Origin of the sequence: Actinoplanes sp. CA-142083 (assembly GCF_050942195.1) — a bacterium.
GTDB lineage: Bacteria > Actinomycetota > Actinomycetes > Mycobacteriales > Micromonosporaceae > Actinoplanes.
Genome location: NZ_CP192076.1, coordinates 448347 through 506017, shown reverse-complemented (window position 1 = coordinate 506017; position 57671 = coordinate 448347). Strand labels below are relative to the sequence as shown.

48 protein-coding genes (2 of these 48 cut by a window edge) are annotated in these 57671 nt (G+C 70.7%); 24 read left to right on the top strand and 24 right to left on the bottom strand.

Going from position 1 to position 57671, the window contains the following annotated elements; translation table 11 throughout:
• A protein-coding gene (locus ACQPZX_RS02395; protein WP_433373690.1) for an ABC transporter substrate-binding protein crosses the window boundary here: on the bottom strand, nucleotides 1–435 show its beginning. Its footprint begins 921 nt before the window's first position; the window shows 435 of its 1356 coding nt (coding positions 1–435); its start codon is at nucleotides 433–435; its stop codon lies off the left edge, out of view.
• Between the two features lie 54 nt (nucleotides 436–489).
• Nucleotides 490–1251: a DeoR/GlpR family DNA-binding transcription regulator gene (locus ACQPZX_RS02390; RefSeq protein WP_433373687.1), complete on the bottom strand. Its 762-nt coding sequence runs from the start codon at nucleotides 1249–1251 to the stop codon at nucleotides 490–492.
• A gap of 279 nt (nucleotides 1252–1530) precedes the next feature.
• Between ACQPZX_RS02390 and ACQPZX_RS02385 the strand changes: the two genes are divergently transcribed.
• Nucleotides 1531–3930, top strand: coding sequence for a putative bifunctional diguanylate cyclase/phosphodiesterase (locus ACQPZX_RS02385; protein ID WP_433373684.1), 2400 nt, complete (start codon nucleotides 1531–1533; stop codon nucleotides 3928–3930).
• Here ACQPZX_RS02385 and ACQPZX_RS02380 read toward each other — a convergent pair.
• The gene (locus ACQPZX_RS02380) at nucleotides 3915–4121 is read right to left on the bottom strand and encodes a hypothetical protein (protein WP_433373682.1); all 207 of its coding nucleotides are present in this window, start codon (nucleotides 4119–4121) and stop codon (nucleotides 3915–3917) included. The two genes, ACQPZX_RS02385 and ACQPZX_RS02380, sit on opposite strands and share 16 nt — an antisense overlap.
• Nucleotides 4122–4211: 90 nt before the next feature.
• On the opposite strand from ACQPZX_RS02380, the gene ACQPZX_RS02375 reads away from it, so the two are divergent.
• Nucleotides 4212–4805 (top strand): CGNR zinc finger domain-containing protein, encoded by a 594-nt coding sequence (locus ACQPZX_RS02375; protein ID WP_433373679.1) that lies wholly within the window; start codon nucleotides 4212–4214, stop codon nucleotides 4803–4805.
• On the opposite strand, the gene ACQPZX_RS02370 is transcribed toward ACQPZX_RS02375, so the two are convergent.
• The 3 genes from ACQPZX_RS02370 to ACQPZX_RS02360 all read right to left on the bottom strand — a co-directional run bounded on the left by ACQPZX_RS02370 (nucleotide 4802) and on the right by ACQPZX_RS02360 (nucleotide 11738).
• Nucleotides 4802–6244 (bottom strand): Ig-like domain-containing protein, encoded by a 1443-nt coding sequence (locus ACQPZX_RS02370; protein WP_433373676.1) that lies wholly within the window; start codon nucleotides 6242–6244, stop codon nucleotides 4802–4804. The genes ACQPZX_RS02375 and ACQPZX_RS02370 overlap by 4 nt on opposite strands.
• Nucleotides 6245–6338: 94 nt before the next feature.
• Nucleotides 6339–9392: a S8 family serine peptidase gene (locus tag ACQPZX_RS02365; protein WP_433373673.1), complete on the bottom strand. Its 3054-nt coding sequence runs from the start codon at nucleotides 9390–9392 to the stop codon at nucleotides 6339–6341.
• Between the two features lie 69 nt (nucleotides 9393–9461).
• Nucleotides 9462–11738 (bottom strand): putative bifunctional diguanylate cyclase/phosphodiesterase, encoded by a 2277-nt coding sequence (locus ACQPZX_RS02360; RefSeq protein ID WP_433373670.1) that lies wholly within the window; start codon nucleotides 11736–11738, stop codon nucleotides 9462–9464.
• A gap of 136 nt (nucleotides 11739–11874) precedes the next feature.
• Here ACQPZX_RS02360 and ACQPZX_RS02355 point away from each other — a divergent pair, with 136 nt between their 5' ends.
• From ACQPZX_RS02355 to pseI, 3 genes are read left to right on the top strand one after another with little or no spacing between them, the layout of a single operon-like run.
• Nucleotides 11875–12927, top strand: coding sequence for a glycosyltransferase family 2 protein (locus tag ACQPZX_RS02355; protein WP_433373667.1), 1053 nt, complete (start codon nucleotides 11875–11877; stop codon nucleotides 12925–12927).
• Nucleotides 12928–12930: 3 nt separating this feature from the next.
• A complete protein-coding gene (locus tag ACQPZX_RS02350) occupies nucleotides 12931–13383 on the top strand; it encodes a GNAT family N-acetyltransferase (RefSeq protein ID WP_433373665.1) in 453 nt (150 codons plus the stop codon).
• Nucleotides 13383–14411 (top strand): pseudaminic acid synthase, encoded by a 1029-nt coding sequence (gene pseI, locus ACQPZX_RS02345; RefSeq protein WP_433373662.1) that lies wholly within the window; start codon nucleotides 13383–13385, stop codon nucleotides 14409–14411. The genes ACQPZX_RS02350 and pseI overlap by 1 nt, the downstream gene beginning before the upstream one ends.
• Before the next feature lie 390 nt (nucleotides 14412–14801).
• Here the strand turns inward: pseI and ACQPZX_RS02340 are convergent, their stop codons facing one another.
• From ACQPZX_RS02340 to ACQPZX_RS02295, 10 genes are all read right to left on the bottom strand, one after another.
• Nucleotides 14802–16598: a hypothetical protein gene (locus ACQPZX_RS02340; RefSeq protein ID WP_433373660.1), complete on the bottom strand. Its 1797-nt coding sequence runs from the start codon at nucleotides 16596–16598 to the stop codon at nucleotides 14802–14804.
• A 366-nt stretch (nucleotides 16599–16964) separates the two neighbouring features.
• Nucleotides 16965–19187: an MMPL family transporter gene (locus ACQPZX_RS02335; protein ID WP_433373658.1), complete on the bottom strand. Its 2223-nt coding sequence runs from the start codon at nucleotides 19185–19187 to the stop codon at nucleotides 16965–16967.
• A 75-nt stretch (nucleotides 19188–19262) separates the two neighbouring features.
• Entirely contained in the window at nucleotides 19263–19907 is a 645-nt protein-coding gene (locus ACQPZX_RS02330; protein WP_433373655.1) for a LuxR C-terminal-related transcriptional regulator, read from the bottom strand.
• Between the two features lie 28 nt (nucleotides 19908–19935).
• On the bottom strand, nucleotides 19936–21228 hold the full coding sequence (locus ACQPZX_RS02325; protein ID WP_433373652.1) for a sensor histidine kinase: 1293 nt from the start codon (nucleotides 21226–21228) through the stop codon (nucleotides 19936–19938).
• 87 nt (nucleotides 21229–21315) lie between these two features.
• Complete coding sequence (locus ACQPZX_RS02320) at nucleotides 21316–23592, bottom strand: hypothetical protein (protein ID WP_433373649.1); 2277 nt, start codon at nucleotides 23590–23592, stop codon at nucleotides 21316–21318.
• On the bottom strand, nucleotides 23592–24782 hold the full coding sequence (locus tag ACQPZX_RS02315) for an acyl-CoA reductase (RefSeq protein ID WP_433373646.1): 1191 nt from the start codon (nucleotides 24780–24782) through the stop codon (nucleotides 23592–23594). Before ACQPZX_RS02315 ends, ACQPZX_RS02320 begins: the two co-directional genes overlap by 1 nt.
• The gene (locus ACQPZX_RS02310) at nucleotides 24779–25813 is read right to left on the bottom strand and encodes an acyl-protein synthetase (protein ID WP_433373643.1); all 1035 of its coding nucleotides are present in this window, start codon (nucleotides 25811–25813) and stop codon (nucleotides 24779–24781) included. Before ACQPZX_RS02310 ends, ACQPZX_RS02315 begins: the two co-directional genes overlap by 4 nt.
• Nucleotides 25810–27039, bottom strand: a complete 1230-nt coding sequence (locus ACQPZX_RS02305; RefSeq protein ID WP_433373640.1) for an AMP-binding protein — start codon at nucleotides 27037–27039, stop codon at nucleotides 25810–25812. Before ACQPZX_RS02305 ends, ACQPZX_RS02310 begins: the two co-directional genes overlap by 4 nt.
• Nucleotides 27036–27800: an SDR family NAD(P)-dependent oxidoreductase gene (locus tag ACQPZX_RS02300; protein ID WP_433384974.1), complete on the bottom strand. Its 765-nt coding sequence runs from the start codon at nucleotides 27798–27800 to the stop codon at nucleotides 27036–27038. Before ACQPZX_RS02300 ends, ACQPZX_RS02305 begins: the two co-directional genes overlap by 4 nt.
• Entirely contained in the window at nucleotides 27763–28008 is a 246-nt protein-coding gene (locus ACQPZX_RS02295) for an acyl carrier protein (RefSeq protein ID WP_433373638.1), read from the bottom strand. The genes ACQPZX_RS02300 and ACQPZX_RS02295 overlap by 38 nt, the downstream gene beginning before the upstream one ends.
• Nucleotides 28009–28240: 232 nt before the next feature.
• Here ACQPZX_RS02295 and pseB point away from each other — a divergent pair, with 232 nt between their 5' ends.
• The 6 genes from pseB to ACQPZX_RS02265 are packed head-to-tail and all read left to right on the top strand — an operon-like array spanning nucleotide 28241 to nucleotide 34405.
• Entirely contained in the window at nucleotides 28241–29224 is a 984-nt protein-coding gene (pseB, locus tag ACQPZX_RS02290) for a UDP-N-acetylglucosamine 4,6-dehydratase (inverting) (RefSeq protein WP_433373635.1), read from the top strand.
• Nucleotides 29224–30348 carry a DegT/DnrJ/EryC1/StrS family aminotransferase gene (locus tag ACQPZX_RS02285; RefSeq protein WP_433373632.1) on the top strand — a complete coding sequence of 375 codons (1125 nt, stop codon included), beginning with the start codon at nucleotides 29224–29226 and terminating at the stop codon, nucleotides 30346–30348. Before pseB ends, ACQPZX_RS02285 begins: the two co-directional genes overlap by 1 nt.
• A 4-nt stretch (nucleotides 30349–30352) precedes the next feature.
• Nucleotides 30353–31192, top strand: a complete 840-nt coding sequence (locus ACQPZX_RS02280; protein WP_433373629.1) for a hypothetical protein — start codon at nucleotides 30353–30355, stop codon at nucleotides 31190–31192.
• On the top strand, nucleotides 31189–32682 hold the full coding sequence (locus ACQPZX_RS02275) for a hypothetical protein (RefSeq protein ID WP_433373626.1): 1494 nt from the start codon (nucleotides 31189–31191) through the stop codon (nucleotides 32680–32682). Before ACQPZX_RS02280 ends, ACQPZX_RS02275 begins: the two co-directional genes overlap by 4 nt.
• The gene (locus ACQPZX_RS02270) at nucleotides 32679–33404 is read left to right on the top strand and encodes a cytidylyltransferase domain-containing protein (RefSeq protein WP_433373624.1); all 726 of its coding nucleotides are present in this window, start codon (nucleotides 32679–32681) and stop codon (nucleotides 33402–33404) included. Before ACQPZX_RS02275 ends, ACQPZX_RS02270 begins: the two co-directional genes overlap by 4 nt.
• The gene (locus tag ACQPZX_RS02265) at nucleotides 33401–34405 is read left to right on the top strand and encodes a PseG/SpsG family protein (RefSeq protein ID WP_433373621.1); all 1005 of its coding nucleotides are present in this window, start codon (nucleotides 33401–33403) and stop codon (nucleotides 34403–34405) included. Before ACQPZX_RS02270 ends, ACQPZX_RS02265 begins: the two co-directional genes overlap by 4 nt.
• On the opposite strand, the gene ACQPZX_RS02260 is transcribed toward ACQPZX_RS02265, so the two are convergent.
• Together ACQPZX_RS02260 and ACQPZX_RS02255 are read right to left on the bottom strand one after the other, a co-directional pair.
• Entirely contained in the window at nucleotides 34402–35415 is a 1014-nt protein-coding gene (locus ACQPZX_RS02260; protein ID WP_433373619.1) for an NADPH:quinone reductase, read from the bottom strand. The genes ACQPZX_RS02265 and ACQPZX_RS02260 overlap by 4 nt on opposite strands.
• 16 nt (nucleotides 35416–35431) lie before the next feature.
• Nucleotides 35432–35932 carry a GNAT family N-acetyltransferase gene (locus ACQPZX_RS02255; protein ID WP_433373616.1) on the bottom strand — a complete coding sequence of 167 codons (501 nt, stop codon included), beginning with the start codon at nucleotides 35930–35932 and terminating at the stop codon, nucleotides 35432–35434.
• Between the two features lie 139 nt (nucleotides 35933–36071).
• On the opposite strand from ACQPZX_RS02255, the gene ACQPZX_RS02250 reads away from it, so the two are divergent.
• Nucleotides 36072–36557: a response regulator transcription factor gene (locus tag ACQPZX_RS02250; RefSeq protein ID WP_433373613.1), complete on the top strand. Its 486-nt coding sequence runs from the start codon at nucleotides 36072–36074 to the stop codon at nucleotides 36555–36557.
• A 34-nt stretch (nucleotides 36558–36591) separates the two neighbouring features.
• On the top strand, nucleotides 36592–38076 hold the full coding sequence (locus ACQPZX_RS02245) for an MFS transporter (RefSeq protein ID WP_433373610.1): 1485 nt from the start codon (nucleotides 36592–36594) through the stop codon (nucleotides 38074–38076).
• On the opposite strand, the gene ACQPZX_RS02240 is transcribed toward ACQPZX_RS02245, so the two are convergent.
• Nucleotides 38060–39082 (bottom strand): LD-carboxypeptidase, encoded by a 1023-nt coding sequence (locus ACQPZX_RS02240; RefSeq protein ID WP_433373607.1) that lies wholly within the window; start codon nucleotides 39080–39082, stop codon nucleotides 38060–38062. The two genes, ACQPZX_RS02245 and ACQPZX_RS02240, sit on opposite strands and share 17 nt — an antisense overlap.
• A 16-nt stretch (nucleotides 39083–39098) precedes the next feature.
• Entirely contained in the window at nucleotides 39099–39722 is a 624-nt protein-coding gene (locus tag ACQPZX_RS02235) for a response regulator transcription factor (RefSeq protein WP_433373604.1), read from the bottom strand.
• Nucleotides 39723–39961: 239 nt separating this feature from the next.
• Here ACQPZX_RS02235 and ACQPZX_RS02230 point away from each other — a divergent pair, with 239 nt between their 5' ends.
• The 7 genes from ACQPZX_RS02230 to ACQPZX_RS02200 all read left to right on the top strand — a co-directional run bounded on the left by ACQPZX_RS02230 (nucleotide 39962) and on the right by ACQPZX_RS02200 (nucleotide 51648).
• Nucleotides 39962–43258, top strand: coding sequence for a BTAD domain-containing putative transcriptional regulator (locus ACQPZX_RS02230; RefSeq protein ID WP_433373601.1), 3297 nt, complete (start codon nucleotides 39962–39964; stop codon nucleotides 43256–43258).
• Between the two features lie 151 nt (nucleotides 43259–43409).
• Nucleotides 43410–44489 (top strand): ABC transporter substrate-binding protein, encoded by a 1080-nt coding sequence (locus tag ACQPZX_RS02225; protein ID WP_433373598.1) that lies wholly within the window; start codon nucleotides 43410–43412, stop codon nucleotides 44487–44489.
• An 81-nt stretch (nucleotides 44490–44570) separates the two neighbouring features.
• A complete protein-coding gene (locus ACQPZX_RS02220) occupies nucleotides 44571–47312 on the top strand; it encodes an AbfB domain-containing protein (RefSeq protein WP_433373595.1) in 2742 nt (913 codons plus the stop codon).
• Between the two features lie 41 nt (nucleotides 47313–47353).
• Nucleotides 47354–48835: a sugar ABC transporter ATP-binding protein gene (locus ACQPZX_RS02215; RefSeq protein WP_433373592.1), complete on the top strand. Its 1482-nt coding sequence runs from the start codon at nucleotides 47354–47356 to the stop codon at nucleotides 48833–48835.
• On the top strand, nucleotides 48832–49788 hold the full coding sequence (locus tag ACQPZX_RS02210; RefSeq protein WP_433373589.1) for an ABC transporter permease: 957 nt from the start codon (nucleotides 48832–48834) through the stop codon (nucleotides 49786–49788). Before ACQPZX_RS02215 ends, ACQPZX_RS02210 begins: the two co-directional genes overlap by 4 nt.
• A gap of 40 nt (nucleotides 49789–49828) precedes the next feature.
• Nucleotides 49829–50845, top strand: coding sequence for an ABC transporter permease (locus ACQPZX_RS02205; protein ID WP_433384971.1), 1017 nt, complete (start codon nucleotides 49829–49831; stop codon nucleotides 50843–50845).
• Entirely contained in the window at nucleotides 50842–51648 is an 807-nt protein-coding gene (locus ACQPZX_RS02200; protein ID WP_433373586.1) for an oxidoreductase, read from the top strand. Before ACQPZX_RS02205 ends, ACQPZX_RS02200 begins: the two co-directional genes overlap by 4 nt.
• Here the strand turns inward: ACQPZX_RS02200 and ACQPZX_RS02195 are convergent.
• The 3 genes from ACQPZX_RS02195 to ACQPZX_RS02185 all read right to left on the bottom strand — a co-directional run bounded on the left by ACQPZX_RS02195 (nucleotide 51645) and on the right by ACQPZX_RS02185 (nucleotide 54297).
• Nucleotides 51645–52355, bottom strand: a complete 711-nt coding sequence (locus ACQPZX_RS02195) for a zf-HC2 domain-containing protein (protein ID WP_433373583.1) — start codon at nucleotides 52353–52355, stop codon at nucleotides 51645–51647. The two genes, ACQPZX_RS02200 and ACQPZX_RS02195, sit on opposite strands and share 4 nt — an antisense overlap.
• Nucleotides 52352–52873 (bottom strand): sigma-70 family RNA polymerase sigma factor, encoded by a 522-nt coding sequence (locus ACQPZX_RS02190; RefSeq protein ID WP_433373580.1) that lies wholly within the window; start codon nucleotides 52871–52873, stop codon nucleotides 52352–52354. Before ACQPZX_RS02190 ends, ACQPZX_RS02195 begins: the two co-directional genes overlap by 4 nt.
• A 134-nt stretch (nucleotides 52874–53007) precedes the next feature.
• A complete protein-coding gene (locus tag ACQPZX_RS02185) occupies nucleotides 53008–54297 on the bottom strand; it encodes a neprosin family prolyl endopeptidase (protein ID WP_433373577.1) in 1290 nt (429 codons plus the stop codon).
• Nucleotides 54298–54573: 276 nt separating this feature from the next.
• Between ACQPZX_RS02185 and ACQPZX_RS02180 the strand changes: the two genes are divergently transcribed.
• From ACQPZX_RS02180 to ACQPZX_RS02165, 4 genes are all read left to right on the top strand, one after another.
• Nucleotides 54574–55566 carry a magnesium transporter CorA family protein gene (locus ACQPZX_RS02180; RefSeq protein ID WP_433373574.1) on the top strand — a complete coding sequence of 331 codons (993 nt, stop codon included), beginning with the start codon at nucleotides 54574–54576 and terminating at the stop codon, nucleotides 55564–55566.
• A gap of 40 nt (nucleotides 55567–55606) precedes the next feature.
• Entirely contained in the window at nucleotides 55607–55969 is a 363-nt protein-coding gene (locus ACQPZX_RS02175) for a hypothetical protein (RefSeq protein ID WP_433373571.1), read from the top strand.
• Between the two features lie 243 nt (nucleotides 55970–56212).
• A complete protein-coding gene (locus ACQPZX_RS02170) occupies nucleotides 56213–56686 on the top strand; it encodes a cysteine dioxygenase (protein WP_433373568.1) in 474 nt (157 codons plus the stop codon).
• Complete coding sequence (locus ACQPZX_RS02165; protein ID WP_433373564.1) at nucleotides 56680–57087, top strand: rhodanese-like domain-containing protein; 408 nt, start codon at nucleotides 56680–56682, stop codon at nucleotides 57085–57087. The genes ACQPZX_RS02170 and ACQPZX_RS02165 overlap by 7 nt, the downstream gene beginning before the upstream one ends.
• Here the strand turns inward: ACQPZX_RS02165 and ACQPZX_RS02160 are convergent.
• Nucleotides 57084–57671, bottom strand: the 3' portion of a protein-coding gene (locus tag ACQPZX_RS02160; RefSeq protein ID WP_433373561.1) for an MFS transporter. The gene runs 1086 nt beyond the window's last position; 588 of the gene's 1674 nt are visible here — the last part of the coding sequence; its start codon lies beyond the right edge, outside the window; its stop codon occupies nucleotides 57084–57086. The genes ACQPZX_RS02165 and ACQPZX_RS02160 overlap by 4 nt on opposite strands.

The following is a 57671-nucleotide window of genomic DNA, read 5'->3' as shown; positions in this document are numbered from 1 at the left end:
CATCTTGCCGTCGTCGCCGGTCAGCGACTGGACCATCGGCTTGAGCAGGTCACCGGCGTCGTAGGCGGAGTCGGCGTCGGCCTGCGTCGAAAGCTCGTGCAGCCAGCCGTTCTTGGACCAGATCGGCACCTCGTACGCGCCGACCGTGGCGACGTCGTACTGGCCGCCCTGGTTGGCGACATCCTGGGTGACTTTGTCGCGAAGCTCGTTCTCCGGGAGGATCGTGAACTTCACGGTGATCCCGGTCTGCTTGGTGAAGTTGTCGGCGGTCAGCTTCTGGATGTCCTCCATCTGCGGGTTGCCGACCATCAGGGCGGTGATGGTGTTGTCGTCACCGCCGCCGCCGCTGCTGCTGCCGCCGGTCGAGCCGGCGCCCGAGCAGCCGGCCGTCACCAGCAGCAGGCCGAGAGCCGCCGCCGCGAGTTTTCTGGGCATGGTGGAACCTCCGTTTTATTCGAAAACGGCTGGGGGGAATTCTTTGGGGTGTGCCTAGACCCGGATGACCTGCGGTCCGAGCCGGGCGTAGCGATGCGCTTCGGAAACGGGAAGCGCGGTGTCCGTGATGAGGGTTTCGAATTCCGCTATCTCGGCGAATTTGCAGAACGTACGAACGCCGAATTTCGTGTGCACGCCGACGAAGACCCGCCGGCGTGAGGCCCGGACCGCGTGCGTCTTGATGTCGGCCACGGCCGGGTCGGGGGTGGTGAGGCCGGCCTCGCGGGAGATGCCGTTCGCGCCGACGAAGGCGAGATCGATCACGAAGCCGGAGAGCATGCCGGCCGCCCAGTGGTCGACGGTGGCCAGCGTGCGGCCGCGTACCCGGCCCCCGAGCAGCAGCACCGTGGCCGGCGTCGACTGGGCGAGCCAGGCCGCCGTGTTGAGCGACGCGGTCACCACGGTCAGCGGCCGGTCGGTGGGCAGCGCCTCGGCGATGAGCTGGGGGGTGAAGCCCTCGTCGATGAAGATGGTCTCGGCGTCGCCGATCAGGCCGGCCGCGGCGGCCGCGATCCGGCGCTTCTCCGGCACGCCGCGAGTGGTGCGGATCGCCAGGTCGGTCTCGAATTTCGCGGTCTCCACCGGGTACGCGCCGCCGTGCGTACGCCGGATCAGGCCGTGCTTTTCGAGCAGCCGCAGATCGCGGCGAATTGTTTCGGCGGAGACGTTCAGTTCCGCCGCGAGTTTCGCGACGTTGACCTCGCCGTGGCGGCGGGCCAGCGCGACGATCTGGTGGTGGCGCTCGTCCGCATTCATCCGCACCTCCCCACCATCCAACCGCCCCGCCCACCGCCCACAACCGGACTGAAGGCGTCTTGATAAACCGTGGACTATTTGTAACACCGGCGAAACCGTGTGGTCCGCATCACCTTTCGGGCAAGATGGTGGCATCCTTGCCCGGGTCTCACGTGGTTTCCCGCTGGACTTTATGCTCTTGGGCGGGCAAACCCGACAAAGTGCATGCCCGTTTGCTCTTCCGCCGCGCCCGCTTCGTGCCCGCGGGCGTTCGCTCGGGCGGCCACAGGATTCTCTCAAGTGGGCTCCGCCACGGCCGACTTGGAAGGCGTGCTAGCGACTCAGCAACTGACGGAATTCCTGTCCGTGGTCGCGGACCGCCCCGGTGGTCCGGCCGCGCATCACGCTGCCGTCGACTGCGCCGCCCGGGCGCTGCACGCCGACGTGGCCGTGCTGCTGATCGACGGCGGGGTGGTCGCCGCGGTCGGCGTCGACCCCGGCGCCGTTCCCGCGTACGCCCTCGGCGAGATCGCCGCCGGGCGCCGCAGCACGCTCGAGCTCGCCGGCCACCCGTACGCCATCGCGTTCGCGGACATCAACAGCACAGCCCCGGAGGGGCTCGGGTTCTCCGCGCCGTCCGGAGGACCAGGCGCCGGTAGCAGCACAGCCCCGGAGGGGCTCGGGTTCTCCGCGCCGTCCGTAGGACCAGGCGCCGGCAGCAGGCACGGTCTGCTGGTTCTGGGCCGCCTGGAGGGGGTTTTCTCGGCCGAGGAGATCACTCTGCTGCGCGGCATGGCCCGCGTCCTCGAGCTCAGCCTCAGCTCGCTGCAGCGCCTCGAGTCCGAGCGCCGGTACGCCGAGGAGAACGACCGCCTGATCGACTCGCTCCAGCAGCGTCAGCGCCTGTTCGAGAAGCTCACCGAGATCCAGCGCGCCATCGCCCGCCGCAACCCGCTCGAGAAGATCTTCGAGATCGTCACCGGGGCCGCCCGCGAGCTGCTCGGCGCCGACATGTCCTGCCTCAACCTGATCGACCGCGACGACCCGACCATCGGCGGGACGGCCGCGGCCTCCGGGGTGCCGCCCGAGTTCCTCCGCCGCATGCAGCGCCTGCCGCTCGCCGCCGGCGGGGTCTCCGGCCTGGCCATCCTCGGCGACGAGCTGGTCATGGTCGAGGACTACGCGGTGTCGCCGATCGCCATCCCGGCGATGGCCAAGGCGCAGCTGCGCGCGGTCATGGCCACCCCCGTGCACGAGAACGGGCAGACCGTCGGCAGCCTCACCGTCGGCATGTTCAGCGAGACCCGCGACTGGGACAAGCCGTCCCAGGAGATGCTCAAGGCGTTCGCCGAGCACGTCAGCCTGGCGCTGACCGACGCCCGCACGCTCGAGGCGATGAACCAGGCGTTCCTCGACTCGCTCACCGGGCTACCCAGCCGGGCGCTGTTCCAGACCCGGATGGAGGAGATGCTCGGCGGCTGCACGATCGGCCTGGCCGCCCTCTTCATCGACCTGGACCGCTTCAAGATCGTCAACGACTCGCTCGGCCACGCCGCCGGCGACCACCTGCTGATGGGCGTCGCCGACCGGATCCGCTCCTGCCTGCGCGACTGCGACACCGCGGCCCGGCTCGGCGGCGACGAGTTCGCCGTGCTGCTGCCCGGCCTCTCCTCCGCCGACGAGGCCACGCCGATCGCCCAGCGGCTGCTGGACCGGCTGCGCGAGCCTTTCGACCTCAACGGCGCCGAGGCCTTCGTCAGCGCGAGCATCGGCATCGCCTACAGCAAGCCCGGCGAGCACACCGCCCAGGAGCTGATGGTCGACGCCGACCTGGCCATGTACCAGGCGAAGAAGCACGGCAAGGACAAGTACGAGCTGTTCGAGCCGGACATGCGCACCGAGTTCCAGGCCACCGTCGACCTCGAGTCCGACCTGCGGCGCGCGGTCGTGCGGCACGAGTTCGAGCTGCGCTACCAGCCGATCGTCCACCTCACCACCGGCGACATCACCGGCGTCGAGGCGCTGATCCGGTGGCAGCACCCGCACCGCGGGGTGGTCCCGCCGGCCGACTTCATCCCGCTGGCCGAGGAGACCGGCCTGATCGTGCCGATCGGCGAATGGGTGCTGCGGGAGGCCACCACGCGCGTCGCCGAGTGGAACAAGCGCCGCGCGGGCCGCCCGCTCACGGTCAGCGTGAACATCTCGGCCGTGCAGCTCGAGCAAAGCGTGCTGCCGCAGGTGGTGCAGTCGGCGCTGGACGCGAGCGGCCTGCCCGCCGACCGGCTGATCCTCGAGCTGACCGAGTCGCTGCTGGTGGACCACCGCACCGCGACGCTGCACCGCCTGGAGGCGATCAAGGCCCTCGGCGTGCGCCTGGCGATCGACGACTTCGGCACGGGTTACTCGTCGCTGGCGTACCTGCGCAAGTTCCCGGTCGACATCATCAAAATCGACAAGTCCTTCGTGGACGACGTCGTCGACGAGCCGACCGCCGCGGCCCTGACCCACGGCATCATCCAGCTGGGCCGCGCGCTGCAGCTCTCCACGATCGCCGAGGGCATCGAGCACGCCGGCCAGCTTTCATCGCTGGCCGGCGGCAATTGCGAGATGGGTCAGGGCTACTACTTCGCCGAGCCGCTGACCCGATCGGCCCTCGACGACCTCCTGTTCCCGGTCCACCTGCCTTACGAGTGCGAGTAGACCGCCGGCATCTCGCGCCGGGGACCGCCGCCGCCGTCCAGGCGGTTCGCCAGGCGGTGCAGCACGCCGGCCGTCCGCAGACGCAGCCTGCTGGGCGGCGGCTCCGGCACGACCGGACTGTCCGGCAGCGCGGAGTGGCTCACGAGGGTGCTGGTTCCCTGTACCAGAGCGATCAGGCCGAGTTCCTGCATCGGACTCTCCTCCCGTTGTGATGCGGGCTAAGCTTGTTTCACTGGAAACACTACCCCGCTGATGCGGGTCAAACGCACTTTGGTGGAAACATGTCAGATTTCGCCAAGCTGGACATCTTCGGCGGCGCCGCCGCCCTCGACTTCGCCAACTCCCTCGACGGCCGGGGCACCGACGACCCCGAGGAGTACCTGCACACCTACGCCGACCTGGTCGACTGGGGACGCTTCGCCGGCGTGCTCGACGAGCCCACCGCCCGGCGGCTGACCGGCGACCATCCCGCCGTCCTGCGCACGGCGCTCGACCTCCGCGAGGCGATCTTCCAGGTCTTCGTGGCGATCGGCCGCGGCCGGGAGGCGCCCGCGGATTCGCTGGCCACCGTGCAGGCGCGCTACGCCGAGGCGATGGCCGTCGCCCGGCTCGCCCCCGGCGGCGACGCCTTCGACTGGCGGTTCGACGCGGACGACCCGGGCCGCGCCTGGTGGCCGATGGCGGTCTCCGCGGTGCGGCTGCTCACCGAGGGACCGCTCGACCGCGTGAAGGTCTGTGCCGCCGAGGCCGGGTGCATCGGCCTGTTCGTGGACACCAGCAAGAACCGCAGCCGCCGCTGGTGCACGATGGACGGTTGCGGCGTCGAGGCCAAGGTCCAGCGCCAGGCCCGCCGCCGCGCGCGAAGCAGGGGCTAGCGGCGCCAGGTGCGGGTGGTCGTCGTCGTGACGTTGCCCGCCCGGTCGTACGCGCGCAGCTGGACCTTGAATTTCTTGCCGTATTTCTTGGTGTTGACGGCGAAGCTGTAACTCGCCTTGGACGTCCGCGCGACGAGCTTGCCGTTGATCAGGAGCTCGAGCCGGCTGACGCCGTTGCGGTCGGACGCCGCGCCCTTCAGGCGCACGGTGCCCTTGACCTTGGCGTTGTTCTTGGGACCGCTGGTGATCTTCAGGGTGGGCCGGGTGTTGTCCACAGTGACCCAGCGGGTGACCGTGCTGGTGTTGTACAGCTTGTCGTGCACCTGCCAGGTCAGCGTCTTGCGCCCGTCGGCCCCGGCCGCGATCGTCTGGGTGAGGTTGGCGGGGTTGCTCGCCCAGTACGCGTTGTTCAGCACCGCGTCGAGAACGCCGGCCGGGTCGGCGGCGCGGACCGCGGTGGTGATCCGGGAGCCGCGCACGAGCGTGCCGTTGGCCGGCGTGGCCACCGTGATGACCGGACCGGCCACGTCGACGACCACGGTGAACGCCCGGGTCGACTCGTTACCGACGCGGTCGCGGGCGGTCACCTCCACCGTCCGGGTCCGGGCGGTCTGGCCGAAATCGTAGGTGAGGACGGTGCCGGAGTACGAGTACGTGGAGCCGGGATCGGCCGGCGCCGGTTTCGACTGGACGACGGCCCCGTCGACCCGCCACTCGTCGGAGTTGGCCCCGGTCGAGTCGGAAAACGTGACGTGCAGCTGGGTCCAGCCCTTCACCCGGCCCACCGGGCGGCCCAGGTAGTCCAGCTCCGAGATGACTGGCGCCTTGTTGTCGAAGGTGTAGCCCTGGTACTGCCGCACGTTCCCGGCGCGGTCGGTGACCTCGATGTGCACCCCGCTCGGTCCGCCCACGCTGTCGTAGGTGATGGCCCACGGCGCCTCGGTGACGGACGCGACCTTGGTGCCGTCGATGGCCACCAGGGCGATCTCGGCGACGTCGTCGGACATGTCGCTCGCGGTCACGGTGAAGGTGCCGCCCTGCGGAGTGCCGGGCTTCGGCGAGAACGAGGCGGTCGGCAGCGTCCCATCGACGAGCACGGTGGTGCTGGCCTCGGCAAATTTGTCCGAGGTGTAGTAGGCGCGCACCGTCACCAGAAGCTTTTGGCCGGCCGTCCCCGCGCGGAGAGGCAAACGTAGGCCCGCCGCCCAGTTCAGACTCGTGTAGGCGAGCTCCCCGTTGCCGAGCACTTCAACCTTGACGACGTCGGCACCGGTCCACATCGGAACGAAGCGCGACATGATCCCGACCGGCTGGCCCTCGGTCAGGCCGGTGGAGGTGACCACCAGCGGGTCGCCCTCGGCGGCGCGGGCCGGCGTGCCACCGGCAATGATCAACGAACTGACGATCGCCGCGACCGCGGCCGAACGCGCCTTGCCCATGGCATAGCCCCCGTATGGAGAAATACTCAGATCATTTATTACGGCCCCGAGGGGTCGGTCGTCAAGCCGCGATGGCGGCTTGACGACCGAAAGATCAGCGTCCTCGGTAGGCGTCGATGATGGTCTGCTCGACGCTGCTTCCGGCGCTGCCCTGGGCGCTCACCCGCAGCGACACCGTCTGGCCGGCCGCCGGCTGCGGCAGCTGAGCCCGATAGACGCCGTCAGCCGTGCGCTGGACCGGGGCCTTGCGCCAGGTCGCGCCCCCGTCATGGGAGGTGGAGACGGTAAATGCGGTGACCGTCTGACGCCGTACGCCATGGGCTTGAATGATCTTGAAATGGGGCAGGTTGTAGTCCACCGCGAGCAAGGGCAGCAGGCGGTCCTGCGCCGAGGAACGGAACGTCCACGACGTGGTGGTGCGGGTGGAGACGGGAATCGCCTGGCTCGCGTCGACGTCGAAGGTCAGCCGGTAGTTCGCCGGTCCGCGCGGGACCGCGAAGTCGGCGATCGAGTCGGGCGCCTCCCCCACCGGCTTGCCGTCCCGGTCCAGCCGCAGCTTGGCGGTGATGTTCGGGTCGAAGCCGCCGGACAGGCAGTCGAAACGGCCATGCCGGTCGACGAGCGTGACCAGCTCGACGTGCATGTTCCCGCTCGTGCGCCAGGGCTGGGCGGGCATGCAGCCGCTGGCCGAGCCGGCCGGGTCGTCGAAGAAGTCGGAGTGCAGCGGCTCCCGCAGCCAAGTCTTCTCCTGGACGCTACCGGGCGCGTAGCTGCGCAGGCCCTCCTGCGTGACGGTTCCGTTCCAGAACGCTTCGTCGATCCACTTGACGCCGGGGGTGACGTAGTCGGTGCGGTCGCCGGCGAGGGGACCGGTGGCGTGCTCGGCGATGAACGCGCCCTCGGGGCTGAAGCCGTACCGTTTGTGCTCGGTCACGGAGTCGGGCATGTCGACCTGGTGGAAATGCTGGTCGATCCGGGCCAACGCCGATTTTTCGGTGGTGTACGTGGGGTCGGCCGGGATGCTGTTGCCGAACGAATGCACGAGGTCGTAAACCTCGCCCGGCGCCTCGAGCCCGAAGCCGCCGTAGGTCGTGAAGGTCCCCACGGACGCGCCGTCACTGTCAGGCAGCACGAAGACGTGCGAGGCCGCGTCGCCCCACCCGAAGGCGAAGTCACTCCAGGCCTCACCGCGCCGCCCTTGTTGAACGTAGGTGATGCCGGCCGCGCGCAAGGAAGCATCTGACACCTTGGCGTCGAGCTGCCGCGATTTGGACAAATCAAACCGCAGGATCGTGTCCGTCGAAATGGAGATGTCGGGATCGCCGGCCAGCGCCGCCCGCTCGTCGCCGTCCGCATAGGACATGAACGACGCCATCACGCTGTACCGCCCATCCGGCACCGGGAACGTCAACGTCCCGCCGAGATCCGCACCGTCCAATGTGGTAGCGATCGCCGGATCGTCCAGATTGACCACCTGAACGGTCACGAAGCCGTCGGCGCCCTCCGGCATCCCCGGGATCGCGGTCGTCTGCACGGTGAGGTCATGACCAGGGGCTTCGACATAAAACCCCGATTTCGTACGAGCAACGACCGCTCCCCCGACCCGGGCCGTGACCGTGGCGATGTAGTACCCCGCCGCCAGCCCGTCCCGTTCGACGTCGAGCTTGACCCCGCCCGTCGCGCCCGCCGCCAGCTGAAGCCGGTTGGCCGAGAGCGTGGCCGGCGCCGCAACCCCGTGCCGGTCGCGCACGTCCGCGGACAGCGCGACCCGCACCGGCGCGCTCCCGGTGTTGGTCCAGGTCAGTGACGGGCCGCTCACCACGCCCGAGAGCGCCTTGGCCGCGTTGAGCCGCCCCGCGCCGCTCGTGTAGAGATCGCCGCCCACGATCGGGTCGGCCGCCCCGACCAGCGCCGCCTTGAGCTGGTCCGCCTTCCACGACGGATGCCGCTGCGCGAGCAGCGCCGCCGCCCCGGCCACGTGCGGCGTCGCCATCGAGGTCCCCGACGCCGCCACGTGCCGGTCGTCGATCACTTCGCCCATCGCGGTGCCGGCCGCGCGGGCCGCCACGATGTCCACGCCCGGCGCCACGATGTCGGGCTTGGCCGCGTGGCTGCCGGCCAGCGGGCCGCGGCTGGAGAACTCGGCGAGCCGGTCCCGCCCGTCGACCGCGCCGACGGTGAGCGCCCGGTCCGCCGCCCCCGGCGAGGCGACGGTCGAGTCCCCCGGCCCGTCGTTGCCGGCCGCCACCACGAACAGCGCCCCGGTCTGGTCGGTGAGGGTGTCGAGCGCGAGCGAGAGCGGGTCGTTGCCGTCGCTGGGCTCCCAGCCGCCGAGGCTCATGTTCACCACCGGCGCGCGGGTCGCGGCCCACTCCATCCCGGCGATGACCTGCGAGTCGGCGCCCTCCCCGTTGTCGTCGAGCACCTTGCCGACGACCAGGCCCGCGCCCGGCGCCACCGCACCGGCGATCGACGCCACGTGGGTGCCGTGGCCGACCCGGTCGACGGCGTCGCCGCCTTCCACGCTGAAATCCTCGGACTCGGCGACCCGGCCGGCGAGGTCGGGATGAGTGGCGTCCACACCCGTGTCCAGCACCGCGACTTTGGTGCCGGCGCCGGTGTACCCGGCGCTCCAGGCCTGTGGCGCGGAGACCTGCCGGAGGTTCTTGCCGATGGCCGTCGCGCGCACCTTGCGGTCGAGCCAGATCTTGGGAGCGGGACCGGCCAGGCGGGCGGAGGTCGCGGGAATGCCGGAGCCCTTCGCCCACCGGGTGGCCACCGCACCGATGCTCGGAAGCGAGCGGCCGGCGGCAAGACGAGCGCTTCCCGACCTGATGATCAGGGGCAGGTCCCTGGTGTGGGCGTCGTCGTAGCCGTCCATGATCAGCGCGGTCACGTCGAAGAGCGCCGGGTCGAGCACCTTGTCGATCAGCGGCGCGACCGTGGCCGGCACGACGCGGACGTGGCCGTCGGGACCGCAGCTGCGGTGCAGCACGCCGCTCGGGGCGGCCGGGCGCACACTGACCGCCGGGCATCCGGCCGGTCCGCCGCTCACGGTGACCACATCACCGGTCAGCAGCGTCACCTTGAAGGTCGGTTCGGGCTTTACATCGGCGGCAGGCGGGGCGGCGCCCAAGGTAGTGATCAACGATCCGATGGCGAGAAACATCGACACATTCACATCAGTGAGACGTGATCGGCCGCCCGAAAGGATGCTTCAGGCCGCCGGCGCCGACGTGATCAGCTCCCCGAACTCCTCCGGCGAGAGCGGATGCGCGAAGAGGAAGCCCTGCGCCGTCCGGTAGCCAAGCTCGTGCAACCGCTCGGCCTGATCCGGCGTCTCCACCCCCTCGGCGATCGTCTGCAGGCCCAGCGAGTCGGCCAGCCGCAGGACAGTCGCGGCCACCGGCGCCCGCCCCGGCCGGGTGAACGAGCCGTCCAGCTTGAGCTGGTCGATCGGGCAGTCGTGCAGCATGGTCAGCGTCGACTGCCCGGTGCCGAAGTCGTCGAGCGCCACGCGTACGCCCAGCGACCGCAGCGCGGTCAGCGTGGTCGCCGACTCGTGCGGGTCCACCGGCATCGACTCGGTGACCTCGAGCGTGATCCGGTGCGGCTCGATGCCGTACTCGTCGAGGAGAGCCGCGACCGAGGCCGCGAACCCCGGCTCGCGCAGGTCCCGCGGAGAGACATTGATGTTGAGTACGGCCGGGGCGTCCACGCCGTGCGTCGCCGTCCAGTCGGCCAGCTGCCGCACGGCCGCCCGCAGCACCCACCGGCTCAGCGGCACGATCAGCCCGGTTCGCTCGGCGACCGGCAGGAAGGTCTGCGGCGGCATCGTGCCGTGGGTCGGATGTGCCCAGCGCACCAGCGCCTCCGCCCCGAGCACCCGCCCGTCCGGCAGCGCCACGATCGGCTGGTAGAGCAGGTACAGCTGGCCGTCGTCGATCGCGTCGCGCAGCTCGGCGCCGAGGTGGGCGTTGTCCGTGCCGGCCTGGGCCATGTCCGGCGTGAAGTGCAGCGACGCCGTGCCCGAGATGGCCTTGGCGGCGTACATCGCGATGTCGGCGTGACGCAGCAGCACGCTGGCGTCGTCGCCGGAGCACCCGTCGGCGATCCCGATGCTCGCCCGGATCGGCAGCTCGTGCCCGTCGGCGAGGACCGGCGGCCGCAGCGCCTCGATCATGCGCTGGGCGGCCAGGTCGGCGGCGGCCGGGTCGGCGCCGTCGAGCACCACCACGAATTCGTCGCCGCCGAGCCGGGCCACGGTGTCCTCGGCGCGGATGCAGGCGTTGAGGCGCTGGGCCACCGCGATCAGCAGCAGGTCGCCGACCTCGTGGCCGAGGGTGTCGTTGACCTCCTTGAAGTCGTCGAGGTCGATCAGCGCGACCGCCACCGGCCGCTCGCCGGGCGCGGTGAGAGCCTTGTCGAGGCGCTCGTGGAAGAGCGTGCGGTTGGGCAGCTGGGTGAGCGCGTCGTGGGTGGCGCCGTGGTCGAGCCGGTTGAGCAGGCGGCCGTTGTCGAGGAACGCGGTGATCTGGCGGACCACGACCAGGACGGTGAGCGCCACCGCGCTGAGCACGATGACCCGGCGGTCGGCGGCGTTGTCCGGCAGGGCGACGCTGAGCAGCAGGCCGTCGACCGCGGCGATGGCGACGTACGGCAGGAAGCTGAACGAGCGGCGACGGGGCTCGCGGACGCCGCGGCGCGGGCTGTAGTCGGCGGCGCGCTGGCGCTCGGCGGCCCACCCCGCGAAGAAGAAGATCAGCGGCATGCTGACGATGTCGGGGAACAGGTGCGGGTCGAGCGGCTCGAGCAGCGGGCGCAGGGTGGGCCCGACCGCGCCGATCAGCACGGCGATGCCGATCCGCTGCAGCGCGCCCCGGTCGAGAAACCCGGTGGGCCGGGTCAGCACGACCTTGGCCACGGCGAAGACGGCGACCAGCGCGAGCGTGGTCAGCGCCAGCGAGATGTAGATGACCTTCTCGTCGCCGCCGTGCAGGGCGTACCGGGTGGAGAAGTGCCAAGCGAAGACGGCGCAGGCCAGCATCACCGTGCCGGCGTCGAGAACGATGCGGAACAGCTCGCCCCGGCTCTGCCGCCCGAACGGCAGCCGCAGCAGCGAGTAGATGATCAGGACGATCGCCAGCCCGTCGAAGAGCATCTGGCCGGCGCTGACGTGCTGACCGGCCGGATCGGCGGCGGTGACAATGTCGTACGCCTGGGCGAGGCTCCCGAGAGCGACCAGGACCGCCACCGCGACCAGATGTCGCCAGAACCGCCGGGTGGGCTCGGGCAGGCGGCTGTCCCGGGCCGTACGCGAGAAATTGGCTATCAGAAGCAGGGAGCCGCCGACGCTGGGCAGCCACAGAATCGGCCAGGGCAGCACCGGGTGGACCGCGTTGATCGCGAAGAGCAGCACCGCGACCAGCGTGAGCACGGCGGACGCGAGCAGCATCCGGCCGGACGCCGTGATCCGTGACCAGGGCACGCCCATCCGTCAGCCTCCTCGACCCGCTTCTGCGGGCCTTGGATCGGCCGGACACGCCCGGACGTGAGGAATTGCTTTCGGAAGCAGTTCCCGGCCAACTCCGGTTCGCCTGGATTTCACCTGCGTGCAGAACGTTTGCTCGATGTCCGTGCGATTGAGCCTCGTCGTGCCGGTGTACCGCGTCGAGCCGTACCTGATGGCGTGCCTCGACTCGATCCACGCCGGCCTGACCTCCGACGAGCTCGCCCGGATCGAGATCATCGCCGTCGACGACGCGTCCCCCGACCGGTGCGGCGCGCTGCTCGACGATTTCCAGGCAAATCACGATTTCGTACGGGTGGTGCACCTGCCCGCCAACGTCGGGCTGGGGCTCGCGCGCAACGCGGGTCTGACCGAGGCGACCGGCGACTACGTGTGGTTCGTCGACAGCGACGACTGGCTGCCCGAGGGCTCGGTCCGGGCCGTGCTGGCGGCCCTGGACGCCGAGCGGCCCGACGTGCTGCTCATCGACCACCTGCGGGTGCACGACGACGACGGCCGCCGCAAGGCCGACGCCAGCTCGCCCCTGCTGGCCGGCAAGCCGGCCCTGGAGCGGATGCTCGGCGTGCAGCACACCGCCTGGAACAGGATCGTCGGCCGCGAGTTCCTGCAGCGCAACGGCCTGCGCTTCGGCCCCGGGTGGTACGAGGACGTCTCGTTCAGTCACCCCGTGCTGCTGGCCGCCGACCGGATCGCCGCGCTGAACCGGGTCTGCTACCACTACCGTATCGGCCGCCCCGGCGCGATCACCGCGACCCGCAGCGAGCGCCACTTCGAGGCCTTCGACCAGTACGACCGCCTCCAGGAATGGATCGCCGCCCACGCCGTCGCCCCCGCGGTCCGGGCCCGGCTGTTCACCCTGATGATCAACCACCTGCTCGTGGTGGCCGGCAACGACGGCCGGATGCTCCCCGAGCACCGGCGGCGGTTCTTCGAGCGGACGACCGAGCTCTACCGCCGGCACCGCCCCGAGGGGCACGTCCCGCGCGGTCTCAAGCACCGGCTGGTCGCCGCCGGGGCGTACGGCGTGTACGCGCTGCTCAGGGCCGGTTACCGACGGGCCGGGGGACGGCGCCGGAAACCCGAACGGACACCCCTGGTTTCCCGGGACGTTGCCTCGCCGCCACCGTCGACACAGGCCGCGTCCATAATTTGAGGTGTGCTTCGACCTGCCGCGTACTCCGATCGCGATCTGATCCTCCCCTGGCGCAACCACCCGTCGGTGCGGGCCGTGAGCCTCACCACGCACGAGATCAAGCCGGAGGAGCACGCGCGCTGGTGGGAAAAGCGCTGGCAGAGCGTCCTGATCTACGAGGACGATCGGGGCGAGCCGGCCGGGGTCGTGATCTTCGACGGCAACACCTGGTCCTTCTATCTGGATACCGTGGGCCTCGGCGACCGCCTCCTCCCCGCCTGGATGCGGCTGGAGAAGGAAGCCGTCGAGTACGCGTTCGGCACGCTCGGCCTGGAAACGCTCGGCGGCGAGACGCTCGCCGACAACAAGCAGGTCCTGGCGCTGCACCGGCGCTTCGGCTTCAAGGAGACGCGCCGCTACGAACGGCTCGTCGACGGCGAGATGAAAACGGTCGTCTGGACCGAGAGAGGTAAGTAATGGCACAGTTCGGACCCGACAAGCGGCCGTACATCGTCGCGGAGATGTCCGGGAACCACAACGGCTCCCTCGACCGGGCGCTCGCCCTGGTCGACGCGGCGGCGGACGCCGGCGCCGACGCGATCAAGATCCAGACGTACACCGCGGACACGCTGACCCTGGATGTGAAGCACCCCCGGTTCCAGCTCTCCAAGGGTCACGAGCTCTGGGGCGGCGAATATCTTTACCAGCTGTACGAGCGGGCCCACACCCCGTGGGACTGGCACCAGCCGATCTTCGACCGGGCCCGCGAGCGGGGCATCACCCCGTTCTCCAGCCCGTTCGACCCGACGGCCATCGACCTGCTCGAAAAGCTCGACGCGCCGATGTACAAGATCGCGTCCTCGGAGATCACCGACCTGCCGCTGATCCGCCTGGCCGCGAGTACCGGCAAGCCCGTGATCATCTCGACCGGCATGGCGTCGGTCAAGGAGATCGCCGCCGCGGTCGAGGCCGCCCAGGGCGCCGGCGCCGGCGAGGTCACCGTGCTGGCCTGCACGGCGTCCTACCCGTCCCCGCCCGAGGAGAGCAACCTGCGCCGCATTCCGGTGCTGGCCCAGATGCTCGAGCTCCCGATCGGCCTCAGCGACCACACGCTCGGCATCGGCGTCCCGGTCGCGGCCGTGGCCTTCGGCGCCTGCCTGATCGAGAAGCACGTGACCCTCGACCGCGCCGACGGCGGCGTCGACTCGGCGTTCTCCCTCAACCCCGCCGAGCTCAAGCTGCTGCGCGAGGAGTCGGAGCGCGCTTGGCAGGCGCTCGGCACCACGCACGTCGGCCCGACCGAGCACGAGAAGGAGGGCTTGCGCTTCCGCCGCTCCCTCTACGTCGTGACGGACGTGAAGGCCGGCGACACGGTGACCCCGGAGAACGTCCGCTCGATCCGCCCCACCGGCGGCCTCGAGCCCGACGCCATCGGCTCGGTCCTGGGCCGCACCTTCACCGCCGACGCCGCGAAGGGCACCCCCCTGACCTGGGACCTCATCTGACCTGACTCCGACGGGCCCCCGCGCGATCTGGGCGCGCGGGGGCCCGTCGCCGTCACTGGCGACCTTGATAAGTTGCGGTGCCCAGCGAACCCGAAATCACCACCGCGCAAAGCGCACCGCAGCCCCTCACGCCAGCCCCGGCGACCTTGATGAGTTACCGCGCGCAACGCACGCCAAATCACCATCGCGCAAAGCACACCCGCAGCCCCTCACGCCAGCCCCGGCGACCTTGATGAGTTACCGCACGCAACGCACGCCAAATCACCATCGCGCAAAAGCGCATCCGCGCCACCTCCCGCCAGCCCGGGGCGATCTTGATGAGTTAGCGCGCGCGGCAAGTGCGAATTCACCATCGCGGCGGGCGACAGCGTCGGGCGACAGCGGCGGGTGTCAGCGGCGGAGCAGGCGCTTGATGGCCTTCTTGCCGTCGCGGGCGGCCAGGCGGTAGGCGGTGCGGCCGGCGATCAGGGCCTTGCCCGCGAAGCGGCGGCGGTAGAACTGGATCTCCAGGTCGAGCTTGCTCAGGGTGTTGTCGCGCGACTGGATGATCTGCTCGGTCCACTCCATCATCGCGAGCAGGTGGCTCGCCTCGTAGCGCTGACGCCAGAGCGCCTCGGTCAGCTCGCGGAAGCCGGGAATGTCGACGCTCGCCGTGCCGGCCGTGACCGCCAGCAGCTGCAGCCGCCGGGCGTCCTGCTCGGCGAGCGTGAGCTCGAACTCGGCCGCCTCGACGCGGACGTGCAGGTCGACAGCGGCCCGCAGCTGCTCGTCGGTGACGCCGCGGCCCACCATGCCGAGCAGGGTCGAGGTCAGCTCGACGGCGCTCGACGTGATCGGCCACGGGTGCGGGCGCGACGAGGTGATCAGCTGGACCGCGAAGGCCCACAGCGCGCGGACCAGGGCGGTCTCGTGCTCGACGGCCTCGAGGGGCTGCCAGCGGGTCGGCAGCAGCACCGGGCCGTCGGGGGTGACCAGCACGTCGGCGAGGTCGGCGAGCGCAGCGGGCCCGTCGAGGGCCTGGCCCGACAGCCACGAGTCGTACTGGCCCAGCTCGACCCGCATCTGACGCAGGTCGGCGGTGGCGCACAGGTGGAGAAGCCGCTCCTCGAGCACATAACCCGAGTCGGCGCCGGCGACGGAGGCGATCCGGCGCAGGCCCTCCCGCTCGATCGGTGACTCCAGGGGCTCGAGCACCGTGGTGGTGGTGTTGCTCACCCCGTACGCGAAAGTGCCGCGCGCGTCGCCCACCAGAAGCTCAGGCCGTTCGACGGTCGCCGGCGACGAGGCAGCCCGGGCGATCACCAGCCATGCGGGCGCGATCGTGTCCTCGGCGCCGGCCCGCAGCGCGCGGGTGACCAGCACGCGCGGGTCGCTGAGCACCGGACGGCCGCGGTAGGCGAGCGCGAACGCCTGCGACAGCGCGGCGCCGAGGCGGGGACGCAGCGGCGAGGAGATCTCGCCGAGCAGGCCCGGCCCGACCAGCACGGTCGGCACGCCCGGCTCGGGGAAGGCCGCATAGGTCACGTCGACCGCCAGGCCCGCGTCGGTGAGCCGGTCGACCAGCTGCTCGCGGGAGGCGGGGCGGTGGGTGTCGTGGTCGTCCACCGGGTACCACGCCGCGTCCTGCGCCTCGCGGGCGCCGGGCTCGAGCCGCACGGTGTGGTGCACGCCCAGCCGGTTGTCGTGCATGAGGAGCAGGGTGCCGTCGGCGCGCACCGCCTCGGCCAGGCGGTCGACCAGCTCGCCGGCGTCCATCTGCTCACCCTCGGACGAGTTCAGCCGGTCGACGCCGTCGACGGCCACCACCAGGTCGAACGTCTCGGCGGGGTCGAGCTTGACCGCGGAGCCGGCGAGCACGGTGACCTTGGGGTGGGCGCGGGCCGACTCCTCGGCGTCGACCAGCGAGCGCAGCAGCCAGGTGACCGTGGCGCCGCCGTCGACGAGGAGGGTGACCAGGTCGTCGGCGATCAGGCCGGCGACGAGGACGACGCGGCCGGGCGCGGCGAACCCGTGGACCAGGTGGCGCAGCAGCGCACCCTGCGGCACCATCGGGCCGCGGCGGGCGTCACGGTCGGTCCAGTTGAACATCTCGCCGCCGAGGCGCCGCAGGTTGTCGACCGGCGGCGTGGTGAGGGCGGCGGCGTAGTCCGAACCCTGCGCGGGAATCAGGGCAGCGGCGTCGGACATACTTCTCCCTCTCGTCGGCGTGCAGCGCCGGAAGCTACCACCCAAGGGTAAATCAAAGGTGAATTCCGACGGTGTGCAGTGACATCGGTCGATTGCCGGAATTGTCCGCGCAAGCCCCATGCGTGAGTGGGATCACAGTACCCTGACCCCCGGCCGGCGATCTTTGCCGCCCGGAACAACAATCCCCATTCGCGTCGCCTACAGTGGACGCTTAACGTGAATAATTTTCAATGGCCGAGGTCGAGCCCTCCCCCGGGCTCCCACGGAAAACGGCCGGACGGACGCCGCCACGTCCCCCGGCCGCTCGCCGCCGGCCCGGCGCGGGGTCTTGCCCCCGTCCTGCGCCGGGCCGGCCCGCGTGTGTCTTTACGACGTGGTGATCAACTCCCGCGGGGAGTCGGCCGGGGAAGGCACCGGCGCCGGCTCGTGAGCGATCTGCGGGAGCCAGCCCAGCCACCGCGGCAGCCACCAGTTCTTCTCGCCGAGCAGCGCCATCACCGCCGGCAGCAGCACCGCCCGGATGATCGTCGCGTCCAGCAGGACCGCCGCCGCCAGGCCCACGCCCAGCTGCTTGGTCGAGGCGAGCGGCAGCGTCGCGAAGAGCGCGAACACCGCCACCATCACCACGGCCGCGCTGGTGATGACGCCGGCCGTGCGGCCGATGCCCTCCCGCACCGCCTGCCGCGTCGACAGGCCGCGGTCGTACCCCTCGCGGATCCGGCTCAGCACGAAGACGTGGTAGTCCATCGACAAGCCGAACAGGATGATGAACAGGAACAACGGCATCCAGTTCGTGATCCCGTCCGTCGCCTGGAACTGAAGCTGCTTCTCGAAGTGGCCGTACTGGAAGACCCAAACCAGCATTCCGTACGCCGCGGCGACCGACAGCAGATTGAGCACGACCCCGGTGATCGCCACCACGACCGACCGGAACGAGACCAGCAGCAGCAGGAACGCCAGTCCGAGCACGAAGCCGAACACCCACGGCAGGCTCGCGTCGAGGCGGGCGTTGAAGTCCGCGTCACCGGCGCGGTCCCCGGTGACCAGCGCGGTCGCGCCGTCCACCCGGCCGAACGTCGCGGGCACCACGTTCTCGCGCAGGGAAGAGAGCGCGTCGTCGCCGACCAGGCCGACCGAGACGATCGCGACCGTGCCGGCCGGGTTGATCCGCACCTCCACCGGCCCGGTCAGCTTGCCGCCGCTGCCCTCCACCGCCTTCTTGAAGCTCGCCAGCGAGGAGTCGAACGTGCCGCCCTTGACCGTCGACGCCTGGACCACGACCTCGGCCGGCGACGTCTTGCTCGGGAAGGCCGCGTCGACCGCCTTGAAGGCCTGCACGATCGACGCCTTGGGCGGCAGGTCCTCGATGCCCTCGGCCTTGGTGCGCAGGTCGAGCACCGGCGAGGCGATCACGGCCAGGGCGCCGATCGCGACGACCGCCGAGATCAGCGGCTTGGCCAGCACCAGGCCGAGGAACGCGTTCCAGGCGCGGCCGTCGCTGCGCCGCCGATACAGCCCCGGGATCTTGACGGCGTCGACCTTGTCGCCGAGCGCCGCCAGCATGGCCGGCAGCACCGTCAGCGAGCCCAGCACGGCGGTGGCGACGACCAGGATCGTGCCGACCGCGAAGCTGACGAACGTGGTGTCGAAGGTGAAGAACATGCCGGCCATCGCCACGATCACGGTCAGGCCGGAGACCCAGATCGACCGGCCCGAGGTCTGCGCCGCGACCACCAGCGCCCGGTGCGCGTCGGCGCCGGCCCGCCGCTCGTCGCGTTCCCGCTTGATGTAGAAGAGGCAGTAGTCGACCCCCACCGCCAGGCCGACCAGCAGCATCACGTGCATCGTGGTGTCGACCGTGGGCGCGAGCCGGCTGGCCGCCGCGAGGAGGCCGATCGCCGCCACCACCGCCATGATCGCGAGCGCGACCGGCAGCAGCGCCGCCACCACCGCGCCGAAGGCGACCAGCAGGATGCCCAGGGTCACCGGGATGGAGAGCATCCCGAGCCGCGAGAGGCCCTTGTCGAGGTCGTCGCCGATCAGCTTGTCGCCGCTCGCGTCGCCGCCCTGGGCGATGTAGAAGTCCGGGTGCGCCGCCTGCACCTTGGCGACCGTGTCGAGGGACGGGCCCACCCGGTCCTTCGCGGTATCCGGGTCGCCGGCGATGCTGAAGGTGATCAGCGACGACCGCTTGTCCGGCGACTCGATCGCCGGCTGCACGCCGGTCACGTCGGCGGTGTTCTTCAGCTGCTTGGTCACGTCGGCGATGGCCGCGGCGCGGTCCGTGCCGGCCCGGTTCTGCACGATGACCATCTCGCCGGCCTGCTGCACCGGGAAACCGGCCTGCTCGACAATCTTGTCGGCCTTGCCGGAGTCACCGTGACCCTGGTCGGCGCCGGTGGCCTCGCGCGTCCCGAGCTGTCCACTCAGGATGGTCACGCCGATCACGAAGGCGACCCACCCCAGGATCGCGAGCGTCCGGTGGCGGGCGCTCCACATCGCGGCCCGTGCCGCGATCCCCTTGACGTGCTGGCCGCCTTCAGTCCGCTTTTGGGTGGCGGGCGGGGCGGTTGGATGGCTGTTCCTCATGGGAAAGACGCTATGGAGAAGGCCGATCACGATCGATGCGGCTGACTCCCGGGTTTGCAGTAGGGCTAGCCCTACCTACCCCTGCAGGTAGGCGAGCACGGCCAGCACCCGGCGGTGCTGTTCCTCGTCCTGGTGGAGGTCGAGCTTGGTGAAGATGTTGCGGACGTGCTTCTCGACCGCGCCCTCGGTGACGACCATCTTGCGGGCGACCGCCGTGTTGGACATGCCCTCGGCCATCAGGCCCAGCACCTCGCGCTCGCGCGGGGTGAGGTTGCGCAGCGGGTCGTCGCGGCGGCGGCGCACCAGCAGCTGGCTGACCACCTCGGGGTCGAGCACGGTGCCGCCGCCCGCGACCCGGCGCAGGCCGTCGAGGAACTCGGCGACCTGGGAGACGCGGTCCTTCAGCAGGTAACCGACCCCGCCCAGGCGGTCGGCGAGCAGGTCGTCGGCGTACGAGACCTCGACGTACTGGGAGAGCACCAGGATCGGGCTGCCGGGCACCAGCGAGCGGGCCTCGACGGCGGCGCGCAGGCCCTCGTCGGTGTGCGTGGGCGGCATCCGGACGTCCACGATGGACACGTCCGGCTTGTGCTCGGCGATCGCGGACACGAGAGAAGGCCCGTCGCCGACGGCCGCCACCACCGTGTGGCCGTTCTCCTCGACGAGCCTTATCAGACCCTCGCGCAGCAGTACAGCGTCATCCGCAATCACGACCCGCATGCCGCCATGCTGTCAGATCGGCGGCCCTTTAGAGGGGCAGGGCCGCCGTGAGCCGCGTCCCGCCGTTGATCGGGCTGTCGACCGCGAGCACGCCGCCGGCCGCGCGGACCCGGTCGTCGAGCCCGGCCAGGCCGTGCCCCTTGGCGAGGCTGGCGCCGCCCACCCCGTCGTCGGCGACGGTGACCATCAGGCCGGTCGCGATGCGCTGGACGCTGACCTGCACCTCGCTGGCCTGGCTGTGCTTCGCCACGTTGGTCAGCGCCTCGGCGACCACGAAGTAGGCGGTCGACTCGACGGCCGGGTCGAGCCGCTCGAACGTGGGAGCGTCGAGGTCGACGGGAACCGTGCAGCGGCCGGCGAGCGCGGTGAGCGCGGCCTGCAGGCCCCGGTCGACCAGGATCGGCGGGGCGATGCCGCGGGACAGGGCGCGCAGCTCGTCGAGGGTCTCGCGGGTCTGGCTGAGCGCCTCGGTGATGGTGGCGCGGGCGGCGTCGGGGTCGGTGGCGAACTGCTGCTCGGCGCGGCCGAGGTCCATCGCCAGGCGGACCAGGCGCTGCTGCGGCCCGTCGTGGATGTCGCGCTCGAGCTTGCGCAGCGCGGTGGCCTCGGCCGAGACGGCGGCGGCCTTCTGCTGCTGGGCGAGCTCGCGGCCGGCCTCGGCCTGGGCGACCTGCTCGCGCAGCTCGTTGACCCCGCTCAGCAGGCCGCGGGCGAACCATGCCTCGAGCAGGGCGGCCCCGCGGACCACCCAGAACAGGGTGCCGGCGAAGAAGATGCCGGCGGCCAGGTAGAACGCGACCTTGGTGCCGTAGCTGCCGTCGAAGCCGAGCAGCTCGGGCAGGTCCTGGTCGTCCGGGCCGTTCGGCAGGGACCAGCCCCACAGGCCCCAGGTGAGGCCGCCGAGCGCGCCCGCCCACCACGTGATCACGAAGGCGAACGAGATCGTGCTGGGGATGAAGCGGAACATGCCGTGCAGCAGGTCGAGCCAGCTCTGCCCGTCGCCGAGCGGGGTGAACACCCGGCGCAGGAAGCTGTCGTCCTTCGGCTTCTTGTAGTACGGGTGCTGGAGGCTGCGGTGGAAGACCGGGCCGATCCGGGCGCGCTCGAGCACGGCGAAGCCGCGAGCCACATACATCGTGGCGAGCAGGATGGGCAGCCCGACCCAGATGACGAGGGTGCCGACGCCGGTCCAGAACAGGCTCATGAGCAGCGAGATGGTGAGGATCCCGATCGGGAAGCCGATCAGGACGTACTGCGTGTCGATGCCGATCTGGCGCAGGATCCGCATGGCGGGTGCGGGCGGGGCGGGGGTCGTCGTCATGTCATCGACGCTAGACATCGGCGCCCCCCTCTCCGATCCCGCTGACCGCCGAATCGACGGTAGGGCTAACCCTACGTTCCCGGCGCCCTACCCCACCTCGTAGACGGTCACCGGCCCGGCCGTGTGCCGCACGGTCGCGACCTTGGCCAGCTGCGGCGACACCGGCCCGTACCGGCTGTCGGCGAAGAGCCAGCGCACGTGGTACCGCGTGCGCAGCTCGTCGACGTCGGCGGCGGCGCCCTTGGCGAAGACCCGCTCGTTGAGCGCGAACCGGTCGGGGTAGGGCGCGGGCTGGTACACGTACTTCAGGCCGTTCACGTTGTTGGCCGCCACCGCCTGGTCGGTGTACGCCCAGCTCTCCACCAGGGCGCGCCGGCCGGTCAGCGCCACGACCCAGAAGGCCCGGGCGTCGCACACCTTCGCCCGGTTGGGCAGCAGCTGGCAGTGCACGTTGGTGGCGATCACGTCGTTCTTGCCGGCCTCGTGGTCGAGCCACTGGGCGGCGGCCATCTCGTCCTTGCTGACCATGCGGCTGGGCGACGGCGCCGTGTTGTTGCGCAGGGACGCGCCCGCGGTCTTGGCGGTGTTGAAGGCGAACGCGCCCACGCCGGCGCCGAGCACGGCCGCGAGCAACGCGATCGGGATCGCCTTCCGGCGGTGCCGCAGCAGGAACGCCCCGACGGCGGCGACCAGGGCGGTGAGCAGCACCGGCCGCAGCAGGGCCCATGACCACGAGGTGACCGTGTGGGCCGGCGGGTCGAAGAACCACAACCCGATGAAGGCCACGATCACCGACCAGACGAAGCCCGCGGCCAGGCCGGCGTAGACCGGGCGGGTGCCGCGGGCCCGCTCGGCGAGCAGCCAGACGGTGAGGGCCGACGCGAACGGGAGCACGCCGGTGTAGAAGTAGCCCTGGCTGGCCGACGGGTGCCAGAGCAGCCACATGCCGCCGGCCCCGGCCACGGTCAGGCCGGCGAGCAGCCAGGCCGACGGGTCGCGCCGGACGATCATGGTGATCCCGAGCAGCCGGCCGGCCTGCATGAGGGCCCACCAGACGAGCAGCGCGGCTACGAAGAGCAGGCCGCCGGCCGAGGCGTGGGCGATGCCGGGCGGGAAGACGCCGTCGTTCAGGTCGTGCACGCCGAGGGTCTGCTTGTACGGCGCGACCAGGTAGAGGAACGTCAGCGGCTGCAGGGTGAGCACGCCCGCGCCGCCGCCGCTGAACAGCTTGAGGCCGACGAACATGGCGGCCAGCACGAGGCCGAAGAGCGCCAGCGTGGTCTTCAGCCGCTCGCGGTGCCAGATCAGGACCGGGAGACCGGCCGCGGCCAGGCCGGCCACGATCGGCGGCAGGCTGCTCGACTTCGAACCGGCGCAGGCCAGCGCGAGCGGGAAGACCAGCAGCCAGGCCCAGCCCACCGGGCGGCCGCGCAGCACGTCGACCGCGATCGACAGCAGCAGCGCGACCAGCGGCAGCTGGAAGACCGCCGACGGGCTCAGGAAGCTGAGCGCCTGGCTGCCGGCGGCGATCGTGGGCGCGCCGAGCACCAGCGGGAACCCGGCCACCGCGAGGGCGCCGCCGATCGCACCGGCCCACCACTTGCCGGCGAGCTGGCGAACGAGCGCCGCGGTGACCACGGCGGTCAGCGCGGCGATCGCCGGCAGCCAGAGGCGGAGCAGCATGGTCGCCGGATCGATCCGGGTGATCATCGACGCCGTCGCCATGTCGGCGTCGGAGAGGTAGTGGTAGTGCAGGGCGTCGCCGGCCAGCTGCGGCACCTGGAACGGCATCGAGCGCATCAGCTCGCGGACGAGCGCGAGGTGGTACCCGAGGTCCTGGTACCAGACCGCGTCGGCCGGCGGCAGCGGTGAGCTGCGCCAGCTCGGCAGCAGCCAGAACACGACCAGCGTGACCCCGAAGGCGAGCGCCCAGTGCCAGGCCTGCGGCAGCGGCTGGGGCTCGGCGATCCGCCAGTGCCGGCGCAGCTTGGGCACGGCCACGAACAGCGCGATGATCAGCAGCGGCCAGGCCGGCAGCAGGACCTGCAGGCCGGTCGCGGCGGCGAGCGCCCAGCCGGCGAGCATCAGGAGCAGGCCGGTGGCGCCGCCGAAGCCGAGGTCCTCGGGGAGGTTGCCGCGGCTGCCGCGCAGCGCCCGGTGCACGAGCGTGCCGGGCAGCAAGACGGCCAGGGCGAAATAGACGGCGTAGCGGAGGATGTCCCACGCCGGGGTGCCGGTCCAGAGCAGGGTGGCGACCAGCAGGGCCGCCGGGATCAGCCACGGCAGGCCCGCGGGGGCGCGGGAGGCCTGCCGGTGGGTGTGCGCCGAACGAACTTCGGGGATGTCCAGCACTTCTGTCGTCATCAGATCACCGTGGTCAGTCGCGTGAACTCGCGCGGCAGATCGTACCCATCCCAGATGGCGCTGAAGGTGAGTGCCTGGCCGAACGGCACGATCCGGTCGACGCCGCGCCCGCCCAGCTCCATGGCGAACGCGCGCAGCTCGGCCGGGGAGAAGCCGAAGTGGCTGAACGTCTGGTCCTGCCGGTTCATCGCGGGCACCAGGTCGAGCAGCGAGCCGACCTCGGCGAACGGGAAGGCGCCCGCCCCGATCCAGCGTCGTGGCGCGTCCGGCACGGCGGCCAGCGACATCGCGGTGACCGAGTTGGCCGGGAAGTCCATGCTCGAGATCGCGCCGGTGGCGGCCATCCCGTACGCGTTGACCCGCTTCTCCACCGCCATGGCCGCGTCGACCTGCCAGCCGCGCTGGTCGACGACCTCGAGCAGCAGCTCGACGAACTCGGCGCGGACGTCCGCCGTCTCCTCGCCGACCAGGAAGACGGTGCGCGGCGAGGAGCACGCGGCCTGGTCGAACCAGTAGGCGTCGTTCGAGAAGCCGACGACCGCATCGCGCCGGGCGGCCGGGTCGGCGGCCCGCCAGCCGGCCGCCGAGACCGCGGCCCACGAGGTGCGGTCGGGGAAGGTCAGGTCGCGGGCCGAGGGCCGCAGCGGGTGCTTGCGGATCGCCTCGACCGCCGCGTCGCCACCCCAGATCACCCGCAGGTCGCACCACTGGCTGAGCGCCGCGGTGACCGCGTCGTCCCGGCCGTAGGTGACCATGCGCTGGGTCCGGCCGATCACCGGGTCGGCGTCGGCGAGCACCTCGTTGAGCGCGTCGAGGATGGTGTCGGCCGCGTTGGCCGAGCGCTCCGAGATGCGGACGACGTTGTGGTTGCCGGCCAGCGCGGACAGCGCCCACGAGTACACGAAGATGGTGTCGACGTTCGCCGGCGGCACGTGGAAGACGTTGCCGCGGGGGAAGACGATCGCGTCCTCGCGCTGCATGCGCGAGACGGCCCGGTGCAGCTCGGCCGGGCGCATGAAGAAGCCGAGGGAGCCCAACTCGGGGTGGCGACGGGCCACCGCCGGGGCGAGCAGCTTGCGGGCGACCTTCGCGAGGAAGTCGATGACCCGGGGGTCGCCGACGGTCAGCCGGTCCTCGACCGGCGCGGTCAGGTCGGACGATGAGTCCCCGAAGCGGAACCTGATGCTCACGCCGCCTCCCGGTACGTGTCGGAGCACCCGCGCGCCTCGGCCCGCGGCAGCCGCCCGAGCACCGAGAAGCGCTTGCCGGGCCAGTCGCCGTCGTCGATGCCGTGCACCACGCCGAGGTCCTCGGTGAGCAGCACGTGCCCCGGGTACGAGGTGGGCAGCGTGCTCACCACCTCGAGGAGACCCGGCTCGCCGGGCGGCAGCTCCCGCCAGGTCTGCGGGTCACGAACCACCACGTCCGCGAAGTCCGGGCAGTACAGCGAGCCGCCACCCGGGCCCTCGAGAAAGATCGTGCCAATCTGCTCGACCATCCCGTAGAAGTTGTGCGAGCGGACCAGCCCGACCTCGGCCAGCCGCTCACGGAAGACGGATGGGGAGACGGCCTGGTCGACCAGCTTCTTCCAGCCGCCGGAGTGGATCAGGATGCCGTTGCTGAGGTCGAGGCCGTTGTCCCGGGCCACCTCGTAGAGGTGCAGCCACACCATGTAGGTGAAGCCGAAGATCAGGAAGGGGGCGTCGCCGTGCTTCTCCAGGAAGCCGCGGATCGCGTCTAGGTCGACGTGCCCGTCGAGGTCGAGCGCCCAGACGTGCTCACGGCCGAAGGTCGACATGCCGAGCACCCCGGCGCCGCGGGCGCTGAACGACTTGCGGTCCTTGAGCATGGCTTTGGTGTCGACCAACAGCATCGGCAGGCGCTTGGGCCCGAGCACCGTCTGCACGGTCGCGCCGAGCTGTCGCGTCTGGGTCGCCGCCGCGGCTTTGTCCAGGTAGATCCGGCTGACTTCACCCGTGGTGCCGCTGGACGTCAGGACCTTGAACACCTCGTCGTCCGGGATGCTCTTGAGCTCGAGGTTCTTGAAGAGGCGAACCGGCAGCCACGGCAACTCCGCGACGGAGGAGGCCTTTTCAAAGCCGGAAGCCGCCAAAATGCGGTCATACGGGGCGCAGTGCGCGCGGTGATGCGCGGTCAAGGCGGAGAGCTCGGAAAGGAGCACCTCTTCCTTGGCGGCCTGCGGAAGGGTGAACACACTCACAGCGACGCCTCCAAGGCGCGGTAATCGATCTTGCCGTTGGGCAGCAGCGGCAGAGACTCGATGCTACGCACGACCACGCCGGAGAAATGTGTCCCGAGCCATTCGGAGATCTTGGTGCGCAGGTCGCGGGCCTCGTCCTCGGAGATGCCCTCGGCGAAGACGTTCAGCTTGTCCTCGCCCGGGACGGCCGCGACCGGGAAGTGTTTCTCCACGTCGTCCAGGTTGATCCGGACGCCGAAGACCTTGCCGATCCGCTTGGCCCGGCCGGTGATGAACAGGAAGCCCTCGTCGTCGAGGCGACCGAGATCACCGGTGTGCAGCACGCCACCCTGCTCGTCGCCCTTGGCCAGGTCGGCGGCGGTCTCGGCGTAGCCCATCATCACGTTCGGCCCGCTGTAGACGACTTCTTCCCCATCCAGAGAGAACGATCCGCCGGGCAGCGCGAGGCCGACCGAGCCCAGCTTCTCCTCCAGCCGGGACGGCGGCAGCGTCGCCATCCGCGGGGCCGCCTCGGTCGTGCCGTACATCACGTAGAGCGAGCCGCCGACGGTCGCCATCCGCTGCGCGAAGTCGGAGACCAGGTCGGTGCGCAGCCGGCCCCCGGCCTGGGTGAGCTTGCGCAGCGCCGGGTACTTGGCCGGGTCGAAGCGGAGACGCCGCAACATCTCGTACTGATAAGGGACAAAAGCCATCGACGTCGCGCCGTGCTCGACCGCGGCCGTCCAGAAGTCGCGCTGCATGATGCCGGTGCGCTCGAGGATCACCGTCGCGCCGCGAAGCAAATGCGAGTTCAAAACCGACATACCGTACGAGTAGAAGAGCGGCAACGTGGTGATCGCGATGTCGTCCGGCCCGATGTCGAGCACGGTGGCGATCTGCTCGGCGTTGGTCAGCACCGCGTCCCGGGAGAGCCGCACCAGCTTGGGATTGCCGGTCGAGCCGCTGGTGGTGAGCAGCAGCGCCAGGTCGGGGTGCACGTCGCCGGTGGCGAAGCGCTCGGCCCAGTGCGCGTTGTCGGCCTCCGGGTCGAGCAGCACGACCGGCCGGCCGAGTTGCAGCGCGGCCAGATAGCGCGCGATACCCGCGACGGTCGTGGAAATCGGGTGGAACACTACCGCGCCCGGCTCAGCCGCCAGCGTTTCCACGGCCGAGGAGACCAGCTCGGGCGTCAGCGTCTCGCCGGTCGCGGCGTCGATCACGCGCGCGCCGGGGTGCAGCAGGTTCACAGCGTCAATCCTCCGTCGACTCCGAGAATCTGGCCGGTCACGAACCGGGCCTGCTCGGAGAGGAGGAATGCGATCACGTCGGCGACCTCGTCGGCCTCGCCGAGCCGGCCCAGCGCGGTGTCGCCGATCCGCTCCGCGCGCCCCTTCTCGTCGAGCGTGTCCAGCATGTCAGTGGCGATGAACCCGGGCTCGACCGCGTTGACCCGGATCCCCTGCGGGCCGAGCTCCTTGGCGGCCGACCTGGCCAGGGCCGCCACGGCGGCCTTGGACGCGGCGTAGACGGCCTGGCCGGCGATGCCGCGCGTCGCGGTGATCGACGAGACGAGGACCACAGCCGGGGTACGCCCGCGGGCCAGCAGACGCGCCGCGCCCCGCAGGGTGTAGGCCGCGCCGGCCGAGTTCACCGCGAACAGGCGCTGGATCGTCGCGTCGTCGGTCATGCCGAGCATGCCCGCCGCGTGCGTGCCGGCGTTGACCACCAGCGCGTCCAGCCGCTTGAAGTTGGCGAAGGCCAGCTGCATGAGCGCCTTGCTGGTGGCCGGGTCGGCGATGTCGCCGTGGCCCGAGAACGTGCTCACGCCGTCTTTGTCGGCGAGTTCCTGGGCGACGGCGGCGATGCCCTCGCCGTGGCCGTGCAGCACGAGGTCGTACCCGCGCTCGGCAAGCTTCTGCGCGGTGGCGCGGCCAATGCCGCGGGAGGCTCCGGTGACCAGAGCCACCCGGTCAGTCATGGAGGTCAACTCCGTATTTGCCCAGGATATTGATGGCCTCGGCGAACGACGACATGTTGATCACATCATCGGTGTCAATCATGATCGAGAACTCGTCCTCGATGGTCGCGATCAGCGACATATGCGCGAGGGAATCCCACTTCTCGTTGTCCTGGTACTTCAGATCGTCCACGGGCGCGTCCGCGGGAAGGTCCAACGCGGTGCGGAAGGCTCCCCGCAGTTGATCAAGAGAAGACACGGGAACTCCAAGTCGGTGGATGGGTCTTTAGTCCGCTTTTGGGCGGCGGGCGGGGCGGTTGGATGGGGACAGAGGCCTCCTACCTTCTTACAGGTCGCCGAACGCCATGACCAATCCGAGCTGAACATGAGTTGAACGAGTGCTGTCCTTTTCCGTCTAGCCTGGAAAGCGGCAGGAAGCTGGTTATGCTTCCGGCTCGTACTGCCCTCTGCCCACCCCCGGGAGCTCAATCGTGTCTGAAATCAGTGGATCTTCGATCCTCGTCACCGGTGCCACCGGTTCGTTCGGGAAGGCGTTCCTCACGTACGCCCTCGAGCACCTGGACCCGCAGCGGATCGTGATCTTCTCTCGGGACGAGCTGAAGCAGTACGAGGTCCGCCAGATGTTCGGCGACGACAAGCGCCTGCGCTTCTTCCTCGGTGACATCCGCGACAAGGACCGGCTGGCCCGCGCCATGCACGGCGTCGACTACCTGATCCACGCGGCCGCGCTCAAGCAGGTCGACACCGCGGAGTACAACCCCTCCGAGTTCGTCGCCACCAACATCAACGGCTCGCAGAACGTGATCGACGTCGCGATCGACGCCGGCGTGAAGAAGGTCGTCGCGCTCTCCACCGACAAGGCGTCCAGCCCGATCAACCTGTACGGCGCCACCAAGCTGGTCGCCGACAAGTCGTTCATCGCGGGCAACCACTACGCCGCCACCCACCCGACCCGACTCTCCGTGGTCCGCTACGGCAACGTGATGGGCAGCCGCGGCTCGGTCGTGCCGCTGTTCCGCAAGCTGGCCGCCGAGGGCAAGAGCCTGCCGATCACCGACAAGCGGATGACCCGCTTCTGGATCACGCTCCCCCAGGCCGTGAAGTTCGTTGTCGACTCGTTCGACAAGATGGCCGGCGGCGAGCTGTTCGTGCCGCGCATCCCCAGCATGCGGATCATGGACCTGGTCGAGGCCGTCGCGCCCGGCTCGGAGACCCACGAGACCGGCATCCGCCCCGGCGAGAAGCTGCACGAGGAGATGATCGCCTCCGACGACAGCCGGCGGACCCTGCGCTTCCCCGACCGCTACGTCGTGCAGCCGGTGGTCGCGAGCTGGGGTTACACGACCCCCGAGGGCGGCGCCGAGGTCGAGGACGGCTTCAACTACCGGTCCGACAACAACGACCTGTGGCTGAGCATCGAGGACATGCGCAAGCTCATCGACGAGGAGAACTGATGCTGCCGTACGGGCGGCAGTCGATCGACAACTCCGACGTCGAAGCGGTCGTCGCCGCGCTCGGCAGCGACTGGCTCACCACCGGCCCCCGGGTCGCGCAGTTCGAGAAGGACATCGAGGCGGTCGCCGGCGCGCCCGCGGTGACCGTGACCAACGGCACGACCGCGCTGCACACCGCGTACGCGGCGGCCGGCGTCGGCCCGGGCGACGAGGTCGTCACGACCCCGATGACGTTCGTGGCCACCGCCTCGGGCGCCACGCTCTTCGGCGCCAAGGTGCTGTTCGCCGACATCGAGGACGAGACCGCCAACCTCGACCCGGCCGCGGTCGAGGCGCTGGTCACCCCCCGCACCAGGGCGATCGCGGCCGTCGACTACGCCGGCCACCCGGCCGAGTACGACGCGCTTCGCAAGATCGCCGAGCCGCTCGGGGCCGTGGTGATCGGCGACGCCGCGCACGCGATCGGCTCGACCTACCACGGCCGGCCGGTCGGCACGCTCGCCGACCTGACCACGTTCTCGTTCTTCCCGACGAAGAACCTGACCACGGCCGAGGGCGGCGCGGTCGCCTCCACCAGCCCCGAGCTGCTGGCCCGCGCCCGCACGTTCAAGGGCATCGGCATGGTGCGCGACCCGGACAAACTGCGCCACCCGGACGAGGGCGGCTGGTGGTACGAGGTCCAGTCGTTCGGCAACAACTACCGGCTGCCCGACCTGCTCTGCGCGCTGGGCAGCTCACAGCTGGCCCGGCTGGCCGAGTTCAAGGCCCGCCGCCAGTACCTCACCGCCCGCTACGACGAGCTGCTCGCCGGCGTGCCGGGGCTGCGGCTGCCGATCCAGCGCGAGGGCGTCGACCCGATGCGGCACCTCTATCCCGTACGGGTCCTGGACGGCCGCCGCCGCGAGGTGTATGACAGGCTGCGCGCGGCCGGGATCGGCGTTCAGGTGAACTACATCCCGGTCTACTGGCACCCGGTGTTCGAGGACCTCGGCTACCAGCGGGGGATGTGCCCCGTTGCCGAGCGCTTCTACGCTGAGGAGCTGTCACTACCGCTCTTCGTCGACCTCACCGACGCCGACCAGGACCGTGTCGTGGAGGCGCTGCAGACGATCCTGGGGAGTTAGTCGGGTGCACCACGGGAACCACTTCTACGGCCACGCACACGTGCTCGCCGAGTACTGCGGCCTCGATCCGGAGCACCCGCCCCGGATCGAGGGCTACGTGCAGCACGGATGGAACGTGGTGGACGGGCTCGGCGCCGGCACGCCGTACATGCCGGGCCGGCCCATCTTCGTCTGGTCCGAGCAGACCCGCCGGCGCGCCTGGTCGATGGGGCGCCGCCAGGCCACGGTGATCGGCGCGCCCTTCCTCTACCTGCTGGAGGTCACCCCTTCGCCGGAGGAGCCCGTCGCCCGGGAGGGGACGATCTGGTACCCGTTCCACGGCTGGGAGAGCCAGCGGGTACAGGGCAGTCACGCCCGCCTGATCGACGAGATCATGACGACCGAGGACGGCCCGGTCACGTTCTGCCTGTACTGGAACGAGTTCCACAACGACCGCATCCGCGCCGAGTACGAAAAGGCCGGCCGGGTGGTGTGCCACGGCTACCGCGGCCGCCACTGGCTGGACACCGACACCAAATTCCTCCACAAGCAGCTGGCCGAGCTGCGCCGCCACCGCCGCGTGGCCTCCAACCGGCTCAGCAGTGCCATCTTCTACGGTGTCGCGGCGGGCTGTCTCCCGGCCGTCTACGGTGACCCGATGCGTCTGGAGAACGAGGACCGCCCCACCGCCGAGCGCATCCGCCGGCAGTGGCCCGAGCTGCACGGCAAACACCCCGACCCGGCCGCTGCCCGCCCGGCCGCGATGTCCGAGCTCGGCGCCGGCTACCTCGCGTCCCCGGCCGAGCTGAGTGCCATGCTGGGCTGGTCAGGGCCGGTCCGCGAGCTCGCGGCGGCGTCGGCATGATCACGTTGATCGGCGGCGAGATGCCCGGCTTCGCGGAAGAACGGCAGCCGGCCGGTGGGGCGCTGCTCGGTTACGTGGCCGCGCAGGTGCCGGACGGCGTGAATGTGCTGGTTGCCGGGCCGCACGAGGCCGCATTGGTGGACGAGCTGGCGGCGCGGGCGACGGTGACCTGCCTGGTTCGCTCGGAGCCGGCGGCGATCGAGCTGGACGGGCGTGGGGTCGAGGTTCTCTGCGGCACGCTGGCCAAGCTTCCCGAGCCGGGCCGCTGGGACGTGGTCGTGGCGCTCGACGGGCTCGGCCGGCTCTGCTCGGCCGAGGGGCCGCAGCTCGACTGGGCCGAGAGCCTGCAGGCGGTCAAGCGGGCCCTGCGCCCCGGCGGCACGCTGCTGCTCGCCGTGGAGAACGAGCTCGGCCTGCACCGCCTGGTCGATCCGGCCACCGCCACCTCGGCGCAGACCGACGACGCGTGGCGGCCGCTCGGCGAGTTCGATGACACCCGGCCCGGCAACCCGACGCGGCTGGCCGCGCGGCTCGCCGCCGAGGGACTCGCGGTCGACTGGCTCGGCGCGGCCTGGCCCGAGCCCGGCCGGCCGACGCTGATCGCCACCCCGAACGCCCTGCGCGACGGACCCGTGGATGCGCTCGCCGCCCTGACCGCGCGCGCGGCCGGCACGGCGTACGCGAATCGCAGTGTCCTTTCGGACCCCCGTCGTCTCGCCGCAGCGGCCGTGCGTGCCGGGCTCGGACCCGAGCTGGCCGCATCCTGGCTGGTCATTGCCCACCTCGCGCCCCGCCCCTCGGCGGCCCTCTCGCTTCCCCCGGTCCTGCTCGGCGACGGCCGGATTCTCGAGGTTTCCCCCGATCAAGACGGCGCCTGGACCCGACGCGTGCCCGGCGATCCCACGATGGAAGGGCCGCTTCCTCGCGGGCGGCTGGTCGAGGAACTGTTCATCGCGGCCTGCCTGCGGCATGATCTGCCCGCGATTCGCCGGCTGCTGACCGGGTGGATCGCGGCTCTGCCCGACGTCGCCGCGGACAACGTGGTCATCTCGGGGGACACCTTCACGACGCTCGACCCCAGTGTCCTGGCCTCGGTGGACGTGCTCCGCGAGCTCGCCCGGACGCTGCTCACCGGCGGGTTCGCGCATCCGTGGCCCGCCGCCACCGACCTGCAGGCGCTGACCGCGATCCTGCATGGCGCCGCCGGGCTGACCGGCGACGTCCCGGCGATTCCGGACGGCGACGACCCGCCGCAACCGGACTCCCGCCGAGAGCACGAGGAACAGCTGCGGGCCCTCAACCGCAGCCTGGCCGACGCCGCCTCCCGCGCGCAGTGGTACGAGCGCGAGCTCGCCAAGCGCGAGGAAGAACTCCGCAAAGCCCGGGTTCAAATTTCGACCTTCAGCGGTAACTTCGGCTACCGCTTCGCGAAGCTTGGGTATGGAGTAGCGCGAAAGGCACGCAATCGCCTTCGAAAAGGAAATAGATGACATCCCTCGGCATCATCCAGGCGCGGATGGACTCGTCGCGCCTCCCCAATAAGGTGCTCCGCAAGCTCGGCGGCCGCACCGTGCTCGAGCGCGTCGTGCAAGGCGCACAGCAGAGCGGTGTGCTCGACGAGCTGGTCGTGGCCACCACGGTCGAGTCCACCGACGACGCGATCGTCGCCGAGTGCGAGCGGATCGGCGTGCCCTCCTTCCGCGGGCCGGTCGACGACGTGCTCGGCCGCTTCCTGGGCGTGCTCGATCGGCACGAGAGCGACATCGTGCTCCGCTTCACCGCGGACAATCCGCTGATCGACCCCGCGATCATCAGCCTCGCCCACCGGGTCTTCGTGGCCTCCGGCGCCGACTACCTGTCCACCTCGCTGGCACACACGCTGCCGCGCGGGCTGGACGTCGAGATGGTGCGGACGCCGGTGCTGCGGCAGGTCGACGATCTCGCCACCGACCACCACCGGGTGCACGTGACGTCGTACATCTACACGCACGCCGAGCAGTTCGAGGTGATCGGGCTGACCCTTCAGCCCGACCTGTCCCACCTGCGGCTGACGCTGGACACCGAGGACGACCTGAAGCTGATCGAGTCGATCGTCGACCACTTCGGCGACGAGCCGGTCGACATCAAGACCCTCGCCACCTGGCTCGCCTCCCGGCCCGAGTTGGTCGAGCTCAACGCGCACGTGCTCCAGAAGGCGCTTGTGCAGGCGTGACGATCGTTGGTATTCGCTGCGACGCCGGTGCCCGCAGCGGCGTCGGGCATCTCGTACGGTGTGTGGCGCTCGCCGAGGAGCTGGTCGCCCGCGGCGCCGGGGTCCGCTTCCTCAGCGACCTGGGCGGCGTCGAGTGGGCCGAGGCTCAGCTCAGCCAGCGCGGCCTGCCCTGGCACCCACCGCCGTTCGACCCGGTCGGCCTGGTGGCGGCGATCGAGCGCCTCGAGATCGACGCGCTGGTGATCGACTCGTACACATTGCCGCCGCCGCACAGCGCCGCGGTCCGCAAGGCCGGGCACCGGGTGCTGGCCATCGTGGACGGCGACTTCCGTGGGCAGTCCGCCGACATCTACGTCGACCAGAACCTCGACTCGGTGATCCACGTCGAGGACGCGATCGGGCTGGCCGGCCTCGATTACGCGCTGTTGCGCTCGTCGGTGCGCTCGCTGCGGCCGGCCACGCCCCCGGTGCACCGCTCCGGCCGTACGCCCAAGGTCGTTGCCTTTTTCGGCGGAACCGACGCCTACCGCGCGGCGCCGCAGGTCGCGCGACTGCTCACCCGGACCGGCGTGAATTTCGACGCCACGATCATCGGCGCCGACGAGGAGCTGCGCGCGGAGCTGGCGGCGATCCCGGCCGGTCCCGGCCAGCGCCTCGAGATCATCCCGCCCACCGACGACCTGCCCAAGCTGCTCGCCGGCGCCGACCTGGCGGTCAGCGCCAGCGGCACCTCGACGTGGGAGCTGCTCTGCCTCGGCCTGCCGTCGGCGCTGGTGTGGGTCGTCGACAACCAGATCCTCGGGTACGAGCGGGTGATGGCGCGCGGCATCGCGGCCGGGATCGGGCAGCTCGGCCACTTCGGCGGCGACGCCGTGTCGACGCTGCGGCGGCTGCTCACCGACGCCGAGCTGCGCACCGACCTGGCCGCCCGGGCGTGGGCGGCCGTCGACGGACGCGGCGTGGAACGGGTGGCCGACGAGCTGCTCAGGGCCCCTCTTTAGGGCCGGGTCACCTCGATGACGACCTTGCCCACCGCGTGTTGCTCGACCGCCTCGTGCGCGTCGGCGACCCGCTCGAACGGGTAGCGCAGGATCGGCAGCCCGGCCTCCTCGCCCACCTTGAAGGCGCCCGAGTTGACCGCCTCGGCGACGGCCGCGACCGCGTTGTCCTTCTCCTCGGTCGTGGTTGTGTAGGTCAGCACGAAGTCGAGACTGACGTTCTTGAGCATCGCCTTGAAGCTCGGGATGGTGACCTCGCCGCCCACGTAGATCGCGATGTTCCCGCCCGGCGCGACCGCGCTCAGGTCGGTCCGCAGATTTTCGGTGTTGACCTCGACGACGATCTGGCAGCCGCCCGGCGCCAGCTCCCTCACCCGGGCCGCCACGTCCTCCTCGCGGTAGTTGATCACCGCGTCGGCGCCGGCCGCGGCGGCGAGGTCGCCCTTCTCCTTGGAGCTCACCGTGGTCAGCACGGTGGCGCCGGCCCACTTGGCGAGCTGGATCGCGGCGTTGCCCACCGCGCCCGCGCCCCCGGCGACCAGCACCGTGCGGCCCTCGAGCGCGGCCGGCCCGAGCCGGGCGGGGCCGTCGCTGGCCAGGGTCAGGCAGCGGTGCGCGGTGAGCGCCGGGATACCCAGCGCCGCGCCGGCCTCGAACGGGATGTCGTCGTTCATTCGCACCACCTGGCGGCGCGGGAGCACGACGTATTCCTGGGCGGTGCCGTTCGCGCGGGCGTAGGACGCGTCCCACACCCAGACCCTGTCCCCCGGCTCGAGACCGGTCACCCCGTCGCCAACGCCGTCGACCACGCCGGCGCCGTCCTGGTTGGGCACCCGCGGCGGCGCCACCCCGTCGGGCACGCCGCGACCGGCGCGGGTGCCGGTGTCGGTCGGGTTGACCGCGGACAGGACGATCCGGACGCGAACCTCACCGGCCCCGGCGGACGGGGTCTCCCGCTCCACGATCTGCAGGACGGCGGCGGGACCAGGCTCTTCGAAGACGGCAGCACGCATGCATCACACATTAGGCCTACAGATCGCGGCGCATCGCCGCCCGCAGCCACCGATCAAGGCCCAGCGTGGCCTCATGATTCCGGACTTTCCGCAGGTCAGGGGTGAGCTCGTCGTCCGCGAGCAGCCGGAATCCGAGCCGTTCGTAGTACGGCGCGTTCCAGGCCACCTCGACGAACGTGGTGAGCGTCAGCGCCGTCGATCCGTGCTCCCGAGCCCACGCGGCGGCCGTCTCGATCAGCGCCGCGCCGAGCCCGCGCCGGCCGTACGCCGGATTCAGCGAAACCTGCTCGATGTGCACGTTCCCGTCCACCCAGTCGACGACGAGATAAGCCACCGGCCCCTCGACATCGGCGACCCAGGCCCGCCCGTCCCGCACGTACTTCAGCAGCGTCTCCGCCGACGGCGGCTCCCCCGCCGGCCCGAAGTCCATGCCCACGTCCTGGAACATCCGGTCGGCCGCCACCTCGATCGCCCGCATCGCCCCGACGTCACCGTCCCGCGCCACCCGAATCATCATCAGCCTCTCCGCCCGCGGTGTGCACGTACGTGCACATCAACCCCTGTGTGCGCGTACGTGCACAACCGGGAAAACGTCTCAGTGGGCTTGTGCGGGGTGCCGAACAGCACTGTGTTCACCCGCAGCTCCTGGAGGCCCCGTGTCAACCGTGCTCATCGCCGACGACGATGCCGACCACCGCGAACTCATCACCTTCTCGCTGCGGCGCGCCGGGCACGAGGTGGTCACCGCCCGCGATGCCCGGGATGCGCTGGCCCTCCTGCGCGCCGGCGGGTTCGACGCCGCGCTGCTGGACGTGCGGATGCCCGGCGAGTCGGGTATCGAGCTCTGCCGCAAGCTGCGCGCCGAGCCGTCCACCGCGCTGCTCCCGGTGATGCTGGTCAGCGCCGACGTCAACGACCAGCGGATCCTCGCCGCGCTGCAGGCGGGCGCGGACGACTTCCTCACCAAGCCGTTCCACCGGACCGAGCTCTGCACCCGCCTGGAGAACTTGATGGTGCGCAAGCCGGGCGCCACCCGGAAGTCGGCGACCGTCGCCACCGCCGCCGCCATGGCCGCGACCCGGGCGATGCGTGGCGTGGCCACGCTCAAAACCCCGGAGCGACGCAGCCGCCGCACGGCCTGATCAACGCCTGGGAAAGCGGCGTAGGGTCGGGCCCATGACCGTCGCGGACACGCTGATCCACTACCGCAGCGCGCGAGGCCGCTGGGTGCTTCTCGCCACGGTGCTCGGCTCGAGCCTCGCCTTCATCGACGCCACGGTCGTCAACATCGCCCTCCCCTCGATCGGCGAGGATCTCGGGGCCGACGCGGCCGGCCTGCAGTGGACCGTCAACGGGTACGCGCTGAGCCTGGCCTCCCTGATCCTGCTCGGCGGCTCGCTCGGCGACCGGTACGGCCGCAAGCGGATCTTCATGATCGGCGTCGGCTGGTTCGCCGCCGCCTCGCTGCTGTGCGGCATAGCGCCGAACATCGAGCTACTGATCGGCGCCCGGATCCTGCAGGGCATCGGCGGCGCGCTGCTCACCCCCGGGTCGCTGGCGATCCTGCAGGCCTCGTTCAGCCGGGACGACCGGGCCCGGGCGATCGGCGCCTGGTCGGGGCTGGGCGGCATCGGCGGCGCACTCGGCCCGTTCCTCGGTGGATGGCTCGTCGAGGCCGGCAGCTGGCGGTACATCTTCCTGATCAACGTGCCGGTGGCGCTGCTCGTGTTGCTGGTCAGCGCCCGGCACGTGCCGGAGTCGCGCAACCCGGAGGCGGCGCACCACTTCGACGTGGCCGGCATCCTGACCGGCGCGATCGGGCTGGGCGGCCTCACGTACGGATTCACCGCCTGGCCGATGCGCGGGCCCACCGACCCGATCGTGCTGATCTCGCTGGCCGTCGGCGTGGCCGGGCTGGTCGCCTTCGTGCTGGCCGAGCGCCGGTCGCCGCAGCCGATGGTGCCGCTGGAGATCTTCCGCCACAAGGCGTTCACCGGCGCCAACCTGGTCACCTTCGCGGTCTACGCGGCCAACGGCGGCGTCTTCTTCCTGTTCGTCATCAACCTGCAGGTGGTGGTCGGGTTCAGCCCGCTGGCCGCCGGCATCGCGCTGTTGCCGACGACCGTGATCATGCTGCTGCTGTCGGCCCGCTCGGGTCAGCTGGGCCAGCGCATCGGCCCGCGGATCCCGATGACCGTCGGACCGCTGATCTGCGGGGCCGGGCTGCTGATGATGGCGATGATCGGGCCGGGCGCGTCGTACCTGACCGACGTGCTCCCCTCCGTGATCATCTTTGGCCTGGGGCTGACGACGCTGGTGGCGCCCCTGACCGCGACGGCGCTGGGCTCGCTCGACGACGCGCACGCCGGCATCGCCTCGGGCGTGAACAACGCGGTCGCCCGGGCGGCGAGCCTGCTGGCCGTCGCGATCCTGCCGCTCGCGGCCGGGCTGGGCAGCGGGAGCCTCACGGTCGCCGACCAGCTCCAGCCGGTCTACCGCAACACGATGCTGATCTGCGCGGGCCTGATGGCCGCCGGCTCGGTGCTGGCGTTCGTCATGATCCCCAACCGGGTGGAGAAGCCGACCGAGTCGCGGACGTTCTGCGACCCGTGCTCGCCGCCGATGCCATCGGCCCACGACACCGTCAGAAGTGCGCGATGATCCGCCGGGCGGGCCCGTCCACGGTCATCCGGCCGCCGTACGGCAGGACCCATTGCGGCGACGTGTGTCCGAAATCGACACCGAAGACGGCCATCGCCGACGGGTGGTAGTCGGCCAGCGCCCGCAGCACCGCCTCGCGCTGCTCGTCGCGGTAGCGGGCCCGCTCCTCCTGCGGCGGCCGGTTGCTGATGTTGCTCGCTTTCGCCGTCCCGGCCAGCACCGCCGGGAACTGCTCGAGGAGCCCGCGCTCGCCGGCGTTGCGCAGCATCCGGAACACTTCGTCGGCCGGCGGCATCTCCTCCGACGTCTCCAGCAGCAGGATCATCCCGGCGTAGTCGGCGGCCGGCTTGATCCACCGGGTCGCCGCGAGGTTCCAGTGCAGGATCTCCAGGTTGCCGCCCCAGGTCGGCGCGGTGACCACCCGGTCGGCGTGGTGCCACTGGAAGCCGGGGCTCGGCACGTAGGGCAACGATGAGGTCAGCGACACCGGGTCGGCCCAGCTCAGCTCCTCGTCGCTGAACCCGGCCACCGGCGTGATCTCCAGGTCGACATCCTCGAAGAGGGCGGCGCGCAGCGAGGCCAGATGCGCGGGGTCGACTCCGGCGCCCCGGGCGAGGTGCACCATCGTCGAACCGCCGTGGTACGCGGGCACGTCGTGCATCCACAGCCAGTTCAGCAGGTTGGTGTTGTCGGAGTAGCCGAAGAACGGCTTGGGGTCGGCCAGGAACGGCGCGGGGTCGAGGTGCGGGAGCACGGTGATCTGGTCGCTGCCGCCGATGGTGGCGAACACGGCGCGGATCTCGGGGTCGGCCCACGCGGCCATCAGGTCGGCCGCCCGCGCCGCCGGCGAGGCGCCCTGCTGCCGGGTGGTGGGGAACTCCACCGGCTCGAGCTCGAGCAGCTCGCGAAGACGCCGCATGGCGAGCTCATGGGTCGCGGGATAGACCGCAGGACCCGCCCAGGAGGGGGACACGACGGCGACCTTGTCGCCGGGCTTGAGCTTCATGCCCCCTATCTAAGACTCAGATCATCCCGGCGCGCAGCGCATATGCGACGGCGTGCGAGCGGTTGCGCAGCTTGAGCCGGTGCGTGACGCCATAAATGACGTTCTTCACGGTCCGCTCCGAGTAGCAGAGCTTGCCGGCGATCTCGTTGGTGTCGAAGCCGTCGGCCATCAGCCGCAGCACGTCGATCTCGCGTGGGGTCAGCCCCGAAGCGTTCAGGCCGTTGGGCGCGAGCACGTCCCGCTGCATCCGGTCGACCTGCTTGAGCAGCTCGCCGACGAGGTTCGGCGGCATCACCCCGCCGCCGGCCGCGGCCGCCCGGACGCTGTGCGCGAGCCGCTCGGAGGTCACCGCGGCGCGCGGGAGGATCGCCACCACCTTGCACTCGACCGCGGTCATCAGCTCGGCCTCGACGACCTCCTGGCAGACCAGCACGATCGGCGCCACCGTCTCGGCGCCGGCCCGGCGCAGCGTGGCCACCACGTCCGGGGTGAGCCGCTCGGCCGCCGCCACCAGCACGTCCGCGTCGGCGCGCTGCTGCGGGCGCAGCACGGTGATGTCGCCGCGGAACTGGAGAAGCGCGGCCAGCCCGGCATGGCTGACCGGATCCATCGCCTGCAACGCGACCTTGACGTGTTCCATGGCCTGCCCCTTCCCCCAGCGACGACGACACGCGGCGTGGATCGAGTGTCGGAGAAGGTTCTTCAGGAATTCTTCAGAGATCCTTCATCGCCGGAGAGGGGCCGATAGGCCAGTTCAGCAGACGTCCGTTTCGGCACGGAAGGCTTGCGAACGAGGTGTGCCCGTAAGTGCGGTTTCCGTTATCCATTGACACCCGGCCCGTCTCCACCGAAGTTGGGTTCACCGACCCGGGAGGACACGTGCCGGAAGTTCTGCGCGTCAGCGTGCTCGGGCCGGTCCGTGCCTGGATCGGCGAGCGCGAGATCGACCTGGGCGCGGCCCGGCAGCGGGCGGTGTTCGCGGTGCTCGCGGCCCATGCGGGCCGCCTCGTCGGCCGCGACGAGCTGATCACCGCGATCTGGGGTGACTCGCCGCCGGCGACCGCGGCGGGGAGTGTCTACACGTACGTCTCGGGGCTGCGCCGGGCCCTGACGCCCGGTCTTCTGACGTCGGCCTCCGGCGGCTATCTGCTGCGGATCGAGCCGCGGGATCTCGACGTCGACCGCTTCCAGCATCTGCGCGCCCAGGCGGCCGAGCTGCTGACGGCCGGCAACAACCGCGAGGCCGCCGACCGGCTCGACGAGGCCCTCGAGCTGTGGCGCGGCGACGCGTACGCGACGCTGGCCGGCCCCTTCCTCGAGCTGGACCGCCAGCGCCTGGCCGAGCTGCGCCTGGCCACCGCCGAGCAGCGCGCCCGCATCCTGCTCGACTCCGGCGGCGACGACGGCCTCATCGCCGAGCTCACCGGCCTGGTCAAGGACAACCCGCTGCACGAGCCGCTGCAGGAGCTGCTGATGCGGGCCCTGCACCGGGCCGGCCGGCACGCCGAGGCGCTCGAGGTCTTCCGCACCGCGCGGCGCACTCTGGTCGCCGAGCTCGGCATCGAGCCCGGCCCGGCGCTGCGCGAGCTGCAGCGGCAGGTGCTGGCCGGCTCGGCCGAGGAGCCGGCCGCGCTGCCGGTGCCCGAGCCGCTGCGCACGGTGGTGCCGACCGCGGTGGCCAAGGCGCTGCGCGACGGTCTCGCGGCCCGCGACTGGTTCGGCCGCGAGACCGAAATAGATCAGCTACGCGGGCTCGTACGGCAGCTCGCGGCCGGCGCCGGCGGCGCGGTCTGGATCGAGGGCGAGCCCGGCATCGGCAAGACCGAGCTGCTCACCCACGCGTTCGCCGACGCGGCCCGCTGCGGCTGCCGGGTGGCCTGGGGCGCGGCCGACCAGCTCGGCTCACGGGTGCCGCTGCAGGTGCTGTCCCGGGCGCTGGGCCTGGAGTCGGCGTCCCGCCGCCCGCGCAGTCCTCTGGCGGAGCCCGACGTCGCCGAGGACCAGATCGTCGCCGCGGTGCGCGCGGCCTGCGCAGCCGGCCCGCTCATCCTCGTGGTCGACGACATGCAGTGGGCCGACAGCGCCACGGTCCGGGTCTGGGATCGGCTGCGTGGGCTGGTCGCGCGGCTGCCGCTGTTGCTGGTCGCGTCGTCGCGGCCGGGCGAGCGGGCCGCGCCGCCGCACGCCCTGCGCCTGCGCCCACTTCCGGCCGCCCAGCTCGACCGGCTGGTGGCCGCGCTGGTCGGCGCCCCGCCCGGCGACAACCTGCGGGCGTTGGTGGCCCGCTCGGGCGGCAACCCGCTGTTCGCCCGTGAGCTGGTCGGCGCGCTGCGCCAGCGCGATGTCATCGAGGTCGCCGGCGGCCGCGCCGACATCGGCCCCGAGGTGACCGTCGAGCCGCCGCGCACGCTGATGGCCGCCGTGCACGCCACGCTCGACCTGCTCTCCGGCCCGACCCGGGAGGTGCTGCGGCTGGCCGCGCTGCTCGGCTCGGAGTTCTCGGTCAGCGAGGTGGTCGCGGTGACCGGCCGCTCGGCGCTCGACCTGGTCGGCGCGCTGGAGGAGGCGCTGGCCGCGAGCGTGCTGGTGGACAGCGGCACCGACCTGGCATTCCGGCACGCGTACCTGCGGCAGGCGCTGGTCGGCAGCGTGCCGCCGGCGCTGCGGGCCGGCCTGCACCGGCACGCGGCCGAGGTGCTCGCGGCCGGCGGCAGCCCGGTCACCCGGGTCGCCGAGCAGCTGGTGGCCGAGACGCCGGCGGTCGACACGTGGGTGCTCAACTGGCTGCTGGCCCACCACGCCGAGGTGGTGCGCCGGGCGCCGCAGATCGCCGGCGACCTGATCCGCCGGGCGCTGCGCACCGACCTGCCGTCCGCGGCGCAGCGGGGCGTGCTGCTGGTCGGGCTGGTCCGCCTCGAGTTCCGCCGCGAGCGCTACCCGATGACCGAGGCCGAGGAGGCGATGAGCCTCGCCACCGATCCGGCCGACCGCGCCGAGATGCGGCACCTGCTCGCCACCATGCGGCATCGCAAGGGCGAGGAGTCCGAGGCGGTCGCGATGCTGCGCGACGCGATGGACGACCCGCGGGTGCCGACGATCTGGCGCACCCGGCACCGGGTGTTGCTGGCCAACTTCCGCCGCGGCGACCTCGACGACCTCGACCGGGCCGAGCGGCGGGCGCGGGAGGTGCACGCCGAGGCGGTGGTGGCCGGCCAGCCGTACGAGACCGCGTTCGCGCTCCAGACGATCTGGCTGACCAGCTCGATCCGCCGCGATCACGAGCGCGCGCTGCGCCACGTCGACGAGGCCCTCGACGTGGTGGCCGGCCGCACCGACCTGGCCGGCACGTACTTCGACCTGCTCGACAACCGCCTGTTCTCGCTGCAGAACCTCGACCGGCTCGACGAGGCGCAGAGCACGCTGCGCCGGGCCGCCGAGTTCGCCGCCGAGCACCGCCTGCCGGCCGGGCTCCAGGTGGCGACGGCGGTGCAGGACTACTGGCTGGGCCGGTGGGACGAGGCGCTGGCCGAGGTGTCGGCGGTGACCGAGGACGGCCCGGGCATCACCCTGCACGGCATGCGCGAGCCGGGCGCGGTGACCATGCTGCTGCACGGGGTGGCCGCGCTGATCGCCCTGCACCGGGACGCCCGCGACCTGGCCGCCGCCCACCTGGATGCGGCCGACGCCGTGCCGGCCAGCGAGGCGGAGCGGGAGAACTGCGACTTCCTGCTGGTGGCGCGGGCGCTGGCGGCCGAGCAGCGAGGCCGCACGACCGAGGCGCTGGAGGTGCTGGCGCCGCTGCTCCAGCCGTCGTACGCGCCGATGATGCTGCGCCACCAGTGGCTGCCGGACGTGCTGCGGCTGGCCCGCCGCGAGTCCAGGATGGACATCGCCGAGCGGGCGGCCGAGATCTGCGCGGCCGAGGCGGCGCACGAGGTGAGGCCGGCCCGCGCGCACGCCGCCCATCTGCGCTGCCAGTCGCTGCTGAGCGGCGACCCGGGGCCGGCGCTGGCCGCCGCCGAGCACTACCGGCGGGTGGGCCGCCGGTTCGAGCTGGCCGCCGCGCTCGAGGACGCGGCGACGGTCAGCGGCGAGCGCCCGGACGAGGCGTTGCGCATCTACACCTCGATGTCGGCGCGCTGGGACATGGCGCGCATATCGAGCGCTGTCGTTTAATCTCGGCAGGTTCCCGCTGTACGCCGCTGCGACGCGTGCGTTTCTGATTGGTTCTGTCGGGAGACCTTGACAGGAAAAGTTTGATAGTGCGTGAATGTGTTTCCAGGCGGTTACTCCCCGATGTCTCATCACCGCTAAGGAGCACACAGTCATGCCTACATACCGGGGTCTTTTGCGCCCTGCGGCCGTCACCCTCAGTGCGGCCCTGCTTATGCTCAGTGCCTGCGCCAAGTCCGAGGATTCCGGTTCGGACACCGCCGCCGCGCCACCGAGCGCGGCCGCACAGGTCGCCCAATCCGCCGATCCCGGCGCCGCGACCTGCACACTCGACCAGTACGGCGCCACCAAGGTCGACCTCAAGACGGCCAAGGTCGGCTTCTCCCAGTCGGAGAAGGAGGCCAACCCGTTCCGCATCGCCGAGACCCAGTCCATCAAGGACGAGGCGGCCAAGCTCGGCATCGCCAATCTCACGACAACGAACGCGAACTCCCAGTTCAACAAGCAGATCAGCGACGTCGAGCAGATGATCGACTCCGGCGTGCAGCTGCTGATCATCGCGCCGCTCAACTCGGACGGCTGGGACTCGGTGTTCGCCAAGGCCTCGGCCAAGAAGATCCCGATCGTCACGATCGATCGCAAGATCAACGCCACCGCCTGCAAGGACTACCTGACCTTCATCGGGTCGGACTTCGCCGAGCAGGGCAAGCGCGCCGCGGACGAGATGGCCAAGGCGATGGGCAACAAGGGCAAGGTCGCGATCCTGCTGGGCGCGCCCGGCAACAACGTGACCACGCTGCGGACGAGCGGCTTCAAGGACGAGATCCAGAAGGTCGCTCCGGACATCAAGATCGTCTTTGAACAGACGGGCAACTTCGCCCGTGAGGACGGGCAGAAAGTCACCGAGCAGCTGCTGCAGTCCAACCCGGACATCAACGGCATCTACGGCGAGAACGACGAGATGGCGCTGGGCGCGATCACGGCCCTCAAGGGCGCCGGCAAGAAGGCCGGCGACGTGAAGGTCGTGTCGATCGACGGCACCAAGGGCGCCGTGCAGGCCATTGTGGACGGCTGGGCCTCGGCCGTCATCGAGTCGAACCCGCGCTTCGGCCCGCTCTCGTTCTCGACGGCGGAGAAGTTCTTCGGCGGTGCGCCGGTCGGCCAGGACATCATCATCGAAGACCGGCAATACGACGAGAGCAACGCCAAGTCGGACATCTCCAGCGCGTACTGATCGTCAGCATCGGAGGGCGGATCGCCGCCCTCCGATGTTCGTCCGTGTTCTCCAGGCCCACTCCCCGGCAAGGAGCGGAACGTGACCGCACATCCCCGACGGTTCCTCACACTCCTGGTGGCGGCGCTGACCGCGTCGGCCGGCACCCTGATCGCCACCACCTCGGCCGCCTCGGCGTTCGCCCCCAAGACGCCACCCCTGACCACCCCGTGGACCTCGCAGGTCTCCACCAGCAACCCGCTGCCGGAATATCCCCGTCCGCAGCTCACCCGCGCCGACTGGCAGAGCCTCAACGGCATCTGGCAGTTCGCCGGCGCCTCGAACATCAATATCCCGCCCACCGGGCAGACGCTGGGCGAGGAGATCCTCGTGCCGTACCCGATCGAGAGCGCGCTCTCCGGGATCATGCGGCGCCAGGACTACTCGTACTACCGGCGCACCTTCACCGTTCCGGCCGGCTGGTCGGGCAAGAACGTGCAGCTCAACTTCGGCGCCGTGATGTGGCAGTCGAAGGTCTGGGTGAACGGCGCCCTCTTGGGCACCCACGAGGGCGGATACGACAAATTCTCGTACGATGTAACTAATGCCCTTAAATCCGGCGTAAACGAGATCATCGTCGGCGTCTGGAACCCGGTCGAGACCCAAGACATCCCCGTCGGCAAGCAACGGATCTCCCGAGGGGGCATCTTCTACACGCCGTCGAGCGGCATCTGGCAAACCGTATGGCTCGAGCCGACCAACGCCGCCCATATCACCCGCCTCGACACGACGCCCAACGTCGCCGCCGGCGCGCTCGACCTGATCGTGCAGGCTGCGAACGCGAGCGGCCAGAGTGTCACGGCCCAGGTCCTTAGCGGTGGCGCGGTGGTCGGCACGGCGACCGGCACTGTGGGCGGAAATATCCGGATTTCGGTTCCGAACGCGCACCTCTGGTCGCCCGGCGATCCCTTCCTGTACGACCTGCGGGTCACGCTCGGGACCGACGTGGTGGGCGGCTACTTCGGGATGCGCTCGCTCGGCAAGGCGATGCTCGGTGGGGTGCTGCGGCCCACGCTGAACGGCAAGTTCGTCTACCAGCTCGGCACCCTCGACCAGGGCTACTGGCCGGACGGCGTCTACACCGCGCCGACCGACACCGCGCTGCGCTTCGACCTCGAACAGCAGAAGGCCATGGGCTTCAACATGGTCCGCAAGCACATCAAGGTCGAGAACGACCGCTGGTTCTACTGGGCGGACCGGCTCGGGCTGATGGTCTGGCAGGACATGCCGGCGCTGGCCAGCGGGCGGGAGCCGTCGACGGCCGGGCGCACGCGGTACGAGAAGGAACTGCGGGCCATGGTCGACCAGCACAAGGGGATCACCTCGATCGTGCAGTGGGTCCCGTTCAACGAGGGCTGGGGCGAGTACGACGCCGGCCGGATCGCCGACCTGGTCAAGAGCTGGGACCCGACCCGGATGGTCAACCACGACTCCGGCTCGAACTGCTGCGACTCGGACCCGGACCCGGGCAACGGCGACGTGATCGACGACCACGTCTACGTCGGCCCCGGCATGACCCGCCCGCCGACCGCGACGAGATTTGCGGTCAACGGCGAGTACGGCGGCCTCGGGCTGCGGACCGCCGGGCATGAGTGGCCGACCAGCGGCAAGTTCGCCTACGAGTGGCTGAATGACTCAAATGCCCTGACAAATCGATATGCCCAAATTACTTCGCGCCTCGTCGATCTGATCAACACCAACGGCCTGTCCGGTTCGGTCTACACCGAGCCCACCGACGTGGAGGAGGAGCTCAACGGCTTCTACACCTACGACCGGCAGGTGGCCAAAATGGACCTCGCCCGGGTGCGTGAGGTCAACCTGCGCGTGCTCGGCGCGGCCACCGGCGCCACGCTGTCGACCGGCAAGCTGGTGTCCCTGCGGGTCACGACGGCCGGCTACACCAACCGCTACCTGCGGCACGCCAACGGCGGGGCGCGCACCGACGTGATCTCGGCGGCCGGCACCACGACCGACCGCCAGGACGCCAGCTTCTGGGTCCGGCCCGGCCTGTCGAACAGCGCCTGCTACTCGTTCGAGTCGCGCAACTTCCCCGGTCAGTACCTGCGGCACCGCGGCTACCGGGTCTACAAGGAGGCCAACGACGGCGGGTCGACCTACAACGCCGACGCCACCTTCTGCGCGCGCCCCGGCCTCTCCGGCGGCGGCACCTCGCTCGAAGCGTCCAACATGGCCGGTTACTACCTGCGGCACCGCCGCGAAGAGATCTGGATGGACCAGAACACCGGCGGATCCTTCAACGACGACGCGACCTGGGCCGTCGTCGCGCCGCTGTGGCGCAGCGGCGCCGACCTGACGGTGGGCCAGAACCGGTCGTTCCGGGTCACCACCGCCGGCTATGACACCCGCTACCTGCGGCACCGCGACGGCCTGGCCCGCACCGACGTGATCACCACGAGCAGCTCGGCCACCGACCGGCAGGACGCCACCTTCACGGTCCGCGCCGGTCTGGCCGACAACAGCTGCTTCACGTTCGAGTCGGTCAACTACCCGGGCCAGTACCTGCGGCACGCCGGCTACCGGCTGCAGAAGGCGAGCAACGACGGGACGACGACGTTCCAGCAGGACGCCACCTTCTGCGCGATGCCAGGCCTCAACGGCGGCAGCGGAAATGTCTCCCTCGAGTCCTTCAACTACCCGGGCTACTACTGGCGGCACTACGCCGAAGCCGTCTACATCGCCACCAACGGCGGCGGCAACACCTGGGACGCGACCGGCAGCTACGCCGCCGACGCGACCTGGAACAACGCGAATCCACTGGGGTAAAGATGCTGGAAGTCCTCGACGTCTCCAAGATATTTCCCGGGGTGAGAGCCCTCGACGGAGTCTCGTTCCGCCTGCGGGCGGGAGAGGTGCACGCCTTGGTCGGTGAGAACGGCGCCGGCAAGTCCACATTGATCAAAGTGCTCACCGGGGTCTACCAACCGGACTCCGGCGAGCTGCGATACCGGGACGAGCCGGTGCAGTTCGCGACGCCGATGGACGCCCAGCACGCCGGAATTTCCACGATCTACCAGGAAGTGAACCTCATCCCACTGATGAGCGTGGCCCACAACCTGTTCCTCGGCCGCGAGCCGAGGAACAGGCTGGGCCTGCTCGACGAGGCGCGGATGCATCGCGAGGCACGGGAGATCCTGGCCGGCTACGGCGTCACCGCCGACGTCCGGCTCCCGCTCGGCACACTCGCGCTCGGCGCCCAGCAGATGGTCGCGCTGGCCCGGGCCGTGATGATCGACGCCAAGGTCGTGATCATGGACGAGCCCACCTCGTCGCTCGAGCCGCGCGAGGTGGAGACGCTCTTCGGAGTCATCCGCGAGCTGCACGCCCGCGGGATCGGCATCATCTACGTCAGCCACCGGCTGGACGAGCTCTACCGCATCTGCGACGCCGTCACGATCCTGCGCGACGGCAAGGTGGTGCACACCGGCAAGCTCGCCGACCTCGAACGGATCCGGCTCGTGGCCCTGATGCTGGGCCGCGAGATGTCCGAAGTCAGGCGGGAGGGTTCCACGGCCTTCTCCTCCGAGAACACGGGCAACGCCGATGCGGCGCCGGTCCTGCAAGTCGACGGCCTGACCAGCCGCCGCAAGCTCCACGACATCAGCTTCGAGGTGCACCCGGGCGAGGTGGTCGGGCTGGGCGGCCTGCTCGGCGCCGGCCGCAGCGAGACGATCAAGGCGATCGGCGGCGCGTACCCCCTCGACAGCGGCGACGTGCGGGTCGACGGCGTCGACCTCAAGAAACCGACCACGGTCAAGGCGGTCAAGGCCGGCATCGCGGTGCAACCGGAAGACCGCAAGGCCGAGGGCATCGTCGCGGGTCTTTCCGTACGGGAGAACATCGCGCTCGCCGTACTCCCCAAGATGTCCCGGCTCGGACTGGTCTCCGAAGCGAAGATCGACGCGGTCGTCGAACGGTTCATGACCCGCCTGCGGATCAAGGCGTCCAGCCCCGACCAGCTCGTCGGCGACCTCTCCGGCGGCAACCAGCAGAAGGTGCTGCTCGCCCGGCTGCTGGCCACCGGCCCCAAGGTGCTGCTGCTCGACGAGCCCACCCGCGGCATCGACGTCGGCGCGAAAGCCGAGGTGCAGTCGCTGATCGACGAGCTCGCGGCCGAAGGGCTCGGCGTCGTGCTGGTCTCCTCCGACGCCGAGGAGCTGATCGAGGGCGCCGACCGGGTGGTGGTTCTGCGCGACGGCGTCGTCGTCGGCACGCTGACCGGCGCGTCCGTGACCACCGAAGACCTCATGGCCACGATCGCCGCCGCGGCACCGTCGGAGGAAGCATGACCACCGCGACCCTCACCTTCGATGCGAGGGACTTCAAGGCCTGGCTGCCGAAGTACGGCGTCTACTTGGCGATCGTCCTGCTGGTCCTCTACAACATCTTCTTCACGCCGTACTTCCTGACCTGGAGCAACCTGCGCATCCAGCTGATCCAGGTCGCGCCGATCGTGATCGTGGCGCTCGGCATGGCGCTGGTCATCGGCACCGAGGGCATCGACCTGTCGGTCGGGTCGGTGATGGCGCTCGCCGCGGCTTTGATACCCCTCTATCTCGGGTACGGCGTGGCCGCCGCGATCCTCGTGTCGCTGCTGGCCGGGGTGGCGGTGGGCCTGATCAACGGCGTGCTGGTGGCCCGCGTCGGGCTGCAACCCATCGTCGCCACCCTGGCGCTGTTCGTCGGCGGGCGCGGGCTCGCGGTCGTGATCAGTGAGGGCAAGCTCAAAGACGTACGAAATCCGGATCTCATCCAACTCGGATCCGGCTACCTTCTCGGCATCCCGATCCTGGTGTGGATCGCCGCGGCGCTGGTGCTGGTCGTCGCCTTCCTGGTGCGCCGCACGGTCTTCGGCCGCCGGCTGCTCGCCATCGGCGGCAACCGCCCGGCCACCGAGCTGGCCGGCCTCCCGGTGAAGCGCGTGCTGATCACCGTGTACGTGATCTGCTCGGTGCTCGCCTCGATCGCCGGCCTGCTGTCGGTGGCCCGCATCCAGTCCAGCGACGCCTCCGCGGTCGGGCTGCTCATCGAGCTCTCCGCGATCACCGCCGTGGTGGTCGGCGGCACCCCGCTCACCGGCGGCCGGGTCCGCGTGCTCGGCACCGTCGCCGGCGCCCTGCTCATGCAGCTGGTGATCGCCACCATGATCAAGCACAACCTGCCGCCGTCCACGACCGAGATGGCGCAGGCCGTCATCATCCTGATCGCGGTGTACGTGGCGCGAGAGAGGAAGACGCGATGACCACGTCGCACGCCGCGCGAGAGAGGAAGACCCGGTGACCATGAGCATCGCCACCGGCCCCGAGACACCGGCCGCCGCCGCCGAGGACGTCCGTAAGGCCGAGCGCACCGACCGCATCGTCGGGACGATCCAGCGCCAGGGCGCGCTCGCCGTCCTCATCGTCGTCGTGCTGATCTCGATGATCGCCTTCCCGAACTTCCGCAGCTTCGACAACACCGCCACGATCCTGGTCGCGGCCGCGCCGCCGATGCTGATCGCGCTGGGCATGACGTTCGTGATCCTCACCGGCGGCATCGACCTGTCAGTCGGTTCGCTGTACGTGCTCGGCGGCGTCCTCGCGGCCTGGGCGTCGCAGTACGGTTTCGTCGCCGCGTTCGCCGCTCCCCTGCTCGTGTGCGGGCTCATCGGTGTCGCGAACGGCCTGCTCATCGCGTACACGAGAATGGCGCCTTTCATCGTGACCCTCGCCGCCCTGCTCGGCGCCCGCGGGTTGATGCGCGCGATCAGCGACGAGGGTTCCGAGACGTACCTGGTGAAGAACGACGCCTTCCGGCAGCTCGGCAACGGCTCGCTGCTCGGGATCGGCTATCAGGTCTGGCTGGTCGCGGTGCTGGTGCTGCTCGGGATGGTGCTGCTGGCCCGCACCCGCTTCGGCCACTCGGTCTACGCGGTCGGCGGCAGCGAGGACGCGGCCGCGCTGATGGGCGTGCCGGTGCGGCGGATCAAGGTGTGGGTCTACGTCATGTCGGGGCTGCTCGCCGGCCTGGCCGGGGCGATCAACGCGGCCAAGCTCGGCTCGGGCGTCACCGTCCTCGGCACCGGCATGGAGCTCGACGCGATCGCCGCCGTGGTGATCGGCGGAACCCTGCTGACCGGCGGCGCGGGCACGATCGCCGGCACCGTCGCGGGCGTGCTGCTGCTCGGCGTCATCCAGAACCTGATCAACCAGGTCGGCAACGTCAACAGCAACTGGCAGCAGGTGATCAGCGGCGCGTTCCTGGCCCTGGTCGTCGTGGCGCAGACCTATCTGGTCAAGCTGCGTAGGGTGAGTCAGTGAAGATCGGAGAACTGACCGTCAACCGGGTCGGCTACGGAACCATGAAGCTCACCGGCTGGCCGATGGGCAGCCCGCGGCCCGACCGGGACACCGCGCTGGCGATCCTGCGGCGGGCCGTGGAGCTGGGCGTCAACCACCTCGACACGTGTCACTACTACTCGCGGGACGGCGTGGCCGCGAACGAGCTGATCAGGGCCGCGCTGTACCCGTACCCGAAAGATCTTGTCCTGGTCACCAAGGTCGGCGCGCTGATCGAGGGCGACGACATCGCCAAGCCCGCGTCCGAGCACCGCGGCCTCACCCCGGACGGCCTGCGCCGCGGCGTCGAGGCCAACCTGAGCGGTCTCGGCGTGGACCGGATGGACGTGGTCAACCTGCGGATGGGCGACCGCGGCCACGACGGCACCGGCTTCGAGCCGGCGCTGGAGACGCTGGCGGGGCTGCGCGACGAGGGGCTGATCCGGCACCTGGGGATCTCCAACGTGACGCGGGAGCAGTTCGACCGCGCCCGCGAGATCACCGAGATCGTCTGCGTGCAGAACAAGTACAACATCGCCGACCGCGCGGACGACGCGCTGGTCGACGCGTGCGCCGAGGCCGGCATCGCCTACGTGCCGTTCTTCCCGGTCGGCGGCGGTTTCCAGCCGCTCGACAACGCGCTGTCCCGGGAGGGCGCCTCCGCCCAGCAGGTGGCGCTGGCCTGGCTTCTGGCCCGCTCACCCGCCATCGCGATCATCCCCGGCACCGGCTCGCTCGCCCACCTGGAGGAGAACATCGCCGCCGGGCAGCTCAGCCTCACCTAATCGACGCTGGCGGTGCCGAGCAGGTGGCCGTCGTGGTCGGCGACGCTCACCGACTGGACGTCGCGCAGCTGGATGGAGCTGGCCCCGATCACCTTGGCGTTGCCGCTCGGGGTCGGCCCCCACGCCGCCGCCTGCTCGACCGTGCCGCGCATGCTCTTGACCTGGCAGAGGAACGGGCCTTGACCGCGCAGCTTGGTCACGTCGAGCGCGATCGACACGCCCCACGTCTTCGGCGTCAGCACGGCCTCACCCGACATGCCGCTGCCCTCGGCCGCCTCGAACTGCGCGGTCACCAGTTCGGGGCTCGGCAGCACCTGCGGCGGCTGGTTCTCCCGGCTCCCGCGGATCACTCCGACCCCGATCACGGCGGCGACCAGCACCACGGCGGCCGCGGCCAGCCAGCGTACGCGGGCCATCCGGTTTTCCCGGGTGCGCTCGGCGCGCATGCGCCGCAGCAGACCCTCGACATTTTCCTGGCTCGGGCGGGCGGACAGGCTGATCAGAGGTTGCGCGCCGCCGCCGGCCGCGCGCTGGGCGTCGGGCAGGCGTTGCAACAGCTCGGGTACGGGTGCCAGCCGGTCCAACTCGTCGCGGCACTCGTCGCAGTCGCGCAGATGGGCGTCGAGCCGGTCGGTGTCCGCGTCGTCGAGGCCGCCGAGCAGGTAACCGCCGAGCAGGCGACGCAGGTCGTCGTGATCGGGGTTCACCGCAGCACCCCCATCTCCTCGAACGCCGTCCGCAACGCCCTGACCGCGTAATATGCCCGGGATTTCACCGTTCCCTCGGGCACGGACAACCGCCGCGCCGTCTCCGCCACGCTCTGCCCCTCGTAGTACATGGCCTTCACCACGGCCTGATGATCGGCGGACAGCCGCTCGAGCGCCTCGGCCACCAGCCAGCCCTCGACCAGTTGGTCGACGTTGTCCTCGGCCGGCATCGTGTTGACCGCGACCTCGTCGGCCACCAGGTGCGGGCGGCGCTGCTCGGCCCGCCAGGCGTTGGTCACCACGTTGCGGGCGATGGTCAGCAGGTAGGAGCGGGTGCGGCCCTGGTCGGTGTCGAGGTGGTCGATGTGCTTCCAGGCCCGCAGGAGGGTCTCCTGCACCATGTCCTCGGCGCGGTGCCGGTCGTGCACGTAGCGCAGGACGAAGCTGAGCAGGACCGAATAGTGCTCGTTGTAGAGCGCGGTCATCAGCTCCTCGTCGGGGCTCACCCGTCGCCTCATCCGCGCCATGCCCCTTCGCCTGCGTCCGCCGCCACTCACTTGTACACCGTCGAGGTGACGCTGGTTCGATCGGAGGCGAAAAGGGCGATGCCCGGTCCCCCTCGCCGGGACCGGGCATCGCGTCAAAGAGAACCTCAGGAAGGCTGATTGTCTTTACAGTCGCCGCTGCCCGGCCCGCCGTAGCGGAACGTTCGGGAGTTCACGACGGTCACCGGGTAGGCCTTGGTCGAGGAACGCATCCACATCGCCACCTCCGGGCCGTTGATGTAGGTGATGGTCGTCATGAACGCCGAGATGCTCTTCTCATTGACCCCGACGGCGGCGGGCTTGCCGTTGCCCATGTCGGTGCACGGGTTCTCGGTGGCCGCGGCCACCTCGCCGAAGACCTGGACCAGACCGGAACGGCTGAACTTGACGCCCTCTTCGTTCCACAGCGACTCCGGGAAGTAGCCGATCCACTCCGAGTCGTAGGCGACCCACCAGGAGCCGTTGAAGTTCTGGATGGCGAACTTCTTCACCGTGTCGGCGGGGAGAGTGTCGCCCGGCTTGATGGTCTTGCTGTACTGCTGGAAGCCGCAGCCGTTGTAGCAGCTCTCCTCGTCGTTCACCCAGTGGTAGACGAACAGGTGCGGGTCGTCGTCGCCGTTGACCACGCGGTCCACGTTCCAGCCGATCTCGACGATCTGGTCGCCGTCGGCCGACTGGAGCGCCAGCTCGCCGAGCGTGTGGTAGTCGCTGCGGGCCAGCTCGGGCTTGGCGATGGACATGTTCGCGTAGAAGCCGTCGGTCTCGGCCTCCTGCGAGCCCACGTTGTAGAGGTAGTACGCGGTGGGGCTCGGCCTGCCGGCGCCGCTCGGCTCGGGCGCGGCCGACTTCGTGTTGTCGGTGGCCTTCGGCGTCGACTCCTCGGTGGCGGGCGCCTCGGTCGACTCCTCAGTGGCCTCGGGCGCCGTCGTCTCCTCGGGGGCGGCCGTCGTCTCCTCGGGGGCCGGGGCCTCCGTGGCCTCCGTGGCCGGCTCGTCCGACGGTTCGGGCGACGCGGGCGGCGGCTCGGGCGGCCGGATGTTCGTCCGCTCCTGCCGCAGGCCCGTGTTCTTGGCCCAGCGGCCCTTCGGCGCATACCGGCCGCGCGGCTGGGTCGAGCCGCTCGTGTCGTTGGCCGCGGCGTCGAAGCCGTCGGCCCGCAGGGACTTGCTGGAGGCGCCGGCACGGCCCTTGCGAATCTTCTCGGGGCGCTGGCCCCAGGGCAGGAGGGCGGGCGGCGTCGCGAGGCCCACCTCGGCGGCCGGGGCGGCTGCCGGCTGCTGGTCTGAGGCGCCCGAAATCTGTTCCGCACCCGCGTTCAGGGTCGAGGCAACGCCCAGGGCGCCGACCACGGCTAGCGCTAGGCCGGCGGCCAACAAGCCGCGGCGTGACTTCAACACGTGTCCGTCCTCGTTGATCGTGGGGTCGGAGGTTCGGGCGAGGTGGCCTCCGGCACCGGTTCTCGGCGGCGCTGGTCACCATATAGCTTTCTCGATTCCCGTTGACCCTGCTGACGGGATTTCCGCCTTAACGGCTGAGGCCCCCAGCCGATCCGGTGATTCAAAGCCCAATTTCGACGACGCTGCGTGTCGGCGCGATCGCTGAGGGCGGCTTTTCACTCGTTGTTCGGAAAGAGGCAAAGCGCTATGAGCTTCTTTCAGGTCTAGCGTTGAGCCGTGGTCGGTATCCGCGCGTTGTCGCTGTCCGCCGACGGGGTGGGGATGCACACCCTGGCCGAGGTCGAGGGCCTGCTGGAACAGCCCGGCGTACTGGTGTGGGTGGACATTCCGGAGTGCTCCGAGGAAGCGATCACGTGGCTCACCGACGTGTTACGTTGCCACCCTCTCGCGGTCCGCGACTGTATGCAACGGAATCGCGTGCCACGTGTCCGGATTTATCCGCATCAACAGCTGTTGATCCTTCACGGACCGGAGCGGGGACCGTCCGGACACGTCCACTATCTCGAGCTCGATCAGATAATCGGCGAAAAATACGTCGTAACCGTGCACGGCCCGATCAATCCGAACCTTTCCCTCGAGGTGGCGCTGCGCGAGACCGACGGGGTGCGCCGGCGGCTCGAGGCGGGGCGATTACGGCCCGATTCGCCGTACGAGCTCTCGTACGCGATCACGTCGGCCCTCATCCACCGGCTGGAAGCCTTCATCGAGGAGGTGACCACCGACGTGTGGCACCTCGAGCAGCGGGTCACCGGCGGCCACATGGGCAACCCAGAGGAGTTCCTGGAGGAGCTGTTCTCGGCCCGGCACGGCCTGCTCGCGGTCCGCACGATGGGGGCGCTCGGCGCCGAGGTCTACGGCCGGATCGCCGCGCTGGAGGCCCGGATCCCGGCCGACGACCTGCCGCTGGTCAACGACGTGGTGGACCAGCTCACCCGGATCCGCGGGCTGGCCGACGGCGAGCGGGAGTACCTGCAGGGCGTGATCGAGTTCTACCGCGCGCGGGCCGAGACCAAGATGACCGTGGCCGCCGAGCGGCTCGCCGTGATCGCCGTGGTCACGCTGCCGATCACGGCGCTGTCCTCGGTCTACGGCATGAACATCATCGTCAATGGCCACACCAAGGTTCCGCAGCTGGTGGCGGTCCTGCTGGTCATGGCGGTCATGTCCGCCCTGCTTCTTACCTGGGCCAAACGCCGCGGCTGGTGGTGATGGCACCCATCCGGCGCGACGCGCGCGCCGAACCGCAGGCATGACGTGCGAGCTTGTGCGGGACCGGGTCGACAACCGCTATCGGCTGATCAGGGTGCTGGGCGAGGCCGGACCCGGCCGGGTCTGGCTCGCCGAGGACGAGCTCCTCTGGCGCCGGGTCGCGATCCAGGAGGTCGCCGACGGGGTCCCGCTGAAGGAGGCGCTCGCCCGGCTGCACGTCGTGAAGATCTTCAACGCGGTCGACTGGGACGGCCGGACGTGGATCGTCATGGAGGCCGCCATCGGCGTCGCGCGCCCGGTCGGCCCGCGCATCGCGGCGCCCCGCACCAACGGCCCCGGCTGGCGGGGACGCGCGGCCGTCCCCTCCGCGTCTCTCACATCGCGGAACGGATTTGACCGCTGATCACCAACCGGGCCACCATGGCGTTCATGCAGCGGACGGGTATCCCTCTCGTCGCCGACCTGGCGACCGATCTGGCGCACTGCGCCAGCGCTTGCTGTCCCAGCTGACCTGCGATTCCTCGCAACTCGCAGCACTGATCGGCTGACTTACGCCCCACCTGCCGCGCCAGGCGCTATCCTTGGCCGCATTCGGGCGGTAAACCTATAGGACAGATAGGCAATGCATACAATCGAGGAGCTTCCCGTGACGGCCGTCGACCTTCGCCTCGACCACCTCGCCATCGCCGCCCAGTTCGCGGCCGCGCCCGAGCAGTGGCACGTCGCCCCGCGCTTCAACCCGGTGAGCCGCTGGTACGAGCGCCTCCACGTGGCCGACGACCACGAGGTCTGGCTGCTCACCTGGCTGCCCGGGCAGGGCACCGACCTGCACGACCACGGCGGCTCGGCCGGTGCGTTCCACGTCTTCGCCGGTACGCTCACCGAGGACACCGTGACGACCCCGGCCGGCGCGGCGCCGCACATCTCCGGCCGCGAGCTCGGCGAGGGCGCCGGCCGCCGGTTCGGCAGCCGGCACATCCACCGCATCACCAACCGCTCCTCGCGCCCGGCAGTGAGCATCCACGTGTACGGCCCGGCGCTCACCACGATGACCCGCTATCGCCTCGGCGGCGACGGCCTCGAGGTGCTCAGGGTCGAGAAGGCCGGGGTGCAGTGGTGACCGCGGTCCTGACTCCCCCGGCCGGCTCGACCGGCATCGACCAGATCCTCGCCACCGCCCGCGCCCGCCTCGACCGGGTCGGCCCGCACGAGACGGCCCAGGCCCTGCGCCGCGGCGCCATCCTGATCGACATCCGCCCGGCCGCCCAGCGCGCCCAGTTCGGCGAGTTCCCGGACGCGATCGTGATCGAGCGCAACGTCCTCGAGTGGCGGCTCGACCCGCGCAGCGACGCCCGCCTGCCGTTCGCCAACAGCTACGACCTCGAAGTGATCGTCACCTGCCAGGAGGGATACACGAGCAGCCTGGCCGCGGCGTCGCTGCAGGATCTCGGCCTGCAGCGGGCGACCGACCTCGACGGCGGCTTCAAGGCCTGGCGCGAGGCCGGTCTCCCAGTCCTCTAGTGCGCGCTCGCCTCCTCGGGCCTGGCCTTCTTCGGGAGCAGGAAGGCCAGCCCGAAGGCGAGCACGAGCAGCAGCAGGGTCACCCCCGTGGTCCAGATCGTGGCGTCCTGGAACCCGGCGCGGACCTGCTCCTGGCCGTACGCCTGAATCTCGGCGGACGGTGAGCCGGCGCCCTCGCAGCTGGCCGGCACCACGTCGGGGTCGTCCTCCGCGGTGCGGTCGCGCAGGCAGTCCCGCAGCCCGGTGATGACCGCGGGCTGCGCGTCGGACGGCACCCCCGAGATGGTCAGCACCGTGCGCAACTCGGCGGTCGAGCTGTCCACGTGGGACACCACCTGGCCTGGCAGGATCGCGAAGAAGATCGTGCCGAGGACCGCGATGCCGAACGCCCCGCCCAGCTGCTGCACCGAGGTGAGCGCCCCGGACGCCGAGCCGGTCTCCTCGTGCTCGACGCCGGCCAGCACGATGTTGAAGAACGGCGCCATCGCCAGGCCCATGCCGGCGCCGAGCAGCACCATCGCCGGGATGAAGTGGTACGGCGTGATGCCGGACCCGGCGAGCCGCACGGTCACCGCGAAGCCCAC

What these genes read in the sequence shown, in the direction of transcription:
- ACQPZX_RS02275 (WP_433373626.1), top strand. Translation starts at nt 31,189, where the DNA reads ATGATCACGTTGATCGGCGGCGAGATGCCCGGCTTCGCGGAAGAACGG.
- ACQPZX_RS02225 (WP_433373598.1), top strand. Translation starts at nt 43,410, where the DNA reads ATGCCTACATACCGGGGTCTTTTGCGCCCTGCGGCCGTCACCCTCAGT.
- ACQPZX_RS02325 (WP_433373652.1), bottom strand. Translation starts at nt 21,228, where the DNA reads ATGACGACGACCCCCGCCCCGCCCGCACCCGCCATGCGGATCCTGCGC.
- ACQPZX_RS02335 (WP_433373658.1), bottom strand. Translation starts at nt 19,187, where the DNA reads ATGAGGAACAGCCATCCAACCGCCCCGCCCGCCACCCAAAAGCGGACT.
- pseI (WP_433373662.1), top strand. Translation starts at nt 13,383, where the DNA reads ATGGCACAGTTCGGACCCGACAAGCGGCCGTACATCGTCGCGGAGATG.
- ACQPZX_RS02360 (WP_433373670.1), bottom strand. Translation starts at nt 11,738, where the DNA reads ATGGGCGTGCCCTGGTCACGGATCACGGCGTCCGGCCGGATGCTGCTC.
- ACQPZX_RS02355 (WP_433373667.1), top strand. Translation starts at nt 11,875, where the DNA reads ATGTCCGTGCGATTGAGCCTCGTCGTGCCGGTGTACCGCGTCGAGCCG.
- ACQPZX_RS02320 (WP_433373649.1), bottom strand. Translation starts at nt 23,592, where the DNA reads ATGACGACAGAAGTGCTGGACATCCCCGAAGTTCGTTCGGCGCACACC.
- ACQPZX_RS02380 (WP_433373682.1), bottom strand. Translation starts at nt 4,121, where the DNA reads ATGCAGGAACTCGGCCTGATCGCTCTGGTACAGGGAACCAGCACCCTC.
- ACQPZX_RS02190 (WP_433373580.1), bottom strand. Translation starts at nt 52,873, where the DNA reads ATGAGGCGACGGGTGAGCCCCGACGAGGAGCTGATGACCGCGCTCTAC.
- ACQPZX_RS02240 (WP_433373607.1), bottom strand. Translation starts at nt 39,082, where the DNA reads ATGAAGCTCAAGCCCGGCGACAAGGTCGCCGTCGTGTCCCCCTCCTGG.
- ACQPZX_RS02330 (WP_433373655.1), bottom strand. Translation starts at nt 19,907, where the DNA reads ATGCGGGTCGTGATTGCGGATGACGCTGTACTGCTGCGCGAGGGTCTG.
- ACQPZX_RS02285 (WP_433373632.1), top strand. Translation starts at nt 29,224, where the DNA reads ATGCTGCCGTACGGGCGGCAGTCGATCGACAACTCCGACGTCGAAGCG.
- ACQPZX_RS02270 (WP_433373624.1), top strand. Translation starts at nt 32,679, where the DNA reads ATGACATCCCTCGGCATCATCCAGGCGCGGATGGACTCGTCGCGCCTC.
- ACQPZX_RS02210 (WP_433373589.1), top strand. Translation starts at nt 48,832, where the DNA reads ATGACCACCGCGACCCTCACCTTCGATGCGAGGGACTTCAAGGCCTGG.
- ACQPZX_RS02175 (WP_433373571.1), top strand. Translation starts at nt 55,607, where the DNA reads ATGACGTGCGAGCTTGTGCGGGACCGGGTCGACAACCGCTATCGGCTG.
- ACQPZX_RS02245 (WP_433373610.1), top strand. Translation starts at nt 36,592, where the DNA reads ATGACCGTCGCGGACACGCTGATCCACTACCGCAGCGCGCGAGGCCGC.
- ACQPZX_RS02260 (WP_433373619.1), bottom strand. Translation starts at nt 35,415, where the DNA reads ATGCGTGCTGCCGTCTTCGAAGAGCCTGGTCCCGCCGCCGTCCTGCAG.
- ACQPZX_RS02370 (WP_433373676.1), bottom strand. Translation starts at nt 6,244, where the DNA reads ATGGGCAAGGCGCGTTCGGCCGCGGTCGCGGCGATCGTCAGTTCGTTG.
- ACQPZX_RS02390 (WP_433373687.1), bottom strand. Translation starts at nt 1,251, where the DNA reads ATGAATGCGGACGAGCGCCACCACCAGATCGTCGCGCTGGCCCGCCGC.
- ACQPZX_RS02205 (WP_433384971.1), top strand. Translation starts at nt 49,829, where the DNA reads ATGAGCATCGCCACCGGCCCCGAGACACCGGCCGCCGCCGCCGAGGAC.
- ACQPZX_RS02340 (WP_433373660.1), bottom strand. Translation starts at nt 16,598, where the DNA reads ATGTCCGACGCCGCTGCCCTGATTCCCGCGCAGGGTTCGGACTACGCC.
- ACQPZX_RS02375 (WP_433373679.1), top strand. Translation starts at nt 4,212, where the DNA reads ATGTCAGATTTCGCCAAGCTGGACATCTTCGGCGGCGCCGCCGCCCTC.
- ACQPZX_RS02255 (WP_433373616.1), bottom strand. Translation starts at nt 35,932, where the DNA reads ATGATGATTCGGGTGGCGCGGGACGGTGACGTCGGGGCGATGCGGGCG.
- ACQPZX_RS02235 (WP_433373604.1), bottom strand. Translation starts at nt 39,722, where the DNA reads ATGGAACACGTCAAGGTCGCGTTGCAGGCGATGGATCCGGTCAGCCAT.